Raw genomic sequence first — 46,222 nt, 5'->3', positions numbered from 1 at the left:
TCATGGCTGGCATTATAGACATATTTCATACAAAAACTTTCTGCGAAAAAAAGGCGCTGTACAAAGTATGTCCAGAAAAGGAAACTGCCTTGATAATGCAGTAATTGAAAACTTCTGGGGAACCTTGAAATCAGAATGGTTTTATCTTAATAAGTTTTCTTCAGTTGAAATATTTCTGGAACAACTAGAACATTACATTTATTATTTTAATTATGAAAGAGATTCAGGTGTCCTTAATTATCGGACACCTGTTGATGTTCGTAATGAAAAACTGGTAGCATAAAAACTGTCCAAAAAATTGGGTTCAGTTCAAACTCCGGGTTCGCTGCCGCTCAGCCTCCTCGCTCGCAAGCTCGCTGCGGTGGCCAGGCCCTGCGTTTCTCCCGCCGGGGGATGACTTTCAATTGGGAAGAAAAGGCTAGCAGAGGAAAGGGGCTACGCGAAAACAATTGTAAACGACACAAAAGCCATGTCATTATCGGGCTTGACCCGATAATCTATAGGGATGCTACGCGATTAAAATTGAAGGCGACGCTAACGTCCGCTTAAATGGAACTTACATTGTAAGAGGCATTCTGGCGGTTTTACAGTTTCAGATGCCCCGGGAGCTGGGAGATTGAACTACAGTTTTAAGCACGGATTCGCCGCGACGGTCGCGCACCTCCTGTGCGCTTCCTCTGCGGCGCCTCCGCTCGCTGACGGCGGCTTCCATGCCGCCTTTTCCTCGCACCTGCTCGGCGCTCACTTCGGTTCGAATCCTGTCGGCCCAGCGACTTACACGTTTTAAATAACGTTTAAAAAAGTAAAAACCACCGTAACTTTACTACGATGGTTTTTAATCTCTAGAAACGCTGGGCCGACAGGATTCGAACCTGTGGAATGAAGGCACCAAAAGCCTTTGTCTTACCGCTTGACGACGGCCCAATCTCTGATTTAGAGTCCTTGTATTTTACTCCGAATCGCCGCCAGTTTCAACATGTCCTGCATTGAATTCGGCAAGAATTTTGTCCTGTAATTCGTTTCTGAATTCGGGGCTGATAGGATGAGCTACGTCTTTATATTCGCCGTTTGCTGTTTTTCGGCTTGGCATTGCAATAAACAAACCTGTTTTTCCTTCAATAATTTTGACGTTATGTACAACAAAACAATCGTCAAAAGTTACCGTGACATAGGCACGTAATTTTCCTTCATCCTCAACTTTTCTGATTCGTAATTCGGTAATCTGCATTCTAACCTCCGCACAAATTAACCATCACTAAATAGTAGACACAAGTTTACAACACCACGTTTTAGCAAGCGAATTATATGCAAAATCAGCTTGTTGTTTTGAAGTAAACACACCAAATACAGTCGCCCCTGAACCTGACATTTCAGCATAGCAACAGTTAGTTTTTTCCAAAGCACCTATTGCATTTCGGATTTTTTCATACTTATCCGAAATAACAGGTGTAAACGTATTAATAAAAGTCCAATCCTGAACTGATTTATTATAAATAAACTCATATTCAGAAAAATCAGGACTTGTTATTTTCTTACCTTTTTCAAACGCATCATCAACCAAAGAATAGGCTTCCTTTGTTGAAGAATGAACGCCAGGAAAAATCATTACCAGCCACAAATCTTTACGAGGCTGAATTTGTTTGACCACCTCACCGCGCCCAGAAACAAGCGCACATCCGCTTCCTTTATCATCACAATGCATAAAAAAGAAAACATCACTTCCAGTTTTAGCCGCTATGTAATCTTTTTTTTCATCCGAAAGACGGAAGTCCCCGAGTATTTCCATTCCCCTGATAAACGCTGCCGCATCAGACGAACCACCTCCCAGTCCACCACCGGACGGGATTCCTTTCTTTATAAAAACCTCAACACCAAAAAGCTCTGATTCCAGAATTTCGCCAAGTGCTTTATAGGCAGAAGTTATTGTATTAACCTCAGGCAGTTCCATTGAATCACAGGTAACAAAGCATCCTTTCTTTTCAGAACGCTTTATAACAAGTTCATCAGACAAATCCACCGTCTGAAAAATACTTTCAATACAATGAAAACCATCATTCCTTTTAGGAAGCACAGCAAGTCCGAAATTAACCTTAGCAAAGGCTTTGACAGATATTTCCTGCATCATTTTTAAAATTATAACCTATATTTATCAGAAGTCAAAAAAAAAAGGCTGTCCTTGCGGGCAGCCTCTTTCGACTTTGAAAATTGCGAATTACTTAGAGTAGTATTCAACAACCATCTGATCATTAATCTGAACAGGGATGTCTTTACGCTCTGGCAAACTGATCAATTTTCCGCTGAAGTTCTGTTCATCACGTTCCAGGTATGGAAGTGGAGCTTTGTTGTCAGCAAGGAAAGTATCTTTGAACTGTGAGCTTTTGCGAGCTTTTTCTTTCAAAGAAATTGTCTGACCAACTTTTACTTCAAAAGACGGAATATTTACACAATTTCCATCAACAAGAATGTGGCCGTGACTTACCATCTGGTGTGCCATACGGATAGAATTAGCGAAGCCCATGCGGTAAACAAGATTATCAAGTCTTGTTTCGAGCAAAATAAGAAGCTGCTCGCCTGTTTTTCCTGACTTTCTTGAAGCTTTGTCGTAGTATTTTACGAGCTGTCTTTCAAGAATTCCGTAATAAGCCTTTACCTTCTGCTTTTCGATTAAGTGCATTCCGTAGTCAGAAATCTTTTTCTTGCTCTTGAATGCTGGGTCGTTAGCGCGGTCCAAAGCTTTTGGATCTCCACAAACGTTAACCCCTAATCTTCTACATTCCTTAAATCGAGGTGTTCTTCTGGTAGCCATTTGTAACTCCAATATATTTGTTTAGACCTGTATAAATACAGGTAGAATAATAGTTTATAGAATTTTGAAAATGAATTCAATAAGCAGATAAAGCTATTTTTACAAATTTAAGCAAAAAAATCTGCTTCCGGTCGAGGTTCGGAGTTCAAAATCGCGCAATAATGCGCTACACGTTGATTGCTGTAAAGAAACTATAATATCAGCCGCTTGCGCGGCTCTCCGTAATCAAAGTGTTTTTGAACCCCGAACCTCTCCCTCGCGCAGATTTTTTCCTTACTTCGTATAAGTTTCTTCTTAAACTATTATCTTAACCGTAACAATGCGGCGCTGCAAAATATCTTCCGTAATAAATACTGTCTTCCCAAACTTTATAACGTCACCTACCGACGGCAGATGCCCGATTTTCTCCAGAACCCAGCCGCCAAGAGTGTTCATGTCATCGCTTTCCAGGTTCAGGTTCAGATATTCGTTTATTTCATCAAGCTTAATGTCACCCGGCACAAGGAAGGTGTTATAGGAAATCATCTTGATTTTATCTTCAGCAGGAAGATTATCGTAAGAGTTTTCGTCAGTCATGCGGCCGAATACAGTTCGGATAATATCTTCCATAGTAACGATTCCGCTTGTAGAACCCTGTTCATTGAGGACAACAGCAAACTTATGCTGGTCAGTTCGGAACTTCTGCAAAACTTCAAGAACGCTCAGAGTTCCCGGAATAAAGACAACTTCCTTCTTTATTTTGCCGGCATAGCCCGCTTCTTCCTTATCAAAGCCGTCATCTTCATTAAAAAGGATTTCCTTATAATTGATGACACCGGTTACATTTTCCTTAAGCCCTTTATAAACCGTCAGCGTAGAAAAACGGGTCTTTTCAAACTGGGCAATCACCTGATTGTAGCTGGCATCTTCACTAACCATGCTTACAAAGTAGCGGTGCTTCATAATATCGTTTACTGTAAGGTCGTTAAACTCAATTATTTTATTGAGCATCTTGCGCTCGTCTTTTTCTATAGTACCTTCAGTTTCACCAACATCAATCAGGGTTTTCAGTTCTTCTTCTGTTACGCCCACAGAATCCGGCTTTATGATTTTTTCAACAATGCCAACTACAAGGTGGCTCATATGCTCAAAAAGCCAGACAAGAGGAAAAATCAGTTTCTGCAGGATAAAGAGGACAGGCGCTGAACGGCCGCAGTATTTTTCAGGATTGAGGGCAGCAGCGGTCTTTGGCACAATCTGAGCAAAAGTAGTAATAAAGAAGGCAGTTACAAAAGGCGCAATTCCACTTCCCTTGCTTCCCAAAAGGGCAATGGCAAGGGCTGTTGCAACGGCAGAAGTCAGCGAACTCAAAAAGTTTGTTCCAATCAAAACAACAGTCAAAAGCCTGTCCATATTTGATTTTAAGCGGGCTACAATTTTTGCATTCTTCTTTTTATGTTCAAGCATGCTTCTAAGCTTTACTCGCGGCAGGGACAGATAAGCCGTCTCCGACGAAGTAAAAAAGCCTACGCACTTTATGAGGATAATCAGAATTACAGCGGTAACAATATGCTTAATCATCATTACCCCGCCTGCGTCCCTTAAAAATGCGGACGCGTTCAATTCTGTGCGCCTGAATCTTCACAGCCTGAAAAATCCAGCCTTCATATGCAACATAATCGCCGGCAGTTGGAATACGGCCCAGTTTTTCGCAAATCCAGCCGCCGATTGTTTCATTTATATTTGAATCAAGTTCAATTCCAAGTGATGATTTAAGGCTTTTCAAAAGCACAAGCCCGTTAATCGTAAAGTCAGATTTATTTTCAACCGCATCGTAATCAAAAACCTTACCGCGAAGGCTCTTTTCTCCCGGCAGGGCAAAAATCTCGCGGGCAATGTCTTTTTCAGTAACAATGCCGTCAGTTCCCGAATATTCGTCAATTACAATCGCCATAGACTGACGGTTTTCAAAGAGCATAGTCTGAACTGAAGACATTTTTTTAGTCCCGATAATAAAAAGAGGCGGCCTCATTACCTCATTAATATCAAAAGTTTCCGGCTTATCCTTATAAAAAAGCAGGTCCTTCAAATAGATAATTCCCACAATATCATCAATAGATTTTCTGTAAACAGGAAAGCGGGTAAAACCAAGCCGCTGGGAAAGTTCCAGAATATCAGAGTAGGAAGTTTCAACGCTGACTGCATGGATTTTTGTGCGGGGAACCATAATATCCTGAGCCTCAAGGTCAGAAAATTTAAAAATCTGGTTCATAAAGCGGTTTGCATCTTCTTCTATAATACCGCTCTCTTCGCTCAAATCAAAAAAAGTACGGATTTCTTCTTCCGTGTAGGATTTTTTCTTGGAATCAACTTTAACACCGCCAAGGCGCAGGGCAATTCTTGCAATAAAAGTTACAACCGCAACAATAGGTGTCATCAGCCCGACGACGCACTTTACAAAGCCGCTCAAAAAATAGGCGATTCGGTCAGGACAGCGGGTAGAAATTGTTTTTGGGGTAATTTCACCAAAAATCAAAAGAAGGATTGTCGCAATCAGAGTTGCAATACCGACACCCTTTTCTCCAAAAGTACCCAGGGCAACTGTTGCAAGAATGGAAGAAACCAGAATGTTTACAATATCGTTAGAAACTAAGAGGGAATTTATAAGGCGTTCACGGTGCTCCAGAAGTTTTGCAATCCTCAGAGCCCGCTTGTTTTTCTTTTTTTTGAGGATTCTCAGGCGCAGCTTGTTCATTCCAAGAATCGAACTTTCCGAAATGGAAAAGAGCATGGAAAGAACAATCAGGGCCAGGAGAATTATAATCAGTTTTTTGGACGAGGCAGGGTCGTTCATCGGCTAGTTTTTACCGCCTGCCTGAGCGCCAGCAGCTCCAGCCGCATTCATTTTAGCCTGATAATCCTTAAAGTAATCAAGATTTTCCTTTACTTTAGGAGCAACAGCAGAATTTGGAGCCGCAGCCAGAGATTTTTCAAGGTAAGTAATAATCATTGGAAGACTTTCCTGTCCGCTTGATTTTACCATTACAAGCGCTGCCATGTAGTAAGCCTGCTGTTTTTCTTCAGCAGATAAAAACTTTTCCTTAGCCGCATTTACATAAGCGTTTACAGCACCAGCCGCATTGTTGTCATAAAAGCAGATCATTGCGTCGTATTCAGTGCGGGTGATAATGTACTTGCTCATAAGGCCAGATTTATTCTTTTTATCGAGGGAAATTGCTGTATTCACTAAATCAATCAGGAAGAAGCGGTATTCAGGCTGAGTTGCTTCAAAAATCTCATCAATTGCGGCAACTTTATCCAGTGGCTTTCCTGTCTTAGTTTTTGCAATCATGTCGCGGAGAGCCTTGTGCTTGTATTCATCAGCCTTAAGCGCTGCAATAAAGCCTTCAGCATTTTCATCACCCTTCAAAACCAGGTGACTAACGTAATAGCCTTCAGCAGTAAAAAGATAAACAGCCGGAGTAAATTCCGGGTTAATCAAAGCCGCAAAGCGCGAGTTTTTCTGCATATCTTCAGCAGCTTTTTTTGCCGCCTGCTGGTTTTCTGGAGTATCAATATCGCGGACAACAGTCTTTTCAAAAGCCGCCTGACTGAAATCCATGCCCACAAGCACGTAATCGCCAAGCTGATTCTGAACTTCGTCCGACTTTACAGTTTCCATAAAAGATGAGCTGAGTTCGTCTTCACCCTGCTGAGTGATAAAAATCAAGACGCCTTTATCTGATTTTTTTGCCGCAGCAAGACCAGAGTCTAAATCCGGGTAAAAGCCCTCATTCCCAGAAGCGAAAGCGGGCGCTGCGGCAAAAACTAAAGAAGACATAAAAAGGCTTTTTACCAGTGCCTTAAAAAAATTCTTTTTCATAAAAAAATCCTCTAATAATCATCCTACAACATCTGCAAAGCAGATGTTAAGCAAAGGTACGGTTCATTCGGAAGTTGGAGTTCCGGTTACGACCTTTGCATTATTTTGTAAAGTAAGCAACACCAGCTGCAAAGATATTCTCGCAGGTTGTTTCATCCTGATTTGTAAGAGGATTTCCAACAACGTTCTTGAAGAGGTCGTAGCTTGCACCGCCGTTTTCAAGACCGATTGAGCGCTCGTTGTGGCCCATCTTACCAAGAACGTGACCGTCTGGAGATGTAATACCTTCAATAGCAAATGCTGAACCGTTAGGGTTATCAGGCTCTGTAATTGCAGGAAGACCTTTTTCATCAACGTACTGGCTGAATACCTGTCCGTTTTTAAAGAGTTTTTCGGCAGTAGCATTGTCACAGACAAAGCGGCCTTCACCATGACTGATTGCAATAAGATGATTACGTCCGTCTACAACGCTTGGATGCATTGCCCAAGGAGTTGCGGCACTTACGATTCTTGTACGAACAATGCGGGAAATATGGCGGCCGATTCTGTTGTAAGTAAGGGTTGGCATGTCAGGAGTCATATCGCAGATTTCACCAGTTACGGCAAGACCTGTTTTTACAAGTGCCTGGAAACCGTTACAGATACCAAGAACAAGACCAGCACGCTTTTTAAGAAGATTCATTACTTCTTCGCTGATTTTTCCAGCCTTAAGAACGTTTGCAATGAATTTTGCAGAACCGTCAGGTTCATCACCAGCAGAGAAACCACCACTCAAAGCAAGAATCTGAGTATCTTTAAGTTCACGTGCAAGTTCTTCAAGAGATTCATTAAGCATCTCTGGATTCTTGTTACGGAGAACTAAAATCTTTGTATTTGCACCGGCAAGATTGAATGCACGTGCCATATCGATTTCACAGTTTGTTCCCGGGAATACAGGGAGCAATACTTTTGGATGTGATTTAGCTTCTACAAATGCAGGAGCCTTGCGAACATCGCTCAAAGATTTATGAACTGATTTTGCCCACTCTGGAAGTTCAGGCTGAACTTCTGCACCGCTTACCTGAGGGAATACATCTTTTAATGTGTTTTCCCAGGCTGCAACACAGTCAGAAAGTGCAATTTCAATAGAAGAATTTGTAATTCCTCCAATTTCTGCATTTTTTACAGTAATTTTTGCATCAGCAGTTGTAGTTCCAAGTTTTGTAAGAGTTCCTGCTGCAAAGCCTGCATTTTCAAGAGCTTCGCTTGTTTCTACAACAATGTTTCCGTAAGTTGGAACAAAGAGTTTTTTAAGGCAGCACAAAGCTTTTGCATCAATTTCTGCACCAGTCATATTACCCATTGCCATTTTCGTAAGGGCTTCTGCAATACCACCGGCAGCAACCGGGTACATAGCGCTGATTTTTCTAGCTTTGTTCAATTCGTAAAGAAGGTCGCTGTTTTTAAGGAAGGTTTCGTAATCAGGATCAAGTGCATCTGAGTAAGGAACACTTACAAGGTAAATGTTGCTGCCGGCTTTTTTGAAGGCACCGCTTACAACATTCTTTGCTTCATCGTGAGTTACGGCAAAGCTTACAAGTGTATGAGGAACGTTGATGTCTTCAAAAGTACCAGACATTGAGTCTTTACCACCAATTGAAGCACATCCAGATTCAATCTGAGCATTTACAGAACCAAGAAGAGCTGCAGCAGGGTATCCCCAGCGTTTTTCGTTCACAGCACGACCAAAGAATTCCTGGAAACTCAGGCGGCTTGTGCGTGCCTTACCACCAATACAAGTGATTTTTGCAAGTGAGCTGAGCACGGCAGTTTTTGCACCATGCCATGGAGACCAGTTTCCAACGCGAGGGTCAAAACCGTAAGTCATCAAACTTGCAGTAGAAGTTTCACGCGGTGTCATTACAGGAATCTTTGCAGACATACCAGCTTCCGGTGTGTTCTGATATTTTCCTCCATAAGGGAACAAAACAGTGCTGGCACCAATAGAACCATCAAAGCGTTCACCAAGTCCGCGCTGAGAACAGCAGGCAAGGTCACTGATATTTTTAAGCCATGCTTCTGTAAGATGATTTTTTACACAACCTTCGCACTTTACACCTTTGTTCAATTCTTCAGAAACTGAATCAAGAGGATTCAAAAGTGGTGATTTTTCTGGTTCAGCAGGGCTTTCAATCAAAGCTGTAGCTTCGTGGTGAGCACCGGCAGCATCGAGGAATTCGCGGCCAATATTTACGATTGTATTTCCGCGCCACTTCATTACAAGGCGGTTTGTATCTGTAACTGTTGCAACAACAACAGCGTTAAGGTTTTCTTTTTTAGCTTCATTGATAAAGCGGTCAACGTCACCCTTGCGAACAACTACAGCCATACGTTCCTGGCTTTCAGAAATTGCAAGCTCAGTTCCATTCAAACCTTCGTACTTTTTAGGAACTGCATCAAGGTTAATATCAAGACCAGGAGCAAGTTCACCAACGGCAACAGAAACACCACCGGCACCAAAGTCGTTACAGCGACGAATCATAAGGCTTACTTCTTTATTGCGGAAGAGGCGCTGAATCTTACGCTCTTCTACTGCGTTACCCTTCTGAACTTCTGCAGCGGCAGTTGTAACAGATTTTACAGTGTGAACTTTAGAAGAACCTGTTGCTCCACCAATACCATCGCGGCCAGTACCACCACCAAGAAGGATGATGATGTCGCCGGCTTCTGGGCGTTCGCGGATAACTGTATCAACAGGAGCTGCAGCAATTACGGCACCAAGCTCCATACGTTTTGCAACATAGCCCGGGTGATAGATTTCTGCTACCTGACCAGTTGTAAGACCAATCTGGTTTCCGTAGCTGGAGAAGCCCTGAGCTGCTTCGCGGCAGATTTTTACCTGCGGCAATTTTCCTTTAAGAGTTGCAGCCAGAGGAACTGTAGGGTCAGAAGCACCAGTAATACGCATTGACTGGTAAACCCATGAACGGCCGGAAAGAGGGTCACGGATAGCGCCACCAAGACAGGTTGCAGCGCCACCAAAAGGTTCAATTTCTGTAGGATGGTTATGAGTTTCGTTTTTGAACATCATAAGCCAGCGTTCAGTTGCGCGCGGATCATCAGCGGCAAGAGGAGCGCCTTTTTCATCAGTTGTATAATGAACATCAATATAAACAGAACATGCATTATTTTCTTCAGAAACTTCCATATCTTCAAGCTTTCCGTGCTTTTTAAGATACTTCATTCCAATCACAGCCATATCCATTAAGCAGACTGGCTTATCTGTACGGCCGGCATAAAGCTCAGAACGCATATCGTTGTAACTTTCAAGAGATTTTTTAAAGAGGTCTGAATAAGGACCATCTTCAATCTTGATGTCTTTAAGTTCTGTCAGGAAAGTAGTATGACGGCAGTGGTCAGACCAGTATGTATCGAGTACGCGGATTTCAGTTTCTGTAGGATCGCGTTTTTCACCAATAAAATAATCCTGAAGGAATTTGATATCGGCATGGTCCATGGCAAGACCCATTTTTACACGGTAGTCTTCAAGAGCCTTGTCATCAAATTTAATAAAGCCCTCAACAACAGGAATGTCAGCAGGATCTTCAAGCTGCATTTTCAGGGTTTCGGGCTTTGTTTCGTCAGTAAGTCGTGAATCAACCGGGTTCACAAGATAATTCTGGATTTTTTCAACATCAGATGCAGAAAGTTTGCCTTTCAAAAGAACAATTTTTGCACAGCGAACTACAGGAGGTTCAGAATTAGTCTTTACGCCTGTAAGACCTGCTCGCAGCAAAGAAATACACTGCTCAGCGCTGTCGGCACGCTGGTCGTACTGGCCAGGAAGATATTCCCAGACAATTTCTGTTTCATCCGCAGCCAGGTCAAGAGTTTCTGTAAAACACAAATCACTCTGAGGCTCGCTGAAAATGCGTGTTGCAGCAATTTTTGCAACTTCATCGCTCACATTTTCAACATCATAACGGTTGAAATAACGAACTCCAGTAACACTGGAAATTCCCAAAAAACTGTTGATTTCTGACAAATAGCGGCGGGCTTCGTTTTCAAAACCAGCTCTTCTTTCTACATATAAACGATACATGGAAGCATTATAGTAAAAAACACATATATGGGCAAACCTAAATGAAAGAAAAAAAATGGTTTCCGGTCGCGAAGCATTGTCCAAAACCGCGCGATAACAAATTGACTAAAAAGCCGTTTTTCATTATCATTTACAAACTTAATTTTAAAGAAAAATTTTTTGGAGATATAAAATGGGTACTCTTGGAGTTGTACTTTTAGTTGCATTTGTAATTGTATGTTTTCTTCTGGTTCTTTTGGTTTCTATTCAGGATGACGGAGAAAACGGAATGGGCGGTCTTTTGGGCGGACGCGGAACAGCCGCATTCGGAGCTCACTCAGCATCAATCCTTACAAAAACAACTTTCGTATTTGTAGTTTTGTTCTTTGGTCTTTCTTTGGGACTGGCATTAATCAACAAAAAGCCTTCAGTTGCAAAAGACCTGGTTGAACCAAGTGCTGTAGAAGCAACAACAGAAGAATCAACTTCTGCTGAATGGTGGAAATCAGAAGCTTCTTCAGAAGAAGCAACTTTGAGCGAAGCTGAGTAATTAAAAGCAGAACTTTTCAACTTTAAATTTGAAAATTCGATTTTCGGGTTTATAATGAATGAGTAAGCACTTAAGTGCTTACTCATTTTTTTTTGAGGAAGTGGAATTTGCTTACAGATTACATTACCCCCTCAGATATAAATCTGAATCTTGAGAGCACAGACAAAGAAGAAGCTTTTGCAGAGCTTACAGAAATGCTTGTAAAAAAATGCCCGGGCCTGAATCGTTCTGAATACATGAAGGCAGTAACCGAGCGTGAAAGCAAGTGTTCTACGGCTGTATTTCCAAAAGTTGCAGTTCCCCATGCCGTTTGCGACAGTGCCTCTAAAACGACAATTGTAGTCGGCATTAGCCGCGATGGCATTGAGTTTGAACCTCTTGAATCCGCAGATAATACCAATCCTGTGGTTAATGTCATTTTCCAGATTGTCTTTGAGCGTGAAAATACAGGAAGTCACCTGAATGTTCTTCGCGACATTCTTTATATAGTAAGCAAGCCTGAATTTTACGAAAAAATTCTCACCCTTAAAACTCAAAAAGAAATTTTTGATTTGTTCACTGAACTTGAATACTAGGAGTCTAAATTGGCAGAGCAAAATGATGAACTTAAAATGATTAACCATCTTCTGGAAGTTGAAAAGGACGCAAACTCCCTGATTTCTGAAGCAATGGAGACTTCCGAAAAAAAGATTTCTGAAGCAAGGGCAAAATACAACGCCGAATACAAAGAGAAAACAGAAAAAATCATTGAAGAACTGAAAAACAACTATGAAGCTTCCATAAAAAAAATAAGCGAAGAACACAACCTTATCATTGATGAGTTCAAGGCTTACCTGGAAGCAAAACCTCAGAACTATGAAGATTTTGTAAAGTTTCTGGACAAGAAATTTTTTAAAAAAGCATAAAGAGATTAAGTAAAAGATACAGGCGGACTTTTAATGGATAATTCGGCAGCACATTCTTACGTTTATGCAAAAGCAAGCGGTCTCTTGGGAAAATCCTTTACGGGAGAAAGGGCTTCTTTGCTATTTAACGTTAAATCGCTTTCTGAATTATGGTCTCTTGTATTCAGAAGTCAGCCTCCCCTGCTGCCTGAAGTTCTTCTGGCAAAACAGATTGAAACAGAATCATTTGAAAGACTGGTAAGTCAGTATGTTTATTTTTTAAGTCAGTTTGACAAGCCGGCAGAAATTCTCCGCCTTCCCCTCAAGGTTTTTGATGCAAACAATCTTAAAACTGCGGGAGCCGCCCTCTGCGTAGGAGAAAAAGACTGCCCTGAACTTTTTGATATAGGCGATTTTTCTGAATTTAATTTTGACGCCTGGCCTGATATAGCAAAAATTACGGAAGGCTCGGCTTTCAGCTGGTATAATACAGTTCCTGATATTCACGACCAGCAGAAAAATGAATATAAAATCGACATTCAGTGCGTGCACGACTTCTGGAGGGCAATTCATACCCTGAAGGGCGACGACTTTGACATTTTGAAAAACCTTTTCAGCACGGAATATATACTGAAAAATCTTGTCTGGGCACTGCGTCTGAAAATCAATTATCAGATGAGCAATGAAGAAATTGCTGAAAATCTGATTTATGTAACCGATGCCCCGACAAAAGAAGACCCGATTGCAGCCCCTGCCCTTGCAATTTTAGACAAGGAGCTTGACGTCTGGGAACAGTGGTCTGACTGGCGCTATGCGAGTCTCTTAAATCCTCATACTCCTGGTGAAATCTGGAATGTAGACCCGGCATGGGTAGAAGAACAGGGACGCCTGAAGTTTACAAGGCTTGCAATGCAGGCTTTTCACCAGCGGCCAATGTCGGTTTCATCCTTAATCGGATGGTTTAAAGTAAAATCTTTTGAACTTAGTTGTATAAGAACGGCGGTAGAAAGCCTGAGACTTGGAATAAGCAGTCAGGACGCTATGAATGCCGTTGGTATAAAAAAGTGAGGTAGGAATGGCAAAAACAGCGGCTATGAGTTTAATAGAACTGATGGTTCTAAAACAGGATGTTTATACAGTTCTCGAATATATTGGAAAAAAAGGTTCGTTTCAGTTTCAGGGAAAAAATTTTTCTGATGACAAAAAATCTGCTGCCGAAGAAGGAATTCTTGATTTTGACGTTCAGTATTATAACGAAATAAAAAAAGCCTGCGCGGTTCTGGATTTTACAGACTTCCCGACAGACCTTTCAGATTACAATGCGCCGGGAGAACAGGACAGAGAGGAAGCAAACAAATTCATTCTCGCCTTTAATGAACTGCAAAAGCGCCTTTCTGACGGCTCAGAAACCCTGGAAAAAGCAACAGAAGCCTACAAAGAAGCAATGGCCTTTTCAAATCTCCGAGTTTCTTACTCTGAACTTGAACAGCTTTCCTTTATCAGCTTGAAATTAGGAAAGATTCCTGCAGAAAATTACGAGCCTTTACGCGACTCACTTTTGAACAATGCCGTTTTAGTTCCTCTTGGAGATGATAAATCACGCATTCTTGTTGCATCTTCTAAAAAAGGACGATTTGCAACTGACACAATTCTTAAAGAATACGGATTTGCCCCTCTTACTATCCCTGAAGATTTTAAGGGTGTTCCGGAAGACATGCTTGCAGGTCTCCGTCAGAATAAGGAAGAAGCCGAAAAGCAGATGGCCCTGCTGGAAAAAGAAAAGAACAATTTTGCCGAAACTCATAAAATCATAATCAAAAGGCTTTTAGGCAATTTTGCAATCGGAAAACAGATTACTCAGGTGGAATCAACCTTACAGTCCACAGAGCTTGTATACAGAATCACAGGCTGGGTTCCGGAATCTGATTTCCCGGTTTACATGAAAGACCTTGATGAAATCACAGAAAGCCGTATCGCTATCAGAAAATACAGTCCTATGGAAGTTCCTTCTGTTATCAGCGGAAAGGAACAGGTTCCTGTAAAGCTTGAGCACGGAAAATTCGTAAAGAGTTTTGAGCGCATGATTTTCAGCTATGGCTCTCCTCTTTACGGAACAATTGACCCGACACCTTTCGTTGCAGTCTTCTTTACAATTCTCTTTGGAATTATGTTCGGCGACTGCGGACAGGGGCTTGTTTTCCTGATTGCCGGTATTTTAATGGCGCTTAAGATAATAAAAGTCGGCGGCTGGAATAAGTTTGCCCCGATTTTTATGGCAATCGGTATTACAAGTACAATTATGGGTCTCCTTACCGGCGAGTTCTTCTCTGATGAAAAACTTCTGGAACCTTTTGCCATGTGGGTAACTGGCCTTTTCGGAACGCCTCATGCGCCTATCATAAAAATGATGCCTTCAAGCGACCCGTCATCAATTATTGCCATGTTCAGCGTCTTTGGAGTTGCGGTTGCAATCGGTTTTGTAATCAATACAATCGGTTTGCTTTTGAACATCATCAACAACATACTCTTAAAACGCTACGATGAAGCCCTTTTCGGCAAAAACGGACTTGCGGGCGCCCTTTTCTTCTGGTATGTGGTAATTATGGTTGTAAGAATTGCAGCCTTCCATCACGCAATTGCGGCTTACGACTGGATTATAATAGGAATTACGCTTTTCTTTGCAGCCTTTGCTTCACCTTTTGAAAGGGCAATGCGCCACGAAAGTCCTCTTCTGGAAAACGGATTCGGCACTTACCTTATCAGCGGCGTTGTAGAATTAATTGAAGTAATTTCGGGATATCTTTCTAATACCGTAAGCTTTGTGCGTGTTGGTGCCTTTGCACTTTCTCACGCTGTTTTGGACTTTTTGATTTTAACTTTGACAGAGCTTTGCGGCGGGGCTGGCGGACTTGCAATTTTAATTGTAGGAAACGCCATCATCATAGTTTTGGAAGGAATGATTGTAGCAATTCAGGTTATCCGATTGCAGTACTATGAGTTCTTTTCAAAGTTCTTCCATGAAACTGGCCGGGAATTCCAGCCATTTGTATTCAAGTGTGAATAAGATCGTCGGGTCAAGCCCGACGATGACAGAAAAAATAAACTGTCATTCGATGACAGGAGAATAATCTGTCATTATCGGGCTTGACCCGATAATCAAAAATATAGGAGCGTTGTATGAAAAAAAAGATTTTTGCATTTATGGCAGTTCTTGCCTGTGTAAGCGCAGCAATTTTTGCAGAAGAAGCAGGAGAACCTGCAGCTGAAGCAGCCGGATTCCTTGCAGGAGGAATTAAGTATATTGCAGCAGCTGTTGCAGTAGGACTTGCCTGCATTGCCGGTGGTATGGCAGTAGGAAAAATCGGTTCGGCAGCAATGGGCGCAATGAGCGAAAATCCTGAACTTTCAGGAAAGGCACTTCCTTTTGTAGGTCTTGCAGAAGGTATCTGTCTTTGGGGAATGCTCGTTGCAGTATTGATTTTGATTCTGTAGATTTTCAGCAAAATGAAGTTCTACATAATCGGCGAGCGCGAGCTTGTACTTGCCTTCAAACTGACAGGCGTTGACGGAACTATTGCCGAAAACCGCAATGATGTCCTTAATGCCTTCAACCGCATTACGGGAAAGGGCGGAACGGCAAATATACCGACGGGCGAAGTTCCAAAAGTTCTTATACTTACGGAAGGAGCCGCCAGTCAGATTGAAGAAGAAGAGCTTGCGTGGCAAAAAACAGGAAATTTTCCTCTGATTGTTGAAATTCCGGGACTTAACGGACACGTTAAGGGCAGGAAGATGCTTAGTGATGCAATTAAGCAGGCAGTTGGAGTGGAAGTTTAACTTCAGATAAAACAGGATTTTGAGATGGAAGAATTAAGGTCTACAGAAATTCTTGACAGAGAAATTCAATCTGACGCACGAAAAAAAGCAGAGAATATACTCAAAAAGGCAGATAAGAGCTGCGAAGATATTCTTAATTCTGTTGAAAAAGCAATTAATGAAGCTCGTAAGGCAAAGGAAGATTTATACAAGAAAAAAATCGATGCCTTCAAAAAAAATCAGGACTCTTCTATTCCGCTGGAAAAGGAGCGTTTTGAAGTCTCATTTGTTCAGAAATCAATTATTGAAAATATAAATAAATATCTGGAAGCTTTGGGGCAGGAAAAGCGCATGGAACTTGTACTTGCCCGGCTTGAAAAAACTGAGGAAGCAAATCTGCTTGCTGAAAAGAAACTCAACGCCTTTGTTTACGGTTTTGATGCAGCAAAAATGCAGAAAAAGCTTTCAAAGCTCTACGGAAAAAATCTCTTGAAATGCGAAAGCACAGATTTTGGACGAGTTTCAGTTGAAGATGATTTGATTTCGCTGAAAGAAGGTGTAATTCTTGAAAGCGATGATAAAAACTGCCGCATAAGACTTACTTTAAGCGAGCTTGTAAATCAGCTTTTTGAAAATCATCGCGAAGAACTTTGTAATGCTCTCTTTGGAGCCGGAGGTTTAGCATGATAGAAGGTAAAATAACTCGAATTTCCGGCCCGATTGTATATGCAGAAGGTCTTGACGGCTGCGGTCTTTACGACGTAGTAGACGTTGGCGAAAAACGCTTAATCGGTGAAATTATCCGCCAGAACAAGGGAAACGCAACAATTCAGGTTTATGAGGAAGATACTGGTCTTTGTATGGGAGAAAAGGTTGTCTGTACCCAGCGTCCTCTTTCCCTGCGACTGGGGCCAGGCCTTGTAGGAAACATCTACGACGGTATTCAGCGTCCTCTTAAGGATATGTATGATGCTTCAGGCGCATTTCTGCTTCCCGGTGAGCGAACAGAACCTCTGGACGTAAAAAAAGTCTGGCATTTTGATGCGGCAGAAGGCGTTGAAAAAGGCACTGCCATAAAACCAGGCTTTGTACTTGGTACAGTAAAGGAAACAGAATCAATTACCCAAAAGATTATGGTGCCAAGCGACATCCGCGGACGCAGCCTTAGAATTTTTGCAGGAAGCGGCGACTACACCGTTGATGATATAATCGGCGTTACAGAACTTGATGAAGAAATCCGTCTTGCCCACTACTGGGCAGTAAGAAAACCTCGTCCTTACAGCCAGAAACTCAGCGTAAGCGAGCCGCTTATTACAGGCCAGCGTGTAATTGATGTCTTCTTCCCGCTCAGTAAGGGAGGAACAGCGGCAATTCCAGGAGGATTCGGAACCGGAAAAACCATGACCCAGCATGCCATTGCAAAATGGTGCGATGCAGACCTTATTGTTTACATCGGCTGCGGAGAACGCGGTAACGAAATGACGGAAGTTCTTTCTGAATTCCCGGAGCTTATTGACCCAAGAACCGGACGCTCGATCATGGAGCGTACAATTCTGATTGCAAATACTTCCAACATGCCTGTTGCGGCGCGTGAAGTTTCACTTTATTCAGGAATTACCCTTGCAGAGTATTTCCGCGATATGGGAATGCACGTTGCAATTATGGCTGACTCTACTTCGCGCTGGGCAGAAGCCTTACGTGAACTTTCGGGCCGAATGGAAGAGATGCCGGCAGAGGAAGGTTTCCCGGCATACTTACCTACCCGCCTTGCTTCATTCTATGAACGCGCTGGCCGTGTAACCAGCCTTGAAGGGCAGGAAGGAAGTGTTTCTATTATCGGTGCCGTTTCACCACCGGGCGGTGACTTTTCTGAGCCGGTTACCCAGCATACAAAACGCTTTATCCGCTGTTTCTGGGCCCTTGACCGCGAGCTTGCAAATGCCCGCCACTACCCTGCTATCGGCTGGATTGATTCCTATTCCGAATATGCAGATGAAGTTAAGGACTGGTGGGAAATCAATAATCCGCTTTGGGGAACACTGCGTCTTGAAGCAATCAATCTTCTTAAGACAGAAAACCGCCTGCAGCAGATTGTCCGCCTGATTGGACCTGATGCCCTGCCGGACAGCGAGCGTCTTGTACTTAAGGTTGCCGATATGATTAAAAACGGCTTCTTACAGCAGAATGCCTACGACGACATAGACAAATACTGTTCTACAGAAAAGCAGATTGCAATTCTGGAACTGATTATGGACTACTTTAAGCTTGCTCTGACCTGCATTAAGGCGGGAGCCCCGCTTGTAAAAGTAGCATCGCTTCCAGTTTGTGATGAAATTGTGCGAATCAAAATGGTTTACGCAAATGATGAAATGGACAAGATTCAGAAAGTCCAGGATGCACTCCACGCCCAGATTGGTGAAGTTGAGCGCACTTATTCGGCAAGAACTGCCGCTGTATAAAGGGGGAGCCAGCATATGAAAGGTGTTGAATACAGAGGCGTTACTTCGGTTGACGGCCCGATTATAGTGTTAAAAAGAACTGAAAATGTCTTTTACAACGAAACTGTCTGCGTCCGCGACCGAAGGGGTGAAAAACGCACAGGAAAAATTGTAGATATCAGCGATAAGGCTGTCGTTGTTCAGATTTTCGGTTCAACTACAGGTCTTGATCTGGATGAAACCTCATTTGAATTTTTACAGGAACCGCTGGAACTTCGCGTCGGTGACGGTCTTTTGGGACGCGTATTTAACGGACTTGGAGAACCGATTGACGGCTACCCCGCAATCATCTCTGACAAAAAGATGAATGTAAACGGAAATCCTATTAACCCTTATGCACGAATCTATCCGAGAGACTTCATTCAGACCGGTATTTCTGCAATTGACGGAATGAACAGCCTTGTACGCGGACAGAAGCTTCCAATTTTCAGCGGAAACGGTCTTCCTCACAATAAGCTTGCGGCCCAGATTATCCGTCAGGCTAAGCTGCGAAACAGTGATGAAAAATTCGTAATGGTTTTTGCGGGAATGGGTATTAAATACGACGTTGCAAAATTCTTCGTAGACACATTTGAAGAGTCCGGAGTTTTGAGCAATGTAGTTATGTTCCAAAGCCTTGCAGACGCGCCTTCTATCGAGCGTATCATCACTCCACGCTGTGCCCTGACTGCGGCAGAATACCTTGCCTTTGAAAAAGGAATGCACGTTCTTGTCGTAATGACAGATATGACAAACTACTGCGAAGCTCTGCGGGAAATTTCTACAACCCGCGGTGAAGTTCCAGGACGTAAAGGTTACCCTGGTTACCTTTATTCAGACCTTGCAGAGCTTTATGAACGAGCCGGAAAAATCAAGGGCAGCGAAGGTTCAATCACTCAGATTCCAATCCTTACAATGCCGAATGATGATATTTCGCATCCTATTCCAGACCTTACGGGGTACATCACCGAAGGTCAGATTGTACTAGACCGCGAAATGAGCCAGAAGGGACTTTACCCGCCTGTAAGCGGACTTCCTTCACTCAGCCGCTTGATGAAAGACGGTATTGGTCCGGATATGACCCGTGAAGACCATGCAAACGTTTCGAGTCAGCTTTTTGCCTCTTACTCAAAGGTAAAATCTATCCGAAACCTTGCGGCAATTATCGGTGAAGAAGAGCTTAGCCCTCTTGACCGCCAGTACCTTAAATTCGGCGAAAGACTGGAAAAAGAATTCTTTGGACAGGACGAATACGAAGACAGAACTATTGAACAGACTCTGGATTTGGGCTGGAAACTTCTGGCAGGACTTCCTCGTGAAGAACTCACCCGAATTAAACCTGAATTCATAGATAAATACATGGGAGCTCAATGAAACTAAACATTGCACCGACAAAATCTAACCTTCTCGCAATGAAAGAGCAGCTGGCAGTTTCTACCAACGGTTATGAACTGCTGGAAGAAAAGCGCGAAATTCTCGTACGCGAGCTTATGCATCTTGTTGAACAGGTAAAGCTTTTGGAAAAGGATATTGAAAAGGTGACCGAAAAGGCATATCCGGCGCTAAAACGCATGCTTATGCTGGACGGAGCTGACCAGATTGAACGTATTTCTCACGCGGTTCATTATGATTTTGAAATGACGGAAAAAAAAGTAACTGTTGGGGGAATGAGTTTTTCTTCGATTGACGTAAACATGCCTAAAAAGGAACTTTTTTATTCTTTCAACGGCACTTATGCAAACACCGACGCAGTTATCAACCGTTTCTTTGAGCTGCTTTCTCTTCTGACGCAGATGGCTTCCATCAGAACTATTGTATGGCGTCTTGCAGAAGAGGTAAAGAAAACTCAGAGACGTGTAAATGCACTTGATAAAATGATTATTCCGCAGACAACAGAAACTAAAGCTTATATAGAAAGCGTACTTGAAGAGCGTGAACGCGATAATACATTTGTACTTAAAGCTCTGAAAAAGAAGGCAGAAAGAAATCAGGGATAGAATAGAAAGAGGTAGCAGATGGCGAAAAGTTTTTTTGAGAAAATTCTGGTAGCGATTAACGGAAAACAGTCTTCAATCGTAACGGCTATGTATGCAATTATGATGGCAAAGACCTACAATCTTGAACTGCGCTTTGTTTTTGTAATTGATACTGCAACCATTAAATTTCTTTCTATTAATAAACTGATTATATCTGAAGACCTGGAAGAGCGGCTTGAAGCAGACGGCAAGCGCTATCTTGAATATGTAGAAATGCTTTCTTCTTCTAAGGGAGTAAAATGCGAAAAGGATTTACGCAAAGGCGGAGTTTTTTCTGAAGTTGTAAACTCAGCCCAGGAATTCGGAGCTGACTTGATTTTAATCGGTGGAAATATGCGCGAAGTTGATAAGGGTGGAATCAAGCACAACCTTTTGACCAGCGCAGAAAACGGAATTCTTTCCAACGCAAAGTGCCCCGTAATGATTGTTCAGAAACCTAATATTGAAGCAGAGTTCAAGATCTTCTGACGGTGATGGCGAGAAAAAAATAACGTCTGAAATGACAGTTTTGTTATCGCCATCTTCTTTTGCTTCGCAAAAGTTAAAAATTGCACTATAATTCCCAAACATGACAGACTACTATAAGATACTTGGTGTCCGCCAGAATGCGACTTTAAGCGAAATTAAGCGCGCCTACCGTGAAAAAGCAAAACTTCTCCACCCTGACCTTTCGGGCGATATTACCCTTCGTGACAAATTCGAACAGATTGTAACAGCTTACCGCGTCCTTTCTGATGCCCGCCAGCGCACTATTTTTGACGAATCCTTCTTCATGCGTTTTGGCCGCAACTATCACCACAGAGATACCTTTGACTATTATACCTGGCTCAGCGAACGTGAAGATGAAGAAAGCCGTTCCAAGCTGATTTTTTATACCCTCATGCACCAGAAGGAAGATGAAGCTGTTGCCGAGTTTAAGCGCATGCAGATGAATCACGCGGATTTTTCACTGAAGAAATGGTTCAGCCGCGAAGATTTTATGGATTACGGTTACATTCTTGCAGAAGAGCTTGTAATCCGCGCAGAATATTATGATGCCTTTTTACTTCTGGAACAGATTATCAAAATGGAATATTCCTTTAATTATTTTAAAATTTTCTTCCCTGAAGTAATGGATTTTACCTACGGCATTCTTAAAAACAATATCGACGGCGTTATAAATGATGAGCTTGCTCTGGATGTTTATGAACGCGCCCTAGATTTAGGCTTTGGAAAGGCCGCCGACAGATTCTTTTTACAGAAAATGTCGGAGGAATATCTGCGCATAGGCGACGAAGCGACAGCAGAAATCTGTTTCAACGCTTCTCAAGCCTAAGTTGCAGGATTTTATTTCAATACGCTCTGACCGTTATAGTCCAGGTCGGTAAGAACTTCGGTGTGGTCTTCAAATACAGCAACAGTGTGCTCTTCGTGGCAGGAAATGCTTCCGTCAGCAGTAAGAACAGTCCAGCCGTCTGCAGCAGTTTCTACATCAGCAGTACCAATATTAATCATCGGTTCAATGGCAAGTACCATTCCAGGAACAATGCGGGGGTTAGCGCCGCGGCTAGGACAGTTTGGAACGCTTGGGTCTTCATGAACATCAAGGCCAACTCCGTGTCCGCAGTAGTCGTAAACAACACCGTAACCGTTTGCAGTGGCAATATTGTAAACGGCATTTGAAATGTCGCTGATGCGGTTACCGACAACGCAGGCTTTGATTGCGGCATCAAGACATTCTGCAGTTACCTTCTGAAGCTTGCGAACTTCTGGCTTAGCGTTTCCAATCAAAAGCGAGTGAGTTGTATCACTGATATAACCGTTCAAATCAATTCCAACATCAAGGCTTACAAGGTCACCATCCTTTACAATGCGCTTTTTTGAAGGGATTCCGTGAATAACTTCATTATTAACGCTGATACATACTGCACCAGGGAAATCTTCACGCGCCCAGGCTGGCTTTCCGCCGTGTCCAACAATATAATTCTTAAAAAGATTATCGATATCCTTTGTGCTCATTCCTGCGTGGATTTTTGGAATAAGCTCGTTAAACATATCTGCTGTAAGATGGCAGGCTTTTCTAATTCCATCAATTTGTTCTTCGTTCTTAATATAAATCATGATTTGCCTCTTGTGTTATATTAGCATAACAGCGTTTTTTTTGTAACTAAATTTCAAAATTAATATTATATTTATAGAAAGTAACTTTGAGAGGTTAATATGAATAAATACACAAAACAAATTTTTGCCGCGGGAGCAGCCCTGGTATTCTCTGCCGGATTATTTGCCGCCCCTGCAAAAACTGCAGCCCAGGCTCAGGCTTTGAGCGTTGTGGAAGCATTCCAGACAACCTTCCGTTCTATAAGCGATACTCTTTTGCCGTCGGTTGTAGAAGTTGACGTAACTGAAAAAAGGACTTACACAGATCCTTTCCAGGGCTTTTCAAGTCCATTCGAGTTCTTTTTTGGCCGTCCAGACCCTGAAAACGACAGAAAAGATAACAAAGACAATATGGACAACAAAAAGCGCGAACGCGAATACGAACAGAAGGGACTTGGTTCCGGTGTAATTGTACGCCGCACAGGAAACACTCTTTATGTTCTGACAAACAACCACGTTGCTGGCGCCGCTACAAAAATCAACATCAAATTGAACGACGGCCGTTCTTTTGAAGCAAAGCTTGTCGGCGCTGATGAACGCATTGACGTAGCTCTTGTTTCTTTTGAATCTGATGATAAGACAATTCCAGTTGCAACACTTGGTGATTCAAGCAGCGTAATGCCTGGCGATATCTGTATGGCATTCGGCGCTCCTCTTGGCTACGCTCAGTCTGTAACACAGGGGATTGTCAGCGCAACCGGCCGTTCAGAAGCTCATATGTCCAGCATCAGCGACTACATTCAGACCGATGCCGCAATCAACCAGGGAAACTCTGGTGGTCCTCTTGTAAACATTTACGGCGAAGTAATCGGTATTAACACATGGATTGCTTCTCAGTCTGGCGGTTCACAGGGGCTTGGCTTTGCAATTCCAATCAACAACATCAAAAATTCAATCGATGCCTTTATTAAGGACGGAAAAATCACTTACGGCTGGGTTGGTGTAAGCCTTCTTGAACTTACAGACGAATACAAAAAGCAGCTTGGTGTAGAAGGCATTGAAGGTGCCTTTGCCGCAGAAGTATATTCTAACGCTCCAGCATTCAAGGGCGGACTTAAACCTGGTGACTACATTGTTGAATTGAACGGAAAGCCTGTTAAGACTGTAAATCAGCTTGTACGCGAAGTTGGAAGCCTTCAGACTGGAAGTACAGCAACCTTTACTGTAATCCGCGGCGGAAAGCGTCTTCCTATGATTAATGTAAAGGTAGAAGAGCGTCTTAAGGATGTTTCTAACCTTAACAACAAGCTCTGGCCAGGATTTATTGCAGCTCCTCTTACAGACGACATTAAAGAAGACCTTAAGATTGATGATAAGAAGCTTAAGGGTGTTGTAGTAACTGCAGTCCAGGAAAAATCCCCAGCTGCCGCCCTCAGACTTCAGAATGGAGATGTTATTACTGCTGTAAACGGAAAGGCTGTAAAAGATGTTTCTGAGTTCTATGCAGAACTTGCTAACGCTCAGAAATCTGTAAACTTTGATGTTTACTCTAACGGCGGAACAATTACAACAGGAACTTATAAATTCTAAACGGAAATGCTCTCGCGGGGAACCTTAATTTGCTCCGCCGAGAAATGCAGGAACGCGGTAACGAAAAAGCTAATCTTATTCGTTACCGCGTTTTTTTTATGGGTAGCGTTCTGATAGCGTTTCTATGCTCCGCAAATCAAGAACCCCCGCTACGCATTTCCGCTTCGAGCATAAAAAAAGCACCTCCGTAGTGGAAGTGCCTTTTCTATTTGCAGCTGTGATTAGTTACTAATTAGAGTACGCAGATTGGAACACAGGCGGCGATTTGCCCTAAGATTGCGAGTGAGCGAGCAATCACGCCGCCTGCCGTTCTGCCCCTGCAGAACGGTCTAACGATTGTAAACTAGAGCACACAAATAGGAACGAAAGTTTCAGCTTTCAAACTAGCTCCACCAATCAAACCACCGTCGATATCTGGCTGAGCAAGGAGCTCTGGAGCGTTAGAAGCTTTCATAGATCCACCGTACTGGATGATTACTTCGTCAGCAACCTTCTGGTTGTAAAGTTTTGCGATATAACCGCGGATGAACTTGTGGATAGCCTGAGCATCAGCTGGAGTAGCAGTTTTACCTGTACCAATAGCCCAAACTGGTTCGTAAGCGATTGTTACGTTCTTCATCTGTTCTTCTGTAACGCCTGCAAGACCTGCAGAAAGCTGGAATGCGCAAACCTGTTCAGCTTCACCAGCTTCGCGTTCGCTCAAAAGTTCACCGATACAAAGATCAACTTCAAGACCGTCTTTCAAAGCCTTGCGAACTTTCTTGTTGATAAGTTCATCAGATTCACCAATTTCGTGGCGGCGTTCTGAGTGACCGAGGATTACACACTGGCATCCGATGTCTTTAAGCATAGTTGTAGAAACTTCACCTGTGTGAGCTCCGTTATCTGTTGCAGCACAGTCCTGAGCTGCCAAAATGATGTTGCTGCCTTTTACAACCTGAGCAACTGCATCAAGATAAACAAAAGGAACACCAATCATGTATTTGTTAGTTTTTCCTTTAAGCTGCTCAACGAGGTCTTTTGCCAAAGCAACAGCTTCTGCTTTAGAAGTGTTCATCTTCCAGTTTCCAGCAATGTAATGTGTACGTGCCATTTATATCTCCTATTACGCGGTCGTCAAAACGCCCCGCAAAAAATTTCTTACTCTAATAATAATACATAGCAGAATAAAAAGAAAGACCGCGGTAAAGGAGGGAAACCGCGGTCTTAAAAGGAAAAATAAAAAAGGTTTAATGAAAAAATCAATTGTTGGTTTTCATATATATAACCATTCCCCAAAAGAATCGTTACAAATATTTCAATTTTTTTCCATTATATATATTAATTATCATTTTCCCGGTCTTTGAGTACAGCAAGGAAGGCACTCTGAGGCAACTCAACATCACCAATCATCTTCATCTTCTTTTTACCTTCCTTCTGCTTTTCCAGAAGCTTGCGTTTACGGGTAATATCACCACCGTAACACTTTGCAAGAACGTCCTTGCGGACAGGATTAACAGTTTCACGGGCAATAATCTGGCTTCCGATTGCACCCTGAATTGCAATCTTAAACTGCTGGCGGCTGATTTCATCCTTTAAGCGCTCACAGAATTTGCGGGCGCGGTCAACGGCATTTTCCTTAAAGGTAAGCTGAGCAAGGGCATCTACCATTTTTCCGTTCAAAAGAATATCAACCTTTACAAGCTCTGTAGGACGGTAACCGATGATTTCGTAGTCAAAAGAAGCATAGCCTCGGCTGTAACTCTTCAGGCGGTCGTAAAAGTCAAAAAGAACTTCGGCAAGCGGCATTTCATAAGAAAGCTCAACGCGTTTTGTATCAAGATACTGCATGTTTGTCTGAACGCCACGCTTTTCCGTACAAAGAGACATAATTGAACCGATGTATTCTGCAGGAGTGATTACACTGGCCTTAATATAAGGTTCCTCTGCTGAGCGTATTCTTCCCTGCGGATATTCCGAAGGATTATCGATGTAAGTTTCCTCGCCGCTTGTAAGTTCAAGTTTATAGCGAACAGAAGGGGCTGTAAAAATTACAGCCTGGTCAAAGTCGCGCTCAAGACGTTCCTGAATGATTTCCAGATGAAGCAATCCAAGGAAGCCGCAGCGGAAACCGTTACCAAGGGCAAGGGAATTATCCTTTTCGTAAATCAGGCTTGCATCGTTGAGCTTAAGCTTTTCCATGCTGGCTTTAAGCTCTTCGTAGTCGTTTGAATCCATAGGATAAATGGAAGAATAAACTACAGGTTTAACTTCCTTAAAACCAGGAAGAGGCTCTTCAAGACCATCCACAGAAGATGTGATTGTATCACCTACGCGGACATCGCTTACAGTTTTAATTCCCGCAATAATGTAGCCTACATCGCCGGCTTCGAGCTTTCCGGTTTCTTCGTAATTAATCTTAAATACACCGCACTGTTCTACTTTGTATTCAGCCCCGGAACTCATCATTTTGATAACGTCGCCGGTTTTTACAGTGCCTTCTTTCATTCGCACGTGAACAATTACACCGCGGTAGGCATCGTAGTGGCAGTCAAAAATAAGGGCAGCCAGCTTTCCGCTAGGGTCGCCAGTAGGAGCAGGAAACTTTGTTACGATTGCTTCCAGAAGCTCATCAATTCCCTCTCCGGTTTTAGCAGATACAAGCTGTGTTTCCTCTGCATCAAGGCCAAGTTCCTTATCAATCTGAGATTTACATGAAGGAATATCTGCCGATGCAAGGTCAATCTTATTGATTACAGGCACGATTCTCAAATCCTGTTCCAGTGCCATGTACATATTAGAAACAGTCTGACTTTCAACACCCTGAGTAGCGTCAATCAAAAGGAGTGCGCCTTCACATGAAGCAATGGCACGGCTAACCTCGTATGAAAAGTCAACGTGGCCCGGAGTATCTACAAAGTTCAGCTCGTAGTCGTTTCCGTCTTTTGCGTGATAAGGAATTGTTACCGCCTGACTCTTGATTGTAATTCCGCGCTCGCGTTCAATATCCATGTTATCAAGAATCTGGTTCATCATCTTTCTGTCATCGATGATTTTTGCCTTCTGAATAAGGCGGTCAGAAAGAGTAGACTTTCCGTGGTCGATGTGTGCAACAATACAGAAGTTGCGCTTATATTTCATATCCATAATTAACCTCTAAAAATAGTAAGGGTTGTCGTAAGGGGCAGTCAGCACCATACCCACGTCAATCAAGCCTTTTTTACGACGCTGAATTAAAATCTGTGTCATAATATACTTGTTTTCGTTATCAAATTTAACCCCATAAACTCCAAGCTGGTCATTTTCTGAAAAACTCATCTCGTCGGCAACCGTTCCCCGGATTACCTTTGTAATTTTATATATCTTTTTGCTTTCCGAAGAAGCGCGTGTTACTGACATACCATAAATCGGGATAAAGGAATTATCAATAAAATCACTCTTGTAAATCAAAGTAAGCGGAGATTCAGGGCGCTCTTCAAAATATACAAGACATGATTTTTCAACTTCATCTCCATCACTTCCCTTAGTTTTATACTTGCAGGAAAGCATTGTTCCCGGTTGCGATGAAATCTGATAAGTCTGGAACTCTTCCAGAGTAGTTACCTTGTGGCCGTCAATTTCTGTGATTACATCACCGGCGGTAAGACCTGCAAGAGCTGCAGATCCGCCCGGCATAACATACTGAACTTCAAGTCCAACTTTTTTGCTGCCGTTTCGCATTGTGTGGCCGTAAGCACAAATCCATGGATGAATTACTTCAAGGGCAGACGGCGCTTCATCAGATTTTTCTTCGTCCTTAGCAGGCTCCGGTCTGTACATAAAAGGAAGAATCTGCTTGAGATATTCTACAGGAACTGCAAAGTTCAGGCCCTGATACTGCAGCATTCCTGCAAAAACAATGGCCTGAACCTTCATATTCTGGTCGATTAAAGGACCTCCGCTGTTTCCTGAGTTTACAGCCGCATCAATCTGGAATACATTTCCGATTGTCTGAAGTTTTCTTTCTGCAGAAGAAATAATTCCAGAAGTAATGGTTCCTTCAAGTCCGATTGGAGTTCCGATTGCGCTAACCTTGTCACCGATACTCAAATCGCTGCTGGAACCAAGGCTGAGTACAAAATCAGGCTCAATTTCAACCTTAAGCAAAGCCAGATCAAGAACAGAATCATATCCTACAACCTTTGCAGGGATTTTTGTGTCAGGATCAGAAAGAAGCTTTACATAAAGGCGGGAATAGCCTTCATATTTTGAATCAACCATAGATTCAATAACGTGATGATTTGTTACAAGATATCCGCGTTCGTCAATAAAAAAGCCCGAACCGATGATGATGTCAGGATAGCCGGCGCCATTACGAACCTTAATTCCACGGTCAACCCAGATAGTTACCGTTGCATGCATACAGTCAGAAACCGTCTTAGGTGATTTAGAATTCTTTCCGTTCAAGCCAGGAACTGATTCAAGGTATAGAGCCTGAAACTTTTCTTCTTCTATTTTTGTAAAGGTATGTCCGACCGATTTAAGGCTCTTATAATATTTTTCAGAAAGAAGATAGTTTTTATCAACCAGGGCAACCTTAAATTTTTTATAAACTTCTTCAATACATTCAGCCTTTACGTCTTCCCGCCCCAAGAGTTCGGCACGCCAGAGAGCGCGGACAGGTTCTTCTTCCATAAAGCCGCGGATTCTCTTAATTTCAGCTTCTACGACATCATAATTTGAATAATCTATAGGCTCTTCAACGCTGTCAGGCTGCTGTAAACTCCTGCAAGAAGTAAAAACTGTTAAAGCCAGTAAGCCAGCTGCAAAAAAAGCATATTTCACATTAATTTTCATTTTCATTTACCAGTCCCTGTTCAGGAATAATTCTAAAAAATAATTTTGTTCCAACTCTTATAACCGAAATCCGGTTTTCATCCAGCTGCAAAAGGAAGCTTTTACCCTGAGTAATTTCGTTTCCGAATTCCTGTCCAAGCTTATCAAGCACTTTTGATTCAAGCTCTTCATCACCCTGATTTTCAATCCAGTAAACTTCATCAAATTTGCCGGCATAAATAATCAGTTCGTGATTCTGATTTTCAATCAGCTTTACAGGAATATCATCAAGACAATCCATAGAAATTATTTCATTTCCCTTCTTATCATAATAAACTGTCGATTCCTTCAGAGCCTCGCCATCTTTGGCAGCGTATTTTACATATTTGCAGTCAGTCACTCCGTCATCATTTGAATCCCATAGTGTAATAACATCACCGTTTTCTTCATATTCTTCAGAAAATTCAAAATGTTTATTGGCATTACGGTCAATGCGGACTTTTTTCAGATAGAGATTCTGAGAACCCGCAATCGGGCTGAAAACTTCGGTAATTATTTTTTTATTAGCCTCGGAAACACCGTTTAAGTCAGGATTGTACAAATCATAAATTTCCTGAGTTTCAAAATATCCGTCACCGTCATAATCTGCAAAACGAACAAAAGGAAGACCCGCGCTGAAATTACAGGTTGCATACATCTTGCTGCCTTCATAGAAAACAGCTTCAACAGGCTGACCTTCAAACATATTGTAAACGACATAGCCGCCTTCTCTTTCTGAAATATAGAATTTCAAACGGGAACAGGCTTTTCTTACATCTTCAAGGCCCGGGAATTCATAGGCAACGTTAATTTTTGGAATATAAAAATCAACTCCATAAGTTTCCAGAAGAGGATGCTTTTTCATTTCAAGAAGAGAATAATTGTAATTCTTTCTTAAAAACTCAAAATAGATTTCTTTTGGATTATCCTTATCAACATAGATTTCCTTTACTTCCGGATATTCGTAGTAACCAATCTGAACGCGGTCGCTCAAAAGCAGGGAATCTACTGCGCCTAAGTCGCAGGCAGCCTTAACATCTGTTACGCCGTCATTATGCTTTGTGTAAGACAGGGACTCAGGTCGGCCATTTTTGTAGATTACTTCAATTTCATTCTGTAAATCAAAATCTTCATCAATCAGAATTGTGCATTCGATATTTGTAAGGCGTTCTGCAAGAGTGAATTTTGCTTCATCAGTTTTAACCAGGGCAGCCATACACTCCAGAAGATTCATGTTGATTTTGTTTCCTGAAGTTTCAAAAAACAAGTTCAGGGCATCCTCTTCCTTGTAAAGTTCGTGATAGAGAACTGCAACAGCAAGCAGGGGCTGAATGCTCATATTTTTGGCATCAATAGCACGAATAAGCCTGTTTTTTAAGTCGCCTTCCGCAAAGAAAGAAGCCATCAGTTCCAGTTCCTGATTTTTTCCGGAATAGTCAGGAAGATGAAGCAGATAAGCGTCTGCTATTGTCTGAACAATTTCAGGAGTTTTGTATTCTGTATTATGAGCAATCGCATCAAGTTTATATGCCGCCTCAAAATAAAAGAAGCACTGCATAAAACGAAGGTCAGAAGCATAGATGCGGCGGGCAGCATTGATTTTATTTCTTGCGCGGCCTATTGAATCTTCAGTTCCGCTTCTGTATTCATTTTTAATTCTGATAAATTCAGCATCGGCAGAATAAATAAAGGGTTCCGAATCAAGAATTTCCATTGATTTATCATAGTCACCGCGGTCAGAAAGAAGGTCGGCATATAAAATGCGGGCCCCGGTTTCCATATATTCCACCCAGTTATTTTTTTCAAAAGCTTCAGAAAGAATCTTAATGACAGAAGCCTTTGTATTTCCCAGCCGAAGGTTTGCAGCGGCTTTTATATAGAACAAATCGGAGATTGAATCATCATAAGAAAGGCCAAGCTCCGCCTGATTATTTGCATTCTGAAAATCATTGCCGACAAGACAGTTTTCGGCAATTTTGAGACAACGCATTGCAGTAGCCCGGTTTGCCACATCTGCAGAATTCTGAGCAAACAGAGCTGCACCAAAAATAAGCGTAATTAATACAGAAATATACTTTTTCATTTTACAATCCAATTATCAAACCCCAGAACCTGGCCAATGATACAGCAAAGCTTCTGATTTTTTGACTGAATCTCCTGCACGACAGGGATTCTTGTTCTTTCCTCTTCCGGAACGTGCCAGCTGGAAAAAACATCTGAAACTTTTTTCATTGAACCGTCACTGCATTCAATTTCATCGCCAGGAAGAAAAGTTCGCAATAAAAGCGGCAGTTTGAGTTTATCAGCAAGCTTTTCCTGATTCAGAGAAAGTGAAATATCCCCCTCTACGCCCGAAGAAAAATCAAGCTGACCAAAATCAAACTGATAAGTTCCAGTCTTTTCTATTATAACAGAAAAAGTGAAATCAGTATGGTTTTTAACGCTCTTTTTTACAGTTATATAGGAGTTTTTACAGGAAATTTCGATATTTTTATAGGTTTTAACGGAAAAGCCGCCGTCCGAAAGAGACTTCAAAATGTCTTTAAAAAAGGCAAAAGGGATGCGGTTTGCGCTGTCAATTTTATTGCAAAGCCTGTAAAGGATGCGGAACTGCAGGGCGCGGGAGAATGACTTAAACTTTGCAAGGCTGATTTTTCCGGCAGACAATTCTTCTTGGGAAAGAGTCTCGTCTGCCAGCCCGCCAATCAAGTCTGCATCCATTGCAAACTTTTCCAGCCCATTCAAAACAGAGCTCTTCCAGCCCGCAAACTTTTCATCCAGAAGGGGCATTAAATTCAGGCGGATGTTATTACGCAGGAAGGAATCGTCGGCGTTGGTAGAATCTGTCCGCCAGTCCTGTCCCGCGGCACGCAGATAGCCTTCAATTTCTGTCCGGCTGATACTAAGAAGAGGACGAAGGAACTTGCCGCGTTTAGCAGGAATTGCGTAATTTTCTGTAAAGCTGCCCTGCAAAAAGCGCATCAAGGCGGTTTCCAGAAGGTCATTCTGATTGTGAGCTAAACATAAATAATCAAGGGATTGAGATTCTATTACAGATTCAAAAATTCTATAGCGTTCTGAGCGGGCCGCATCTTCAATGCCGCCACCACGTTCCAATGCAATTTTTTCAAGCTTGCCGCGAGGAATAACTTCGCCGGTAAAGTCCAGGTCAAAGCCTGCCCCGGAAAGACGGGCGCATAAATCACGCACAAAAGCAGAATCTCCGTCAGTTTCGCCTGCTTCCCGCAGGTTATGGTTTACGTTGACAACAAAAAGCTTAAATCCATACTCCCGGCTAATGGCGCACAAGGAAAGCAGCAGGCAGACAGAATCAGCGCCGCCTGAAACCGCAGCTCCCAGCCGTAAGTCCGCAGAAAAATCCACGCCGAGTTTTTTTAAGCTGTCAAAAACTTTATTATCAAATTCAGTCATAAAAAAAAGCCAGAATACTTATTGTATTCTGGCCTAAAAATCAATTTTAGAAAAGATTAACGAGCTGGTGAAACAGTTACCAATGGAAGTTCTGCATCTGTAAGAACTTCGATGTTCTTTCCAACTTTCAAATCTTTTACGCGCAAAGCTTCGCTAACGTTGATTCCTGAAACATCAGCTGTGATTGTCTCTGGAAGATCACCGATAGTACATTTGATTTTGATTTCGTTGTTGCGTTCTTTCTTGAAACCACCCTTAAGAACACCAGCAGGAGTACCTGTGTAGTGAACCTTAATTTTAGAAACAAGTTTCTGATCTGCAGCTGGAACAAAGAAATCTGCGTGAAGTACTTTGTCTGTGCGGATGTTGTATTCAACATCTTTAATCAAAGCAAGGCTGTCTTTTCCATCAACTGCAAGTGTGATAGAAGTTGTTGGAGTGATGTTTCTCCAGATTTTGTTGAATTCTACTTCGCTAACGTCGATTGATGTAGCTTCACCTTTGTCATTGTAAACTACAGCAGGGATACGTCCTTCTTTGCGAAGATTTTTAGCAGCTGTTTTACCAGTTGTTGTGCGAGTTTTTGCATCAAGTTTCTGCTTACTCATTTTCTTAAAGCTCCTTATATCTCTTTAAATGTTCAAAGATTATAGCAGAAAAGAGCCTTATTACTCAATAGTAAATTTAATTACCCCTGCTAAGCTGGAAAGACCTTCCCTCCAGAGGGAAACAGTCTGTCGGAGTCATTTTTACAGGTATCAGGATTATTTTGTCATAGTCAGGAAGAGATTTTTCAACTTCCTTCTTTTTTACTGTTTCTGTAACAATTTTTGTGCCAAATGAAATTGTATAGAATTCATTCATGACAGAAAGAGGATTATCCGGCAAAAGCTGAAGAACGATGTCATTTCCGGCCTGTAAAATAGAATAAACTCCGCTTTCTGCAGTCTGTCCGTTCTTGATTTCAAAGGCAGAATCCTTAAAGGTCAAGACAAACTGTCCGTCAGCAGATTTCCACTCATCAGATTTTTTAAGTTCCGAGTAAAAAGTATCCATATATACTGCGGCTTTTGCGTCTTCAAAGGAATTCTGAATGCTCAGCTTCTTATAATTTCCATCCCAGGTGGTACTTTCTTTAATAAGAAGATTGATGTCATCGCGGATTGTGACTCTGATTTCATCAGTATTTAACAGAGAAATATCAAAGCGGCGGTGCAGAGTCATAATATCAGAGTTTACGGTTGTAAGATAAATTCCGTTATGACGAAGTTTGCTGTCATCCCACTGGTAAACTTCCTGAGTATCATGGAAAAGATGGATGATTTCACGATTGTTGTAATTAAAATAAAGATAGCGGATATTTCCGTCATCATTTGATGTCTTATACCAGAGCCCGTTCAAAAAGGCTGCAAAAGACTCAACAGTGCCGTCCTGAATTTTTGAAAGCTCCTTAGCCATGATTCTGCTGGCATTAACCTTAATCTGCTGGGCAAGCTCATAATGCTGAGTATAAGGATTCCACTTATATTCCTGCTGAATCTGATTTGGCTGAGAATGAGCAGGCTTTTTCCCGTCATTTACAGAAGGAGTTGCATCAGGCTGCTCAGATTTATAAACCCACACAGAAAAACTTTCACCGCGGGCAATGCCAAGTTCGTAATTTTCCGAGCGTTCAGTCTGCTGAATAAAGACAGTTCCGTCAGAAGAAAAATCACCGATATTTACGATTGAAGGGGTTCCCATCGGGCTGACTTTGAGATTATAAATCTGCATTACGTAATTACCGCTGTCATCCACACCCTGATAAATGATGGAGTTTTTGTGGTCTCCGATTATATCCATTGCGCTGTAAGAAAAAGTTCTTGTGCGGGTAAACATGGTCTTGATTTCATCATAGCGGTCATACTCATGTGTGCTGGCATTGTAAACGCCGGGAACAATCCATAAATAAGGAGAAGAAGTTTTGCGGACAACAATAAGTTCGTCATCGTAGCCGTCGTTATTAATATCTACTGTAAGAGCCCCAATTAAAGTTTCGCCCGGCAAAAGAGGAACGAAAGTTTCATACTTTTCATTTTCACTTGCAGAAGGAAGCTTAACGTTTTCCTGCTGAACATCGTCACCAGTGAAGGTATTTATAACTTTTGAGCGTGTATAAGAATGTTCTGATTTACGAATAAAGTATTTAGAATAGAAGAAAAATCCCGCAAGTCCAAGCGTAATAAGTAAAAAAATGAGAACTGTTGTTTTTGTTTTCATATATTTAATATATCGGAAAAGAATTGATTAAAAAAGAGTGCAAGCAAAAGGCAGCTGTATTTTAAATTATTGCATATTTTGCAATATTAGATGTTAAATAATTCACTTTACGCAATACACTTTCACACCTATAATAAGAATCGTAAAAACTTTTTAATACAGAGGTATAAAAAATGGGAAACAACTATTTCAACGCAATTCCTTGGCGCGAAGCTCGCCTGCAGCTTGGTCACTGCCGTTCTATGAGCAAAGATGAGTTTGCTGACGGTGTAAACGCACTTAAAGGAAAGAAAATCGTTATCGTTGGTTGCGGTGCTCAGGGTCTCAACCAGGGTATGTGTCTTCGTGACTCAGGATTGGACGTATCTTACGCACTCCGTGAATCGGCTATTACAGAAAAACGCCAGTCTTGGAAAAACGCTACAGAAAACGGTTTCAAAGTTGGAACTTATGATGAAATGATTCCAACAGCTGATTTGGTTGGAAACCTTACTCCAGATAAACAGCACACTCCTGTAATCACAGAAGTTATGAAAAAGATGAAGAAGGGTTCTGCACTCTGGTACAGCCACGGATTCAACATGATTGAAGAAGGAATGGAAATCCGTCCTGATATCACAGTTATCATGTGTGCTCCAAAAGGACCTGGTACAGAAGTTTGGCACGAATTCCAGCGCGGCTTTGGTGTACCTGACCTTATCGCCGTACACCCTGCAAACGACCCTGAAGGAAAGGGCTGGGCAATGGCAAAAGCTCTTGCTGTAGGTATGGGCGGAAGCAAAGCCGGAGTTCTTGAATCTTCTTTTGTTGCAGAAGTTAAATCTGACCTTATGGGCGAACAGACAATCCTCTGCGGTATGCTGCAGGCAGGAACAATCGTTTGTTTTGACAAGATGGTTTCTGAAGGAATCAGCCCTGAATATGCTACAAAGCTTTTGATGCACGGCTGGAACGTAATTTCTGAAGCCCTCAAATGGGGTGGAATTACTAACATGATGGACCGTCTTTCTAACCCTGCAAAAATCAAGGCTAATCAGCTTTCTAAAGATATCAAAAAGCTCCTTGCTCCACTTTATCAGAAGCACATGGACGACATCATTTCTGGAAAATTCTCCAGCACAATGATGAAAGACTGGGCAGCTGGTGACAAAGACCTTCTCACATGGCGCGAAGACACAGGTAAGCTTCCATTTGAATCAACAAAAGAAGCAGCTGATGAAATCACAGAACAGGAATACTTTGACAAGGGTATTTTGATGGTTGCTATGGTTAAAGCTGGTTGTGAACTTGCATTTGAAACAATGGTTGATGCCGGTATTAAGGAAGAATCTGCTTACTACGAATCACTCCACGAAGTTCCTCTTATTGCAAACCTCATCGACCGCAAACGTCTTTACGAAATGAACCGCGTAATTTCTGATACTGCTGAGTACGGATGTTACCTCTTCAGCCGTGTTGCAGCTCCAATGATGGCAAAAGACCTTATGCCAAAACTTCATACAGACGTTATCGGTAAGGGTCTTGATGTTAAAGACAACTGCGTAAACAACACAGAACTCGTTGCAGTAAACGCAGAAATCCGCAACCACCCAATCGAGGTTGTAGGCCGCAAGTTAAGAGCTTATATGACATCTATGAAACCTGTTCTGTAAGAACAGGTTAAGGCACGGGAACGATAACTGCCAATTGTAAGTTGCATTACGCCCGTGCCATGCGTACATGACATCAATGAAACCTGTTTTGTAATATCAACAAAACGAAAATAATAGCCACAGATGGGACACAGATTTGCACAGATTTTTATATCTGCGTCCATCTGTGTTTATCTGTGGCTAATAAAAAAAAGAAAGCCATGACTTTTTTCGGTCATGGCTTTTTCATTTAACAGCAGTCTGCTATTCTATTCCATCTTTTTAAGAACAGTCATATCTACCATTCCGCCGCGGATCCCAACTTTAATTTCATCGGCAAGGCGGCAAAGTACAGAGCGCTCGTATCCATCATATTCAGTATCAGAAATTTCATGGTTTGCAAGGTCGCCCATAACATCTTCCGGAATATCTTCAGAATGATCAGGATCTGCAAGCATAGCATTTTCAAAGGCATCGCGAAGTTTACCAAGGAAGCTCTTTGCAGCTTCATTCTTGCGAGATGTAGCTGAAGCAAGCAGTTCTGCCTTCTTTTCCTGATTCATTACTGTTTTTGCTGAAAGATGGAAGGCAAATTTATCACCTTCTTTTTCAATCCAGAATGAAACACTGTCTGCGCCAGTTACAATGCTGGCAAGACTGAGCATTTCTTCAGTAATCAACTGAACATGAAGAGAACTCTTTTTTGAAAGACCTTCATATTTTGCTGTATTTTTAGCTGTTTCAAGAGCGGTTGTAAAGCCATTTCCCTGGCTGTTTACAACGATAACATCTGATTTCATAGTTCTTTTCCTCCTGCAAGATGTAAATCTGAATTTATAAAAATTCTATTCAACGTTAAGAACGTTCATAAAGCCAGTTACATCCAGTACTTCGCGAACCATTTCGTTGATGTTAGTAAGTTTCATCTTTCCTCCCTTTCCGTCCATTTTTTTATGAGCAGACAAGAGAACACGAAGTCCTGCAGATGAAATGTATTCCAGTTTTGTGAAATCCATAATCAATTCTTTTGCGCCGTCCAATGCGGTTTTTAACTCTGATTCGAGCTCAGGTGAAGTAACCGTGTCCAAGCGCCCCTGAAGAGCAATAGTCAGCTTTTCGCCTTCCTGATTCTTTGTAATAGTCATAATGAAGTCCTCCTTTGTTGTTCCTTCTATATTTCTATATATAAAACAAATAGTTTTTATTCTAAATTATTGTAACACAGCAAAAAGTATCACGCAAATTTTTTTATAAAAAGCAGAAGCCCTTAAAAATCCAGCCTGTCGAGCTTTTTTGTAAGAGCCGTAATGTTTCCAATACAACGCTCAATAATTTTCTGCTCTTTGCTGTTTGGATTTCCCTTTTTGTGACACTTGTTTATAAGACGGACGTAACTTAAAAGCGCAGCCTTATCAATTACATCGTTTATAACCTTTTCATCATCTGTTTTAAGGTACTTTTTCAAAAAGAGATTGAAGAATTTCTTCATGTTCTCGTATGAAAATCCCATGAATTTTTCAACATTAGGAACATCATCTTCACCAAGAACCACATAGAAGTAGTACATGTCGCTGATATCTCCAATCGGATGACCGTGAGAAAGTCTGTCCATATCAATCAGAAGAGGTTCTCCCTTCTGTATAAAGACATTATTTGTATGGAAATCTCCGTGAAGAATTGTGTTTCGCTCAGGAAGATTTTCAATAAGCTTTCTGCACTTATCAGCAAGCTCAGTGTTTTCTCGCGCAATACCACCATTTACATAGTCCAGAAGTCTGACTGAAACAGACGGGAATTCATTTTCATCCACTTCAATTGCGTGAATTGTATTGGCAAGGTCTGCCATGATTCCCGCATAATGATCCAGATGTCCAGGAGCACGAGCAATCAGCTGAGAAACAGTCTGCGAATCCATAAGTTCGAACATTGCCCCGTAACGGTCACCTACAGACACAATACCGAATGAAATTGCTGTTGGAATTCCCAGGATAAAGGCCTTTCGGCTGGAAGCAATTTCCTTTTCTACATCACGATAGGTATTGTTTTCATTGTAAACCTTAATGACAAGTTCATCGTCGTATCGGTAAACTTCACCCTTAGCGCCGCGACCAAGCTGCTTGCAGCCTTCAACAGAAACTTCGCGGTATTTTCTGTATTTTGCTTTTTCTGAATCAAAGGTTCCCGGCCAGATAAAGTTTATGTATGTAATAAACTCCTTAAAAGCACCGGTTTTATTGAGGGAAAGTTCCAGAGTTTCCGCAATGCTCTGGTAATACCAGCGGTGTCTTGCAGGATCCTTCTGATGCAGTCTTTCCCACATGGCATCACCCTGCTCTGCATAAACCTGGGCAAGCGAACGGATATTAGAAAGCTTATCCGCCAGCCAGAGCATTCTGACGCCCATATCAGTACTGTTCTTTAATACTTGAATTGATGATTCTTTACGTCTTTCCCAGCTTTCAGTTTCGTCTTCGCCAGGCTCGCGTTTTTCAGATTCCGAGGATACAAGAAATGCAACGCGTTCTCCAAAGCGTTTTTCAATTTCACCCAGAGTTCCGTCTGTATCTTCAACAATGTCGTGAAGGATTCCGGCAGTGATAATATCCTGATCATCAGTCAGCGTAGAAAGAATCTGCGCCACTTCCATAGGATGCAGGATATATGGAATATTCCTGAACTTTCGAATTTTTCCCTGATGCAAAACAGTTGCATAAATTATTGCTTCTTCCAGTAATTTCATCATACTGTTAAGTGTAACACAGGTTTTTAATTTTTTAAAAAATTTCTTTTATATTTGTGTCAGAAGCAATTATGAAGCTGTAAGCGCCTCGGAAATGTTAAAGCAGTTGTCTCCAATCTTTTCAATCTGGCGAACCATATCAATATACAGAAGCTCGGATTTAACGTCAGCACCATTTTCAAGACGCTTTCTTGCAACCTTTTTCAGGTCTTTTCTGAATGCATCAATGCCGTCTTCCAGCTCTCGGGCAAGTTCCAGTTTTTCCTGGGTAATCTGCTTGTTGATATTGATGTGAATGAACTGAAGGAACTGGCGTGCCAGCTCAACATACGGAAGCATTCTTTCCATGTCGCTTGACTGGAATTTCATCTTCTTTTCTATACTGCGCTGAATAAGCATAATTGTTGTGTAGCAGTTATCGCTCATGTTCTCAAGCTCATCAACAATCTGAAGCATAATTGAAACGTGATTACGCTGTTTTTCAGTAATCTGAAGACCGCTGCACTTAATCAGATAGTGGGTAATCTGCTCGTGCATCTGGTCAACATAATCTTCTTCCTGCTCGGCAATCATATAATGATTTTCATAATCTGAATCACGCTTAGTAACGCCAATCTGAATGCGGTCAAACATAACTGAAACTACATCGCACATATCGCTGACAGCTTTTTCTGCGCGGATAATATGAGTTGCAAAATTGTCCTTTCCGATTGTCTCGATAAATTCCAGTCTGAATTCTTTTTTCTCCCCTTCCTTGTCGTCCTTTATCATAAGCTGGGTAAGGCGAACAAGCTGATTTGTAAAAGGAAGGAATACGATAGTAGAAAGCAGCTTGAAAACTGTATGCAAAACTGAAATGCGGATTGCAATGTTAGAATGTTCTCCGCCCGGAGTTACGAACATAATCAAATCCAGGAACGGATGGAAGAACATCAGGGCAAGAATTGTGCCGAACACGTTGAAAAGTACGTGAACAAGGGCTGAACGGCGGGCATCAGCATTTGTTCCCATTGCGGCAAGAACAGCATCGATTGTAGAACCGATGTTACTTCCCAAAGTCATAGCCGCTGCAAGTTCCCAGGAAACAAGGCCGTTGTAAGCCATTGTAATTACGATTGCAGAAAAAGCTGATGAAGAGTGAAGCATGGCTGTAATAAAAATACCAATTACAAAGCCCACTAAAATTGAAATTACGCCTTCACCTTTTATTACAAATAAAAAGCCCAGCTGCTCCGGGGTAAAGACTTCGGAAAGTCCGCTCAATCCCATGAACAGCATTCCAAATCCCATCAAAGCCTGGGCTATATTTGCATATTTTGCTTTTTTTACGATTGAAACAAAGTAGCCGATTCCGACAAGAGGCAGAGCCACCGCAGAAATCTTAAAATTAAAACCGAAGATTGCAACAATCCAGGCCGTAATTGTAGTACCGATGTTTGCACCAAAAATTACACCAACCGACTGGGCAAGTGTAAGAAGCCCGGCATTGATAAAGGTAACAACCATGACAGTAGTAGCACCAGATGACTGAATCACCATAGTAATAAACATACCTGTCAAAAGGGCTGTAAAACGGTTTCCTGTAACAAGACTGAGAGTTCGCTGCATTCGCTCGCCAGCGCTCTTCTGAATACCGTCGCTCATAAGCTTCATACCGTAAAGAAGGAAGCCCAAACTACCAATTAATGCCAATAAAGGAGTTATTAACGCCATGATAAAAGCAATCTACCATATAATAGAAAATTTTTCTACTTTTTATGCAAATACTTTCATGTTTAGGCTAAATTCGTTAAAATATGGCGCATGAAAGAAAAATTAAGTAAAAAACTGAAATCTACTGCTTTCATTTTACTGGCACTTTCCGCCATTACTTCATGCAGCAGAAAGGCAGAAGAACCGTCTCCAAATTCACTTGATATTCAGCTTTCTTCATCAAATATTTCAGAAATCCAGGAAATTCCTCATTCACATACCTTCTCAAACAAAAAAATCCTTGTGCTTTTCGGCTACGATTTTAATTCCGAAGATTTTGAAAATGAAATCATGGGAAAACTCGAGCAGAATTACGGACTTTATGAAGAAGGGGGAATCATTTATCCTCTCCGCTTCCCTGATGACTTTAAGCGAGGCGGCCGTTCCTACGCAACAGAGCTTTTCAACATCCTCTCAGACCCTGAAATTGAATTCGGCGGAATTCTTCTTTTAGGCGCCCCGGAACATTCTCACCTTGCCCTGGCCCGCAATCAGGATTTGTGGAATCAGGAAGTGCCTTTCCCTGTTGTTGCCCTTTATCCTCAGGATGATACACTTGGAATTGAATCAACCTGCGACTTTATAATAGATAAAACTCAGAATACTGATATTACGGACGAGCTGAAGGCGGAAGAAGGCACAAAAACCGTCAGCGAAGATACAAAAAAACTGATTTTCAACTTTATAGAACACACAATTCTCTGCGATTTTTCATTTGCAGATTATCCTGATATTTTATATCATCTGGAAAAAATCACCCAGAAACGCAAGTTCCATAATTACACAGACCCGGAATCTGGCCTTAAGTCAATCAACCATTTTGTAATCGAATAGAAGTAAAGAGAGAGTTTATGATAGAAATTATAGAAAATCAGAACAGACTGATAGGAAGCCCCCAGGCCATAGAAGAGCTTTCAAAAAAAGAGTCTGCCAGAGTCCTCGTACTTTCTGACTCTCACGGAAACTCAGAAATCTTCAAGAATATTGTAATGCAGTACGGTCCGGGCTGCGACGCCATAGCCTTTTGCGGCGACGGCTCAAGCGACCTTGCCCACCTGCTTGAAGAAGCAGAAACTTCTGAAGAAATCCGTTCAGCAATTTCCCCTGTAATCGCCTACGTTCAGGGAAACTGCGACCCTTCAACATACAAAATTCTTCCTAAAAAAAGCATTTCAAGCAAAATGCCGCCTCACCAGGTGCTGACTGCTGCCGGCAAGAACATTTACATCTGCCACGGTCACAATGAAAACGTAAATTTCACACTATACCCGCTGACAATGAGGGCCGACGCTGAATATTGTAAGATTGCCCTATACGGCCACACCCATCTGCCATATTTTACGACAGAAAGCGAGCACAATGTAAAAATCCTCAATCCGGGAAGCTGTAACCGCCCGCGCGGAAATTATCCGCCAAGCTTTGCAATTCTTACGATTACGCCGGCGGTGGTAGACGCCGCCTTCATCCAGATTGACGAGCCTTACAGCCACAATCCTTCTTTCAAACTCTTCAACCCGATTTTCTGATACAAGGACGCCAGCCCAGGCGACGCCCCGCCCCCCCAACTTGCAAAGATTTCAAATCTTTTGTAATATTTTCTAAGAAAATACGTTAGGAATGAACATTGTCAGAGTCCATAGCGTCCTGATTTACCTGCGACACCACGGTGCACAGCGTAATACACATCCTGCCGGTCAGTTTCAGGCTGACACAAAATCACATCCAAATTACATTTTTAAACTTTTTTAGCGGGATAACTATGCCCGCTTCAGGAGACAGACGTATGAACAAATACGCTAAACGTTACCTCATCGACGCGATGAGCGGAATGGCGCAGGGTCTTTTTGCATCCCTGCTTATCGGTACAATCATCAAAACACTCGGACAGCAGCTGCTTCGCCTTGGCGACAACAGTTTCTTCAGCTTCCTGGTTGCAGCAGGTTCATTTGCCGCAGAACCACACGTAGTAGGCGCCGCAATGGCAGTCGGAATCGGCTATGCAATGCAGCTTCCAGCCCTTGTACTTTTCTCTTTAGTTGCAGTAGGAGCAGCCGCAAACGTAACAGGCGGAGCAGGTGGACCACTCGCAGTTTTATTCATCGCAATCATTTCAGCAGAACTCGGTAACCTTGTAAGCAAAAAAACAAAGGTAGATATCATCGTAACTCCAGCTGTTACAATCCTGGTCGGCTCACTTCTTACAGTTTTATTCGCAAAACACATCGGAGCCGCAGCCGCTTCAATCGGACACCTTGTAGTATGGGCAACAAAACTCCGTCCTTTCGTAATGGGAATCATCGTAGCCGTTGTAATCGGAGTTGCACTCACACTTCCAATCAGTTCAGCCGCAATCTGCGCCGCATTCGGACTCACAGGACTTGCCGGTGGTGCCGCAGTGGCAGGCTGTTGCGCTCAGATGGTAGGTTTTGCCGTTCTCAGTTTCCGTGAAAACAAATGGGGCGGACTCCTCTCTCAGGGATTGGGAACAAGTATGCTACAGATGCCAAACATCATCAAAAATCCAAAAGTATGGCTGCCTGCAATTTTGACATCAGTAATCACAGGCCCTCTTTCAACCTGCCTCTTCAAAATGGAAATGAACGGCCCTGCAGTAAGCTCAGGAATGGGAACATGCGGACTCGTAGGACAGATTGGCGTAGTTAGCGGCTGGTATTGTCCAAGTGATGCTGCCATCACCCACGGCGCCAGCGCCATCTCCCCAACAGCCTTCAGCTGGATCGGTCTCCTCTTAATCTGCTTCGTTTTGCCAGGCCTCCTTTCATGGGCATTCGGACTCCTCTTCCGCAACCTCGGCTGGATTAAAGACGGCGACTTAGCTCTCTAGTAAATAAAAAAGTATCTCAAATCCATCAAGGCTCTCTTTCATATGAGGAGAGCCTTTTTTTTCAGGCGAGTCTTTCACTTCTATTACAATTTCTAGCCTTTCGTGCCAGCGAAAGGCAGGCGACTCGAAAATATCCTATAAATTTTTAAAAGCCTATAGGCGAGTCGCCGTTCCCAGTCGCAACTCCGATTTCGCTAACGTTTAGTACGCGGCTTGCCGCGTACGACCCCTCCGTTTCTCCAGCCTGCTGCAAACTACAATCAAATAATCACATTCCCAAAATTTCAAAATCTATATTATAATTTTATTATCTGGAGTCTTATAAAAAATGAACAGTTTCGAAGTTACTAATCAAATGCTCGATGAATTCAGACAATCTGCTTCCCCTTATTTGACAGATATTGAAAAAATAGAATATAAAAACAGCCAGGAATCACATATCCAAAAGAAGAACAGAGATTGTTCTATATTAAAAATCCACATTTCAAGTAAAACCGAGTATCAAAAATTAAATCTTGATCCAATATATGAAAACTGGGATGACGTATTTCCATACACAAAAGAAATAAAAAGCATATGGAATTCTTTATTAAGAAAATATAAAAGTCTTGATTCTTACGACACGAAAATAGGCTATGTTTTTTTCAGCTGCGTCGAAACAGATACAAAATATAAAATTGCCTATAATTCCAAAGATGAAATCCATACGAAACTCGAATGTCTTGGACTTCCAAAATTCCGGCATATTTTCTGTGACTCAGAAATAGAGTATTCATTACTTCTCAAAAATGAAAAAGATTATAATAAATATGTATCCTTCTCTATCGAAAAAATAAAAGATTTAATATTACAAATTCTGAATTCAAAATGTCTTGGTCTCAATTACAAATTTTCCCTAAATGATTTTAAGTGCCACTTATACCACGAAAAAATGAAAGGCCTAGACTTATACGGACTTTCACGTGAAGATTAAAAATCATATTCAATTTAATATATTATGCTATAATGAAAAGGAAAATGTCTAAACACAAACTCTTTCGTATTATTGGAAAAAAAATGAAAAAAACACTTTTTGCAGGCATTCTGCTAATTTTTACTACTCTGCTTTACTCACAGGAAAGCCATTTTGTTTTGCTGGGCGGCGAAATCCACAACACAGATACCATCTTCAATAAAGGTGTAACTGTTTACGCAGAATGCAATCTCCGGATACGGAATTCCCAGGATTTGAATTCTCAAAAAATCGGCCAATTACTAGCAGGAGAAAAAGTCCAAATAACAGAAATTGGCAAAGAAGATGAAATAGACAACATAAAATCAAACTGGATAAAAGTCAAAAACGATAAAATTGAAGGCTGGTGCTTCGGAGGCTATCTTTCATCGCCAAAAACAATTTCCATTACAAAAGATAAATACGGTTATTCCATCAGCTCAGATGAAACAGAAGACAAAAAGTCATTTTATTTATATAACTACAATTCAGATAAAAAATATTGCACCTTCGAAGATTGTTATTTAGCAACTTCAACAAGCTGGTCTGATCAATGGTATCCCTATATTTGCTTCGTTAACAGAACAAATAATATTTTGTACGTATATAATGTGGAAGAAGGAACTATTATCCCCACAGTGAAAGTAAAGAATTTTCCAGCTCAATATGCAACTGTTACTCCCAATAAGAAATATATAATTTACACCAATTGCAATAAGGAAGACTGGGAAAAGGACTCTACCCGCTACATATATATTCATGAAATAAAAACTCAAAGGCTTGTTTCCAAAATAGAAAAGTACTGTGAAGAACAAAATTATGTCATATATCATTTTCAGGATGATCCCAACAATTTGAGAATAAATGTCGATGAAGAATGCGCCGGAGATGGTCTTATACATTGTTTTTATTTTAATCAGGAAACAGAAAATATCTCATATGCCTCTAACTGGAATGTCAAATGGTCCGATTGCCCCCCGGTCCCACAAGATTATTAGATGGGTTTTATAATGATATTTAGGCGAGGGTAAACTTACCAGTCGCCTTCCGCCATTCCGCTCCCGCTCCAACCTCCTCACTTCGTTGCGGTGGTCGCCTTCGGCGTGGCTCCACGCTCCCGCCGGAGGCATACTACAGTTAAAAGAAAAAGCTCCCATGTAGTAATGGAAGCTTCCAATTGGATCTTAAAAGAAAAAAAAGTCGCAGTCACTTCGTGCCTGCTTAGTTTTTTTTATTTTAACAGCTTTGCTGTTAAAATAAAAAACTGGCAGCTACCTACTTTCCCGCTGAAGAGCAGTATCATCGGCGTAAGAGAGCTTGACTTCCGTGTTCGGTATGGGAACGGGTATTGCCTCTCCACTATGGCCACCAGTATTTTATACTAAGTTATCAACAAGGGCCGTTAGAGCATTTTCTGCTGCACGACCGGAGCGTCTTTAATGAAGTATCCGTATTGTAAACGGAGATGAGAATATGGTCAAGCCTCACGACCTATTAGTAATGCTCGGCTGAACACATCGCTGTGCTTACACCTGCATCCTATCAACCAGATAGTCTCTCTGGGGTCTTCAGAAGACTT

At 41.9% G+C, this 46,222-nt stretch carries 40 protein-coding genes, 1 tRNA gene and 2 rRNA genes; 21 read left to right on the top strand and 22 right to left on the bottom strand.

What is annotated here, in order from left to right; genetic code table 11:
- The coding region (locus tag T530_RS0111810; protein ID WP_038074589.1) for an IS3 family transposase at nucleotides 1-283 on the top strand (283 nt) is incomplete at its 5' end.
- Between the two features lie 568 nt (nucleotides 284-851).
- Here T530_RS0111810 and T530_RS0111805 read toward each other — a convergent pair.
- The 8 genes from T530_RS0111805 to T530_RS0111770 form a co-directional block, all read right to left on the bottom strand.
- A tRNA-Gln gene (locus T530_RS0111805) sits at nucleotides 852-924 on the bottom strand.
- A gap of 25 nt (nucleotides 925-949) precedes the next feature.
- Nucleotides 950-1,228 carry a septation regulator SpoVG gene (gene spoVG, locus T530_RS0111800; RefSeq protein WP_009104022.1) on the bottom strand — a complete coding sequence of 93 codons (279 nt, stop codon included), beginning with the start codon at nucleotides 1,226-1,228 and terminating at the stop codon, nucleotides 950-952.
- Nucleotides 1,229-1,255: 27 nt separating this feature from the next.
- Nucleotides 1,256-2,125: a 4-(cytidine 5'-diphospho)-2-C-methyl-D-erythritol kinase gene (ispE, locus tag T530_RS0111795; RefSeq protein ID WP_038074638.1), complete on the bottom strand. Its 870-nt coding sequence runs from the start codon at nucleotides 2,123-2,125 to the stop codon at nucleotides 1,256-1,258.
- 87 nt (nucleotides 2,126-2,212) lie between these two features.
- Nucleotides 2,213-2,806 (bottom strand): 30S ribosomal protein S4, encoded by a 594-nt coding sequence (gene rpsD / locus T530_RS0111790; RefSeq protein WP_009104019.1) that lies wholly within the window; start codon nucleotides 2,804-2,806, stop codon nucleotides 2,213-2,215.
- 294 nt (nucleotides 2,807-3,100) lie between these two features.
- Nucleotides 3,101-4,369: a hemolysin family protein gene (locus tag T530_RS0111785; protein WP_027729188.1), complete on the bottom strand. Its 1,269-nt coding sequence runs from the start codon at nucleotides 4,367-4,369 to the stop codon at nucleotides 3,101-3,103.
- On the bottom strand, nucleotides 4,359-5,639 hold the full coding sequence (locus tag T530_RS0111780) for a hemolysin family protein (protein WP_027729187.1): 1,281 nt from the start codon (nucleotides 5,637-5,639) through the stop codon (nucleotides 4,359-4,361). The genes T530_RS0111785 and T530_RS0111780 overlap by 11 nt, the downstream gene beginning before the upstream one ends.
- A gap of 3 nt (nucleotides 5,640-5,642) precedes the next feature.
- Nucleotides 5,643-6,668, bottom strand: coding sequence for a hypothetical protein (locus tag T530_RS0111775; protein ID WP_027729186.1), 1,026 nt, complete (start codon nucleotides 6,666-6,668; stop codon nucleotides 5,643-5,645).
- A 100-nt stretch (nucleotides 6,669-6,768) separates the two neighbouring features.
- Entirely contained in the window at nucleotides 6,769-10,749 is a 3,981-nt protein-coding gene (locus T530_RS0111770) for a phosphoribosylformylglycinamidine synthase (protein ID WP_027729185.1), read from the bottom strand.
- A gap of 172 nt (nucleotides 10,750-10,921) precedes the next feature.
- On the opposite strand from T530_RS0111770, the gene secG reads away from it, so the two are divergent.
- The 13 genes from secG (at nucleotide 10,922) to T530_RS0111705 (ending at nucleotide 21,806) form a co-directional block, all read left to right on the top strand.
- Nucleotides 10,922-11,278: a preprotein translocase subunit SecG gene (secG, locus tag T530_RS0111765; RefSeq protein WP_027729184.1), complete on the top strand. Its 357-nt coding sequence runs from the start codon at nucleotides 10,922-10,924 to the stop codon at nucleotides 11,276-11,278.
- Nucleotides 11,279-11,385: 107 nt separating this feature from the next.
- Complete coding sequence (locus T530_RS0111760) at nucleotides 11,386-11,853, top strand: PTS sugar transporter subunit IIA (RefSeq protein WP_027729183.1); 468 nt, start codon at nucleotides 11,386-11,388, stop codon at nucleotides 11,851-11,853.
- Between the two features lie 9 nt (nucleotides 11,854-11,862).
- Nucleotides 11,863-12,183 (top strand): hypothetical protein, encoded by a 321-nt coding sequence (locus tag T530_RS0111755; protein ID WP_027729182.1) that lies wholly within the window; start codon nucleotides 11,863-11,865, stop codon nucleotides 12,181-12,183.
- A 33-nt stretch (nucleotides 12,184-12,216) separates the two neighbouring features.
- A complete protein-coding gene (locus tag T530_RS0111750; RefSeq protein ID WP_027729181.1) occupies nucleotides 12,217-13,230 on the top strand; it encodes a V-type ATPase subunit in 1,014 nt (337 codons plus the stop codon).
- Nucleotides 13,231-13,237: 7 nt separating this feature from the next.
- Entirely contained in the window at nucleotides 13,238-15,226 is a 1,989-nt protein-coding gene (locus T530_RS0111745; protein WP_027729180.1) for a V-type ATP synthase subunit I, read from the top strand.
- Nucleotides 15,227-15,339: 113 nt separating this feature from the next.
- The gene (locus T530_RS0111740) at nucleotides 15,340-15,654 is read left to right on the top strand and encodes an ATP synthase subunit C (protein WP_027729179.1); all 315 of its coding nucleotides are present in this window, start codon (nucleotides 15,340-15,342) and stop codon (nucleotides 15,652-15,654) included.
- Between the two features lie 12 nt (nucleotides 15,655-15,666).
- Nucleotides 15,667-15,999 carry a V-type ATP synthase subunit F gene (locus T530_RS0111735; RefSeq protein WP_027729178.1) on the top strand — a complete coding sequence of 111 codons (333 nt, stop codon included), beginning with the start codon at nucleotides 15,667-15,669 and terminating at the stop codon, nucleotides 15,997-15,999.
- 24 nt (nucleotides 16,000-16,023) lie between these two features.
- Nucleotides 16,024-16,665 carry a V-type ATP synthase subunit E family protein gene (locus tag T530_RS0111730; RefSeq protein ID WP_027729177.1) on the top strand — a complete coding sequence of 214 codons (642 nt, stop codon included), beginning with the start codon at nucleotides 16,024-16,026 and terminating at the stop codon, nucleotides 16,663-16,665.
- Entirely contained in the window at nucleotides 16,662-18,437 is a 1,776-nt protein-coding gene (locus T530_RS0111725) for a V-type ATP synthase subunit A (RefSeq protein WP_027729176.1), read from the top strand. Before T530_RS0111730 ends, T530_RS0111725 begins: the two co-directional genes overlap by 4 nt.
- A gap of 15 nt (nucleotides 18,438-18,452) precedes the next feature.
- The gene (locus T530_RS0111720) at nucleotides 18,453-19,829 is read left to right on the top strand and encodes a V-type ATP synthase subunit B (RefSeq protein ID WP_027729175.1); all 1,377 of its coding nucleotides are present in this window, start codon (nucleotides 18,453-18,455) and stop codon (nucleotides 19,827-19,829) included.
- Nucleotides 19,826-20,452 carry a V-type ATP synthase subunit D gene (locus T530_RS0111715; RefSeq protein ID WP_027729174.1) on the top strand — a complete coding sequence of 209 codons (627 nt, stop codon included), beginning with the start codon at nucleotides 19,826-19,828 and terminating at the stop codon, nucleotides 20,450-20,452. The genes T530_RS0111720 and T530_RS0111715 overlap by 4 nt, the downstream gene beginning before the upstream one ends.
- 18 nt (nucleotides 20,453-20,470) lie before the next feature.
- Nucleotides 20,471-20,959 carry a universal stress protein gene (locus T530_RS0111710; protein WP_027729173.1) on the top strand — a complete coding sequence of 163 codons (489 nt, stop codon included), beginning with the start codon at nucleotides 20,471-20,473 and terminating at the stop codon, nucleotides 20,957-20,959.
- Nucleotides 20,960-21,059: 100 nt separating this feature from the next.
- Entirely contained in the window at nucleotides 21,060-21,806 is a 747-nt protein-coding gene (locus T530_RS0111705) for a J domain-containing protein (protein ID WP_027729172.1), read from the top strand.
- An 11-nt stretch (nucleotides 21,807-21,817) separates the two neighbouring features.
- Here the strand turns inward: T530_RS0111705 and map are convergent, their stop codons facing one another.
- Nucleotides 21,818-22,591, bottom strand: coding sequence for a type I methionyl aminopeptidase (gene map, locus T530_RS0111700; protein WP_027729171.1), 774 nt, complete (start codon nucleotides 22,589-22,591; stop codon nucleotides 21,818-21,820).
- Between the two features lie 99 nt (nucleotides 22,592-22,690).
- Here map and T530_RS0111695 point away from each other — a divergent pair, with 99 nt between their 5' ends.
- Nucleotides 22,691-24,160 carry a Do family serine endopeptidase gene (locus T530_RS0111695; RefSeq protein WP_027729170.1) on the top strand — a complete coding sequence of 490 codons (1,470 nt, stop codon included), beginning with the start codon at nucleotides 22,691-22,693 and terminating at the stop codon, nucleotides 24,158-24,160.
- A gap of 343 nt (nucleotides 24,161-24,503) precedes the next feature.
- Here the strand turns inward: T530_RS0111695 and tpiA are convergent, their stop codons facing one another.
- The 7 genes from tpiA to T530_RS0111660 all read right to left on the bottom strand — a co-directional run bounded on the left by tpiA (nucleotide 24,504) and on the right by T530_RS0111660 (nucleotide 34,684).
- Nucleotides 24,504-25,253 (bottom strand): triose-phosphate isomerase, encoded by a 750-nt coding sequence (gene tpiA / locus T530_RS0111690; RefSeq protein WP_009103979.1) that lies wholly within the window; start codon nucleotides 25,251-25,253, stop codon nucleotides 24,504-24,506.
- Between the two features lie 227 nt (nucleotides 25,254-25,480).
- Nucleotides 25,481-27,286, bottom strand: coding sequence for a translation elongation factor 4 (gene lepA, locus T530_RS0111685; RefSeq protein ID WP_038074633.1), 1,806 nt, complete (start codon nucleotides 27,284-27,286; stop codon nucleotides 25,481-25,483).
- Nucleotides 27,287-27,295: 9 nt separating this feature from the next.
- A complete protein-coding gene (locus tag T530_RS0111680; protein WP_027729168.1) occupies nucleotides 27,296-28,981 on the bottom strand; it encodes a S1C family serine protease in 1,686 nt (561 codons plus the stop codon).
- Nucleotides 28,965-31,076, bottom strand: a complete 2,112-nt coding sequence (locus T530_RS0111675) for a hypothetical protein (RefSeq protein WP_027729167.1) — start codon at nucleotides 31,074-31,076, stop codon at nucleotides 28,965-28,967. Before T530_RS0111675 ends, T530_RS0111680 begins: the two co-directional genes overlap by 17 nt.
- Nucleotides 31,073-32,425, bottom strand: coding sequence for a tRNA lysidine(34) synthetase TilS (gene tilS / locus T530_RS14900; RefSeq protein WP_051537976.1), 1,353 nt, complete (start codon nucleotides 32,423-32,425; stop codon nucleotides 31,073-31,075). The genes T530_RS0111675 and tilS overlap by 4 nt, the downstream gene beginning before the upstream one ends.
- 56 nt (nucleotides 32,426-32,481) lie before the next feature.
- The gene (locus T530_RS0111665) at nucleotides 32,482-33,033 is read right to left on the bottom strand and encodes a 50S ribosomal protein L25 (RefSeq protein ID WP_027729166.1); all 552 of its coding nucleotides are present in this window, start codon (nucleotides 33,031-33,033) and stop codon (nucleotides 32,482-32,484) included.
- Nucleotides 33,034-33,109: 76 nt separating this feature from the next.
- Nucleotides 33,110-34,684 (bottom strand): pallilysin-related adhesin, encoded by a 1,575-nt coding sequence (locus T530_RS0111660; protein ID WP_027729165.1) that lies wholly within the window; start codon nucleotides 34,682-34,684, stop codon nucleotides 33,110-33,112.
- A gap of 173 nt (nucleotides 34,685-34,857) precedes the next feature.
- On the opposite strand from T530_RS0111660, the gene ilvC reads away from it, so the two are divergent.
- The gene (gene ilvC, locus T530_RS0111655; protein WP_027729164.1) at nucleotides 34,858-36,336 is read left to right on the top strand and encodes a ketol-acid reductoisomerase; all 1,479 of its coding nucleotides are present in this window, start codon (nucleotides 34,858-34,860) and stop codon (nucleotides 36,334-36,336) included.
- A 248-nt stretch (nucleotides 36,337-36,584) separates the two neighbouring features.
- On the opposite strand, the gene T530_RS0111650 is transcribed toward ilvC, so the two are convergent.
- From T530_RS0111650 to T530_RS0111635, 4 genes are all read right to left on the bottom strand, one after another.
- Nucleotides 36,585-37,115 (bottom strand): hypothetical protein, encoded by a 531-nt coding sequence (locus tag T530_RS0111650; protein WP_027729163.1) that lies wholly within the window; start codon nucleotides 37,113-37,115, stop codon nucleotides 36,585-36,587.
- Nucleotides 37,116-37,160: 45 nt separating this feature from the next.
- The gene (locus tag T530_RS0111645) at nucleotides 37,161-37,460 is read right to left on the bottom strand and encodes an STAS domain-containing protein (protein WP_027729162.1); all 300 of its coding nucleotides are present in this window, start codon (nucleotides 37,458-37,460) and stop codon (nucleotides 37,161-37,163) included.
- A 122-nt stretch (nucleotides 37,461-37,582) separates the two neighbouring features.
- Nucleotides 37,583-39,058, bottom strand: coding sequence for an HD domain-containing protein (locus T530_RS14895; protein WP_081773733.1), 1,476 nt, complete (start codon nucleotides 39,056-39,058; stop codon nucleotides 37,583-37,585).
- Between the two features lie 66 nt (nucleotides 39,059-39,124).
- Nucleotides 39,125-40,747, bottom strand: a complete 1,623-nt coding sequence (locus T530_RS0111635; protein ID WP_371180464.1) for a Na/Pi cotransporter family protein — start codon at nucleotides 40,745-40,747, stop codon at nucleotides 39,125-39,127.
- A 111-nt stretch (nucleotides 40,748-40,858) separates the two neighbouring features.
- Between T530_RS0111635 and T530_RS0111630 the strand changes: the two genes are divergently transcribed.
- The 5 genes from T530_RS0111630 to T530_RS0111610 all read left to right on the top strand — a co-directional run bounded on the left by T530_RS0111630 (nucleotide 40,859) and on the right by T530_RS0111610 (nucleotide 45,641).
- A complete protein-coding gene (locus tag T530_RS0111630; protein ID WP_027729160.1) occupies nucleotides 40,859-41,641 on the top strand; it encodes a hypothetical protein in 783 nt (260 codons plus the stop codon).
- A gap of 17 nt (nucleotides 41,642-41,658) precedes the next feature.
- Nucleotides 41,659-42,333 (top strand): YfcE family phosphodiesterase, encoded by a 675-nt coding sequence (locus T530_RS0111625; protein WP_027729159.1) that lies wholly within the window; start codon nucleotides 41,659-41,661, stop codon nucleotides 42,331-42,333.
- A 257-nt stretch (nucleotides 42,334-42,590) separates the two neighbouring features.
- The gene (locus T530_RS0111620; protein ID WP_027729158.1) at nucleotides 42,591-43,652 is read left to right on the top strand and encodes a PTS transporter subunit IIC; all 1,062 of its coding nucleotides are present in this window, start codon (nucleotides 42,591-42,593) and stop codon (nucleotides 43,650-43,652) included.
- 328 nt (nucleotides 43,653-43,980) lie between these two features.
- Nucleotides 43,981-44,625 (top strand): hypothetical protein, encoded by a 645-nt coding sequence (locus T530_RS0111615; RefSeq protein ID WP_027729157.1) that lies wholly within the window; start codon nucleotides 43,981-43,983, stop codon nucleotides 44,623-44,625.
- An 83-nt stretch (nucleotides 44,626-44,708) separates the two neighbouring features.
- Nucleotides 44,709-45,641: an SH3 domain-containing protein gene (locus T530_RS0111610; RefSeq protein WP_197018281.1), complete on the top strand. Its 933-nt coding sequence runs from the start codon at nucleotides 44,709-44,711 to the stop codon at nucleotides 45,639-45,641.
- A 264-nt stretch (nucleotides 45,642-45,905) separates the two neighbouring features.
- Here the strand turns inward: T530_RS0111610 and rrf are convergent.
- Together rrf and T530_RS0111600 are read right to left on the bottom strand one after the other, a co-directional pair.
- A 5S ribosomal RNA gene (gene rrf, locus T530_RS0111605) occupies nucleotides 45,906-46,016 on the bottom strand.
- A gap of 100 nt (nucleotides 46,017-46,116) precedes the next feature.
- Nucleotides 46,117-46,222: ribosomal RNA gene (locus T530_RS0111600) — 23S ribosomal RNA — on the bottom strand; the annotation flags it as partial.

The sequence above is a fragment of the Treponema sp. C6A8 genome (assembly GCF_000619925.1).
Lineage (GTDB): Bacteria > Spirochaetota > Spirochaetia > Treponematales > Treponemataceae > Treponema_D.
The sequence above is the reverse complement of the archived record's forward strand: the minus strand, read 5'-3'. Positions and strand labels throughout refer to the sequence as shown.

Coding starts and splice junctions, on each gene's coding strand:
- T530_RS0111780 (WP_027729187.1), bottom strand. CDS start 5,639: ATGAACGACCCTGCCTCGTCCAAAAAACTGATTATAATTCTCCTGGCC.
- T530_RS0111745 (WP_027729180.1), top strand. CDS start 13,238: ATGGCAAAAACAGCGGCTATGAGTTTAATAGAACTGATGGTTCTAAAA.
- spoVG (WP_009104022.1), bottom strand. CDS start 1,228: ATGCAGATTACCGAATTACGAATCAGAAAAGTTGAGGATGAAGGAAAA.
- map (WP_027729171.1), bottom strand. CDS start 22,591: ATGATTTATATTAAGAACGAAGAACAAATTGATGGAATTAGAAAAGCC.
- T530_RS0111680 (WP_027729168.1), bottom strand. CDS start 28,981: ATGAAAATGAAAATTAATGTGAAATATGCTTTTTTTGCAGCTGGCTTA.
- T530_RS0111730 (WP_027729177.1), top strand. CDS start 16,024: ATGGAAGAATTAAGGTCTACAGAAATTCTTGACAGAGAAATTCAATCT.
- T530_RS0111675 (WP_027729167.1), bottom strand. CDS start 31,076: ATGAAAAAGTATATTTCTGTATTAATTACGCTTATTTTTGGTGCAGCT.
- T530_RS0111725 (WP_027729176.1), top strand. CDS start 16,662: ATGATAGAAGGTAAAATAACTCGAATTTCCGGCCCGATTGTATATGCA.
- lepA (WP_038074633.1), bottom strand. CDS start 27,286: ATGGATATGAAATATAAGCGCAACTTCTGTATTGTTGCACACATCGAC.
- T530_RS0111715 (WP_027729174.1), top strand. CDS start 19,826: ATGAAACTAAACATTGCACCGACAAAATCTAACCTTCTCGCAATGAAA.
- T530_RS0111665 (WP_027729166.1), bottom strand. CDS start 33,033: ATGAGTAAGCAGAAACTTGATGCAAAAACTCGCACAACAACTGGTAAA.
- T530_RS0111630 (WP_027729160.1), top strand. CDS start 40,859: ATGAAAGAAAAATTAAGTAAAAAACTGAAATCTACTGCTTTCATTTTA.
- T530_RS0111735 (WP_027729178.1), top strand. CDS start 15,667: ATGAAGTTCTACATAATCGGCGAGCGCGAGCTTGTACTTGCCTTCAAA.
- ilvC (WP_027729164.1), top strand. CDS start 34,858: ATGGGAAACAACTATTTCAACGCAATTCCTTGGCGCGAAGCTCGCCTG.
- T530_RS0111775 (WP_027729186.1), bottom strand. CDS start 6,668: ATGAAAAAGAATTTTTTTAAGGCACTGGTAAAAAGCCTTTTTATGTCT.
- rpsD (WP_009104019.1), bottom strand. CDS start 2,806: ATGGCTACCAGAAGAACACCTCGATTTAAGGAATGTAGAAGATTAGGG.
- T530_RS0111650 (WP_027729163.1), bottom strand. CDS start 37,115: ATGAAATCAGATGTTATCGTTGTAAACAGCCAGGGAAATGGCTTTACA.
- T530_RS0111770 (WP_027729185.1), bottom strand. CDS start 10,749: ATGTATCGTTTATATGTAGAAAGAAGAGCTGGTTTTGAAAACGAAGCC.
- T530_RS0111610 (WP_197018281.1), top strand. CDS start 44,709: ATGAAAAAAACACTTTTTGCAGGCATTCTGCTAATTTTTACTACTCTG.
- T530_RS0111625 (WP_027729159.1), top strand. CDS start 41,659: ATGATAGAAATTATAGAAAATCAGAACAGACTGATAGGAAGCCCCCAG.
- T530_RS0111720 (WP_027729175.1), top strand. CDS start 18,453: ATGAAAGGTGTTGAATACAGAGGCGTTACTTCGGTTGACGGCCCGATT.
- T530_RS0111615 (WP_027729157.1), top strand. CDS start 43,981: ATGAACAGTTTCGAAGTTACTAATCAAATGCTCGATGAATTCAGACAA.
- ispE (WP_038074638.1), bottom strand. CDS start 2,125: ATGATGCAGGAAATATCTGTCAAAGCCTTTGCTAAGGTTAATTTCGGA.
- T530_RS0111710 (WP_027729173.1), top strand. CDS start 20,471: ATGGCGAAAAGTTTTTTTGAGAAAATTCTGGTAGCGATTAACGGAAAA.
- T530_RS0111620 (WP_027729158.1), top strand. CDS start 42,591: ATGAACAAATACGCTAAACGTTACCTCATCGACGCGATGAGCGGAATG.
- T530_RS0111645 (WP_027729162.1), bottom strand. CDS start 37,460: ATGACTATTACAAAGAATCAGGAAGGCGAAAAGCTGACTATTGCTCTT.
- T530_RS0111705 (WP_027729172.1), top strand. CDS start 21,060: ATGACAGACTACTATAAGATACTTGGTGTCCGCCAGAATGCGACTTTA.
- tpiA (WP_009103979.1), bottom strand. CDS start 25,253: ATGGCACGTACACATTACATTGCTGGAAACTGGAAGATGAACACTTCT.
- T530_RS0111695 (WP_027729170.1), top strand. CDS start 22,691: ATGAATAAATACACAAAACAAATTTTTGCCGCGGGAGCAGCCCTGGTA.
- T530_RS14895 (WP_081773733.1), bottom strand. CDS start 39,058: ATGATGAAATTACTGGAAGAAGCAATAATTTATGCAACTGTTTTGCAT.
- T530_RS0111750 (WP_027729181.1), top strand. CDS start 12,217: ATGGATAATTCGGCAGCACATTCTTACGTTTATGCAAAAGCAAGCGGT.
- secG (WP_027729184.1), top strand. CDS start 10,922: ATGGGTACTCTTGGAGTTGTACTTTTAGTTGCATTTGTAATTGTATGT.
- T530_RS0111740 (WP_027729179.1), top strand. CDS start 15,340: ATGAAAAAAAAGATTTTTGCATTTATGGCAGTTCTTGCCTGTGTAAGC.
- T530_RS0111660 (WP_027729165.1), bottom strand. CDS start 34,684: ATGAAAACAAAAACAACAGTTCTCATTTTTTTACTTATTACGCTTGGA.
- T530_RS0111785 (WP_027729188.1), bottom strand. CDS start 4,369: ATGATGATTAAGCATATTGTTACCGCTGTAATTCTGATTATCCTCATA.
- tilS (WP_051537976.1), bottom strand. CDS start 32,425: ATGACTGAATTTGATAATAAAGTTTTTGACAGCTTAAAAAAACTCGGC.